The following is a 57,671-nucleotide window of genomic DNA, read 5'->3' as shown; positions in this document are numbered from 1 at the left end:
TGGGCGAGGCGGCGCCCCGCAGACTGCCGCCCGGACGCGCCCAACTGGTCACCCGCCGTGGCGTCAAGTTGATCCAGACCGGGTACGTCGAATGAGAGGGGACCACCGGTGAGCGCCACGCTCAGCGCCGAACTCTGCCGGATCACCGTGATCGGTCCGGCCCGCAGGGTCGACCTGGCGGTTCCGGCGACCACGACGGTTGCCACCCTGCTTCCCCTGCTGGTGCAGCAGACCACCGACACCGGCCCACGTCTCGAACCCGGCGCGTCCGACGGCGCCGCCTGGGTACTACAGCGCCTCGGTCAGGCCCCCTTCGAGCTGGCCGGTACCCCGGAGAGCCTCGACTGGCTCGAGGGTGAGCAGCTCCACCTCTGTCCGGCTGCGGATCCGCTACCGGAACTGGACTTCGACGACCTCGCCGACGGGGTCGCCACCACGGTCAACCGGCGCAACGACCGCTGGCAGCCCGAGTACCGCCGGATCCTGTTCGCCCTGCTGTCGGTCGTCGCCATGGGGGCCATCGTCGTCGTACTCACCGCACACGGTCCGGCGCTGCCCCAGGTCGTCGCCGGGTCCGTGCTGAGCATCGCACTGCTGGCCGCGGCGCTGGTCTGCGGTCGTCGGCTGGACGACGGCGCCTTCTCGTTGCTGTTCGCCGGGGGTGCGGTCGGCTTCGCCGCCGTCGCCGCGTCCAGTGCGGTCGACGGTGATCCGGAGCGCATCGCGGTGACCGGTGCGGCGGTGCTGGCCACCGCCGTCGCCAGCCTGACCGTCGCCGCCGTCCTGCTGCTGGCACAGCGGACCTTCGCACCGTACCTGCCGGTCCCGCCGTTGCTCGGGGTCGGCGTGACCGGGCTGGTCGCCGCACTGGTGCTGCTGATGCGCGACGGCAGCGGGATGACCATGCAGCGGACCGCCGCCGTCGCCGTCCTGGCGCTTCTCGTCGTGATCGTGCTGGCTCCCCGGCTGGCGGTGAAACTGTCCCGACTGCGCGGCCCACAACTGCCGAAGACCAGCGAGGACATGTCGTACGACATCGAGCCCGCCTCCTCCGACGAGGTCCGGCGGCGCACCGACGACGCGGACACCTACCTGACCGCGGCGATGGCCACGTCGGCGGTGGTGCTGCCGGCACTGTTCCACTTCACGATGCAGGTGCCCGGCTGGGCGGGCTGGAGCTTCGTCCTGGTGGTCGCCAGTGCAATCCTGTTGCGCTCGCGTACCTTCCTCGGCCTCTGGCAGCGGATCGCGCTGGTCGTCGCCGGTACCGTCGGATACCTCATGGTGATCACGAAGCTCGCCGATCTGATGTCGCCAGCCTGGCGATGGGTGCTGCTCAGCGCACTCGTCGCGCTGCTGGTGCCACTCGTGCTGGCGGCGCTACGGCCCTGGCCCCGGCGGATGCTGCCGTTCTGGGAATACGCGGCGACCTTCTTCGACGTCACCACCGGGGTGGCCGTGCTGCCGATCCTGGCGCAGATCCTCGGGATCTACGCCTGGGCCCGCGGACTCTTCGGGTAGCCACCATGCAGACCCAACGAGACCACGTGCACGCCCACACCTTCATGATGGGCCGGCTCAGCTCCGCCCTCGTCCAGGGCGACCCGACGAGCGCGCAGATCCCCGGGCAGCGCGCGTTGACCGGCCTGCTGATCGGAATCATCCTGGTCCTGCTGGCCGGCGGGGGATTCGCCGTCTACGGCTGGATCGTCCCCGGCGGCAGCAAGGCATACCGCCAGGCCGGCGTGATCCTGGTCGAGAAGGAGAGCGGGACCCGGTACGTCTACCGCGACGGCCTGCTCCACCCGACGCCGAACCTGACCTCCGCGATGCTGTTGCAGGGCCCGTCGGCCACCGTCAAGCTGATCTCCCGCAGCTCGATCAAGGACCTGCCGCGTGGCCCGGAGATCGGTATCGCCGACGCGCCGCAGGCCATCCCCGCCGCGAACGCCCTGGTGACCGGCCCCTGGCTGGTCTGCCTGCCGGGCTCGGTGGTGGACCGGCCCGGCCCGGGGTTCGGCGTGAACCTCGATCCGCAGGCCGCCGCCGCACCGCTGGACGACCGCACCTTCGCGGTGGTCGGCGGCCCCGACGGCGTCACGTACCTGCTCGCCGGGCACGACAAGTTCCCGTTGGCCGACGATTCGGTGCTGGTCGCGCTGGGTGCCGCCAACGCGCGGGTGGTCACCGCGCCGGCCGCCTGGCTGGACCGGGTGCCGACCGGCGTCCTGCTCGGCCCGGCGGAACTCCCCGACGCGGGCGACCCCGGCCCACCCCTCGACGGTCGCTCCTACCCGGTGGGCACGCTGTTCCGACAGCGACCGGCGGCCGGAGCGGAACAGCTCTTCGTGCTCCGCAGCGACGGGCTGGCGCCGGTCAGCCGGATGGAGTTCACCCTCGCGGCGGTCCGCGACGGCGGTACGCCGGTGACTCTGGACGCCGCCGCCGTCGCCCGGGCCCCCCGTTCCGGTGACCGGACGCTCGTCGACCGGCTGCCGGACCTGACCGGATTCCAGTGGCGGGACTCCGACGACCGGGTGCTCTGCCTGCGGCAGCGGCCCTCCGGCGAGGACTCGGTCAGCAGCGAGATCGTCGTCAGCGACCGGCGCTCCTCCGGGGTCTACGACAACGGCACGACGACCGTGCTGGCCAAGGCGGGGTCGGGCCTGACCGTGCGGCCGGTGCCCACGGCGAAGGTCAGTGCCGAGGTGGCGCTGATCTCGGACCAGGGGATCGCCTACCCGCTGGCCGATGCCGACACCGTCTCCGCGCTCAAACTCCACGCGGCGGCGGCTGTCCCATTCCCGAGGGACCTGCTGGCGGCCCTGCCGCAGGGCCCGGTGCTCAGTCGTACGGCCGTCAACGGACTTGCTAGGGGGTAGCGTCATGGCATCCATCCGAGATCTGCTGCGCGGCGGACGGAGTGAGTCCGGCGACGTGGTCCAGCACACCGTCGGCAACGCGCTCGTCCTGCACCACCGGGACGAGATCAGCGGCGAGGCACAGTCGCTGGCGCTCTCTGTCGTCGCCGACACCGACAACGACGTGGTGGTGCTGGACCTCGGCGACGGTATGCCGATCGGCTCGTGGGAGTCGATGGCCGCGGTGCTGCCGCGTCGCCGTCGAGGTATCCGGCTGGTGGCCTGTGGACAGCAGCACCACACGGCCGCGATGGCCGGGCAGTGGCTCTCGGAACGGCTGAGCCGAACCGTCATCGCCCCCGACGGCGACCTGGTCCGAGGCTCGGCCGGTGCGCTCTTCGTGCACTCGAAGCCGGGTAGCGGCTGGGTGCGGTTCCGGCCCGGAAAACCACCGGCCTGGGACGCCAAGCGCTATCCGACGCCGATGTGGGACACCGCCGCCACCGACAGCCGGGCCTGTAGCTCGACCGGGGAGATCGAGCCGCTGCCGGGTGGGGTCTGGATCCACGACGTACGCCTGCCGGAGGTCGTCACCGAGCACCGTGGCCGCCTCGTCGCCGACGTGCCGTGCCAGTCGGAGACGATGACCGTCCTGCTCGGCTGCCCGGGCACCGCCGCGCTCTCCCTCGACGACGTGGTCCGCTTCTGGCGCGCTCTGGACCCGGAGAGCCAGCTTCGGGCCCGCTTCGTGCAGTACGGCGACATCCGCATACCCGAGGGCGAGTCGTTCGGTCAGGCCCTGGCGGACCTGCTCGGCACCAACGTCGTCTGTTACCCCGGGGTCCCGATCGGCGCGCCGGGCAAGTTCGAGATCCGGACCGTACGCGCCGACGGCGTCCTCGGTTGGCCGCCGTTCGCCCAGGAACTCGGCTACTCCCCACGGGCGCATCCCCACTCGCGGGCCCGTCGTCCCCGCCTGCTCAGCCATCGCGCTCCGCTGAAGTGGACCGAGGAGATCTCGCCACGGGTGTACTGGTACGCCCCCGACGCGGTGGTCGAGGTGATCGAGGCGGGACTCTGGGTCCGCCCGGCCGACGAGCCGGGCAACGCGGAACGGGTCCGGTCGACACCGCTCGACCCCGAGGGCGGCACCATGATCTTCGACGACACCGTCCAGGGCCGGTCCGCCCGGATGCGGGAGTTGGCCGAGGACCTGGCCGCGCGGGTCGACGCGAGCGTGGGGCAGACCAGCACGCTCTTTCCCGCGTCGGTCCTGGTGCCGGGGCAGAAGCCGGACGGCCGCGCGCAGGCGAACCTGGCCGGCCCCGCGCAGCCGCGACCCGAGGTGGAACGGGGCGAGCCCACGGTGGTCGTACCGCGAAGGGCCCCGGTCGGGGTGGCCTCGGTGATCGGCATTCCGCCGCCGGTGTCGATGTCGGTGGTGATCCAGCCGGCGGCGGAGGTCCCTGATCCGGTGCGACCGGCGATCGCCGCGGCACCCGCCCCACCACCGCCGGCCGCCGCCGCCCCACCGCCGGCCGCCGCCGCCGCACCGCTGGCCGCCGCCGTCACGCCCTCCGTCGTCCCGGTGCCGGCGACCCGCTCCGCGTTCCTCGGCATCGCCATTCCCGTCCCCGCCGACCCGCGGCCCGAGCCGCCGGCTGCGGCTGCTGGCCCGGATCCGGTGCCGCCGGCTGCGGTGGCCGTCGCGCCCGCTGCTGCGCAGGTGGCGGGGGCTGATCCGGTGGCTGCGCCGGTTGCGCCGCTGGTGGCGGGGGCTGATCCGGTGCCGCCGCCCGCGCCGGTGGAGATTCCCACGGAGTCGTCGATCGACGACCCCGGCGGCACGGAGTCGCCGCGCCGGGCGGGACCGGTGCCAGCGGTCGATGCGACCACCGACCCGACAACCCCACCCGCCGCGCCGGTCGCGCCGGGGCCGGCTCGACCGGCACCGGGAACCGACCCGTCCGGTGTCCGGGTGCAACCGGTGGCGTCGCCGGAGGCCTCCGCCCTGCCGGGCAGCCGGGTGCTCGCCGAGGAACGGGCCTGGCTACGCCGCTCACTGAGCCAGGACTTCGATGCCATGGCCAGCTCGGTCTCCCGGATCATGTCGGAACATCCGGGCATGAACGCCGGTGGCGGCAGCACCGCCGACGACGTCCTCGTCGACTCGGTGGCGATCCGTCTGTTCCTGACCCGCCGGGGGGCCGGCATCGACGCCGGTCTGCGTTCGGGTGCGAACGGTCCGCATGTGCCACTGGCCCGGTGCGCGGTCTCCGGCCTCTCCCGGCTGCCCTCGTTCCGGGGGAGCACCGTCGTACGCACCACACCGAGCCCCGGCGAGTGGCACCTGTACCAGGGCCGACGGCTGGTCACCGACTGGAGCTTCGTCACCATGCTGACCGCGCCCTGTGCCGGCCAGGACGGCGACACCGACGTGCTGATCTGGTCGATGACCGCCCGCCGCACCGCTCTGCTGGAGCCCGAGGGCGACGAGCGCGTCGACGACCGGGTGGTGTTCCTGCCCGGCACCCACTTCAAGATCCTGGAGTTGGCGGAGCCGGACGGTGACCGCCGCGGCATCATCGCGCTCCGCGAGATCGGCGCCAACGAGATCGACGACGACGGTCGGGTCGACCAGAACCGGCTCTCCCTCGACGAGTTGGCCGTCGCGTCGCTGCACCGCAGCCTCGACCGGTGGGCCGGCACCGCGGGCCGCCACCGGATCGGCGCCGCCTCGGTCGGTCGCTTCGGCGTGCTACCCGGCCTCGTCCGCCCGCCGGTCGGGAAGAAGGGGTGACCCCGCGATGACCCGACAGGTCCTGACGGTGGGGGGCGGGCAACCCGGCGCGTTCTCCACGATCGGCGCGGCGGTCGCGCACGCCGAGCCGGGTGCCACGATCACCGTCCATCCCGGCCGGTACGTCGAGAAGCTGGTGGTCGGTAACCGGATCACCATCGCCGCCGAGTCCGGTGGCATCGTGCAGGTGCACGTCGAGGAGGGCAGCGTGCTGGCCGTCCACGGCGAGGGTGCGCAGCTGCGCGGCATCTCGCTGTCGAGCGACGACCCGAAGCTGGCCGCAGTCGACGTCTACTCCGGTGAGGCGGCGCTGGACGACTGCCGCGTCGGCGGCGCGGCCTGGGTGACGCTGCTGGCCCGGCTTCAGGGGACGCTCGCGCTGCGGCACTGCGAGATCCGGTCGTCCACGGGTGCCGCGATCGTGGTGACCTCGCCGGGCGCGAGCACGGTGGAGGACACCGTGGTCCGGGACGTGGCCACGTCCGGTGTCGTGGTCAGCGACAGGGGCTCGCTGACGCTGCGGCGCTGCACGATGGAGCGGACCGGCGCGAACAGCATCTGCGTGAACGGCGACGGTCGCCTCGTCGTCGAACGGTGCGAGATCGTCGCCGCCGGGAAGCCGGCGCTCGTGGTGGAACAGCGCGGTCATGCCCGGATCAACCGGTTGCGGGTACGCCAGAGCGCCAACGTCGACGTGTTCATGCGGGGCGAGATCGACGTGGTCGTCGCGGACTCCGAGTTCACCGGCGCGCAGTTGCAGGCCGTGCACATCGCCGGTGGCGCCACCCCGACGTTCCAGGGTTGCACCTTCGGCTCGGCCGGGCGCAGTGCCGCACACGTCACCGGGGAGGCGAAACCGACGTTCGTCGACTGCGTCTTCGCGGACTCGCCGATCGGCGTCACCGTGGAAGCGAAGAGCGGGCCGAGGTTCGAGGGAATCACCGTCCGGGGCAGCAGCGAGCAGGTCGCGGTCGTGACCGGCGCGGCCTCGATGACCGTGCACGGGCTGCGGGCCACCGTCACCAGGGGGGCCGGGCTGCTGGTCACCGACGGTGCCGGCGTGGAAGGCAGCGATCTGGTGGTCGACTCGGGCGGCGCTGCGGCGCTCGAACTGCGGGAATCGGCGCGCGGCACGATCCGCGACGCGAGGTTCACCGGCACGGCGGCCGTCTGCGTCGTGATCGGCTCCGGTGCGAGGTTGGATCTGCGATCGGCGGTGCTCGACGGCACCGGGCTGCGGGTGGCCGACAACGCCGACCTGCGGCTGCTGGACACCGAGTTCATCGACGTGTCGGGTGACGGACTGCAGGTCGGTGCCGCCGGCGCGGTGACCGCAAGCCGGGTACGGGTCCGCCGCGCCCGTCAGGCGGGGGTACGGCTGGAGCGCGGCTCCCGGGGCAGCTTCACCGACTGCGAGGTGCTGGAGAGCGGTGCCGCCGGCTTCGACGTGGACACTGCGGAGCCGGTGTCGATCACCCGCTGCGTCGCCCGCGACAGCGGTGGGGAGGACGTGCGGCAGACCGGCGACGCCCACCTGACGATCACGTCGCTGACCACCGGTCGGGCCGCCCGGCCCGTGGCACCCACCTCCCCGGCACCGCTGGCCACCGGATACGCCTCCGCGCCCACCCCGGAGGCCGATGGGGACCTCGCTGCGGGGCCGGCCGGCGACGAGCTCAGCGGACCGCTGCGCGAACTGGCCGGACTGATCGGTTTGAGCGGGGTGAAACAGGAGGTCACCGCACTGATCAACCTGATCAAGATGTCGCAGGTGCGGCAGCAGATGGGCCTGCCGATGCCGCCGATGAGCCGTCACCTGGTCTTCGCCGGCCCGCCCGGCACCGGTAAGACCACGGTCGCGCGTCTCTACGGTGCGGTCCTGGCCGAGCTGGGCGTCCTGGCCAAGGGCCACATGGTCGAGGCGGCGCGGGCGGACCTGGTCGGCCAGTACATCGGCTCGACCGCGATCAAGACCACCGAACTGGTCACCGGGGCGATCGGCGGGGTGCTCTTCATCGACGAGGCGTACACCCTCTCGGCCGGCTCGGGCGGCTCGGGTCCGGACTTCGGCCAGGAGGCGATCGACGCGCTGATGAAGATCATGGAGGACCAGCGCGACGAGCTCGTGGTGATCGTGGCGGGGTACTCGGAGCTGATGGAGCGGTTCCTGGCGTCCAACCCCGGTCTGGCCTCCCGGTTCACCCGGACCATCGAGTTTCCCAACTACTCCGTCGACGAGCTGGTCACGATCACCTCGAACCTGTGCCGCAAGCACTACTACGAGCTGACCGACGACGCGATCGACGCGTTGCGCACCTACTTCGAACGGGTGCCGAGGAACTCGACCTTCGGCAACGGCCGGGTGGCCCGCAAGCTGTTCGAGTCAATGATCAACAACCAGGCGTCCCGGCTGGCCGTCACACCGCCGACCAAGGACACCGAGATCAACCGGCTCACCGGCGCCGATCTCGCCCCCGAGCTGCGACTGCTGGAGGAACTGCCCGTCGAGCAGCGGAACCAGCCCGACGCCACCAGGAACCCGGGCGGTGCGATCAACGCCGCACGGAGCTGGCAACGGGTCTGCCGACTGGTCGGCGCCGCCGACGTACGCGAGTCGGTCGAAGCGACCCTGCTGAACCTCTGCGAGCTGCGCAACCGTCGTCGCTCCCCCGGCAAGCACGGTAACGTCCTGCTCTCCGGCGCGGCCGGCAGCGGCCGTGGCGAGTTCGCCCGCCACTACGCCGCCGGGCTCTCCGAACTGGACCTGGTCCCGATCGGGCAACTGGTGCGCGTCTCGACCCAGTTGCAGCTGGCGCCCCAGTGGTCGGGGCAGCTCCCCAGCCTGGTCCGGGCAGCCCTGGACGACGCCAGCGGGGGCACTCTGCTGGTCCACTACGTCGACGACGGCACCGGCGGCGGCCCGGAGGTCGTGGAGACACTGGTCGAGCAGCTTCGGACCAGGCTGGGTGACCCGGTGGTGGTGCTGGTCGCCGAGCCAGCTGCGATGACCGGCCTCGGTGCCGCGCTGCCGGGCCTGGCCGAGGTGTTCGGGCAGACCTGGCACGTACCCGAACTCACCGTTGCCGAGTTGGCCGAGGTGGTCGTGCGGCACCTGGTGCGGCGCGGACACGAGGTGCCGGACGACGTCCGGGCCGCGCTGGCCGGGCTGGCCGCCCGGATGCCCGAGCGCACCGTCCGCGCCGCGCACCTGCTCTCGCGGAGCCTGACCCGTGCAACCGGGTCTCGCACCCTCGCGCTGGCCGATCTGCACGGGCTGGTCAGCCACGACGATCCGGCCACCGTGGCGGCCCGCCAGTCCGGCGGGCTCGCGGCGGTCGGCTGAGAGGAGTAGCCATGTCACAGCCGAAGCAGCCGACACTCGACGAGGTGGTCAGGGCCGGGCGGATGTTCGAGCAGCGGATGCGGAGCGCGCAGGCCAGTCTCGACCGCGCGCTGGTCACCGGCCGGTCCGCGGACGGCACGGTGGTCGTGCTGGCCAACGGCCTGGGTCAGCTGAAGGCCGTACAGGTCAGCCCGACCGTCTTCGACGGCCGCGACGTGGCGGCCCTGCAGAATGCGATCACCGAGTCGATCCGGGCGGCGGCAGCCAACGCGGCCGTGCTCGCCCGGGAGAAGATGGGCCCGGTCGAGATCAACCTCCACTGATGATGGACTTTCTACGCAGCCATCCGCCAGCGGCGATCCTCCGGCACACGGTCGGGAATGCGCTGGTCCTGCATGCCCGGGAGCGGATCAGTCCGCAGGCCCGGTCGCTGGCTCTGACGGTCGTCGAGGACCCCGACAACGACATCGTCGTTCTCGACCTGTACGAGGATCCGCCCGTCGGAATCTGGGAGTCGGTTGCCGCGACGCTGCGTCGGCGTCGGCGTCGGCGCGGCATCCGGCTCATCGTCTGCGGTGTGCCCCACCAGACGGGTGCTCTCGCCGGCCAGTGGCTCTGCGACCGGCTACGTCGCCCGGTCGTGACACCGCACGGTCAGCTGGTTCGCGCGACGAACGGAACGCTCTTCGTGCCGACGACCGAGGGCAGCGGCTGGGTCCGCTACCGGCCGGGCCGGACACCGGTCTGGGAGTCCCAGCGCTACCCCGCCCCGCCCTGGGACGGCTCCGCCGCGCAGTTCACCCCGACCAGCGCGGTGGCCGCCGTCGAGCCCATTCCCGGTGGCGTCTGGATCCGCGACACCCGCGACGCGGTCGTCGTCAGCGACCGCGGGCAGTGGCTGGTCTCCGCGGTACCCTGCCAGAACGAGGCGATGACAGTCGTCCTCGGCTGCCCCGGTACGCCGCCGCTGGCCCTCGACAGCGTCGCCCGGTTCTGGCGCGGACTCGACCCCGACGGCCGCCGGCAGGCCAGATTCGTGCACTACGGGCCGGTCCAACTGCCGGTGGGTGAGGCACTCGGCCAGCGGCTGGCCGACCTTCTGGAGTCACCCGTGGTCTGCTTCGCCGGCGTACCGGTCGGCAGACCGGACCGTCTGCGCATGTTCACGGTCAGGCCGGACGGCTGCCCCGGCTGGCAGGTCTTCACCCGCGACCTCTGTTTCAGCCCGCGGCGCGCGGCCGCCGACCCGGCCACACTGCCGCGCATCCTCAGCCACGAGGCACCACCGCTGCTCGGCGACCCGGTCGGCCCGTTGACCTACCAGTACGCCAGCGACGCGGTCGTCGAGATCGTCCAGTCCGGGCTCTGGGTCCGCGACGCCGAGGTGCCACCGAACGCCGGGCGGATCCGCGCCCACCTTCCGGATCCGGCCAGCCTCGCCCTCATCGTCGACGACACGGTCCCGGCCCGGCTACCGCGGCTGCGGGAACTCGCAGATGACCTGACCGCGCGCCTGGATCCGGCCACCCGCGGCGGTAGCGCCCTGCAACTCGCGTCGGCGGTGGCGGCCGGCTGGCGGGCGCGGTCCGCCGTCGCCGACGGCGCCCCCGACGACGGACGGACCTACCGGTTCACGGCGGCCGACCTGGCCCCCGACGACGGACGGACCTACCGGTTCACGGCCGCCGACCTGGCCCTCGACGAACCGGTCGAGGTTGCTCCGCCGCCCGCCGAGGTGCGGGCCGCGATGACCGCTCCCGGCCCGCTGTCGCCGTCCTGGGTGCCGACGATCCCGCCGGTGGCCGGCGTGCCGGGCCTTGCCGCTGCGGAGTTCGTGGTCGCACCGGTCGAGCAAGCGCGGGCACCGGAGGCGGCACCCGACCTGAACGGGGCACCCGCTTCGCAAGCACACCGGATCGGTGGCCGGGCGGCGGGTCCGGCCGGCGGAAGGCTCGTCCCGGTCGCGCCGACGGGCGAGCGCCGCCAGCCCGCCGTGCCGGCCGGGCCGGTGCCGCTCCGGACGTCGTCGGGTCGCCTGACGGATCCCGCTACCACCACCGCGCTCTGGCACCAGCCGGCTTCTGTCGACACTCCCACCGGTGCCGGCGGGCCCCGCCCCCGGCCCGCTGCCCCGCGGTCGGGCCCACCGCCAGCGGAGCCGGTGCTCGCCGCGCCGACGTCGGCCCGGGAATCGGCGTCCGCGTCGACGGCCGCGCCGCCCCGGGAGGTGGTGTCCGTGTCGGATTCCCCGGCCGGTGAGGCCGGGCAGTTCGTCCGGTTCCAGGCGACCCCGGCGTCGCAGGCGCGGGGACCAGCCGTGACCAGCGGTCTCGACGCCGAGCGGTCGTGGCTGCGGCGGCGGTTCCACCAGGAGTTCGACGCCGCCACCAGCGCGATCTCCCGGCTGTTGGCCGAGCATCCCCGCCTGCAGGCGGGTGGTGAGTCGGTGACCGACGCGGTCGCCGTACGCCTCTATCTGTCCGCGCCTGGAGATGGGGTGGACCAGGCCCTGCGGTCCGGCGCGGTCGGCGACCCGGTGCTGTTCGCCCGCTGCGTCACGGCCGGGATGAGCCGGTTGCCGTCGTATCGGGGTGCCGTCTGCCTCTCGACCAGACTCTCCGGCGACGAACTTCAGGAGATCGGCGCGAGGCGGGTACTGACGGAGCGGGCGTTCACGCATGCGCTGACCGACCCGGCGGTGAACCTCCCGGGCAACGTCGAGGTCCTGCTGTGGTCGATGACGGCCCGCCGGACGCGGCTGCTGGAGCCGGAGGGTGACCATCACGTCGACAGCCGGGTGCTCTTTCTTCCCGGCACCCGATTCAGGGTGCTGGAGGTGGCAGCACCTGGTCAGGATCAGCCCGGCCGGCTGCTGTTACGGGAACTGGCCGCCGACGAACCGGTCGGTGAGCCGGGACCGTTCGACGATCTCGCGCTGGCCTCGCTGCGCCGCTGCGTCGACCGGTGGGCGGCGACGGCCCGACGCAGCCGGGTCGGTTCGGCTTCGGTGCCCCGCCTCACCTGCCTGCCGGGCCTGATCTGACCGAGCGGGGTGTGCCCGCATCCGGCGACCGGTGCGGGTGGTCTCCGGCAGCGCCGCTCCCGGTGCTGCCCGCCCAGGGGGAGGCGCTGGTTGAGCGTGCAATTATCCTGGGATGCAAGCTGGCGGTATGGACGCCGACGTCGGTGCTCCTCGCGGTTTCGTCCAAGAAGGAGATCTGGTGGACACTGCGTACCGCGTGACTCCGTTGCGTACGAACGATCCCGAACGGCTGGGTGAGTACCTGCTCATCGGCCGGCTCGGATCGGGCGGCATGGGAGTGGTATATCTCGCGGAGAGCGACGACGGAAGCCACGTCGCGGTCAAGCTCATCCACGCGGCCCTCGCGGCGGACCCCGAGTTCAGTGGTCGGTTCCGCAGCGAGGTCGATCGGGCCCGACAGGTGCCGCCGTTCTGCACCGCCGAGTTCCTCGACGCCGACCTCGACCACGATCCGCCCTACCTGGTCGTCGAGTACATCGACGGTCCGGGCCTGGACGAGGTGGTCGCCGAGCGCGGCCCCCTGCGCGGCGGCGCCCTGCACTCGCTGGCGGTCGGGGTGGCCACCGCGCTGACCGGCATCCACGGTGCGGGGATCATCCACCGCGACCTGAAACCGAGCAACGTGCTGCTGGCGCTCGGCAGCCCCAAGGTGATCGACTTTGGCATCGCGCGGCCGTTCGAGGCCACCAGCCAGCACACCCGTACCGACGTCATGGTCGGCACCGTCGCCTACATGGCGCCGGAGCGGTTCTCCGACGGGCCGGACACGCCGGTGACCGCCGCCGCCGACGTGTTCGCCTGGGGCTGCGTGATCGCCTTCGCCGGCACCGGGAGGACCCCGTTCCGAGGGGACTCGGCGTCGGCGACCGCAGCCCGCATCCTGACCCAGCCGCCGCGGCTGGACGGGCTGCCGGACTCCCTCCGGGAACCCGTGGCTCGGGCGCTGGCGAAGGACCCGGCCGACCGGCCGACCGCCCCGCAACTGGTGAGCATGCTGTTGGGCAATGAGCCAGCGCCCCGGCCACCGAGCGTCGACCAGCGACCGCCGGCCGGGCCCGAGCACCGGCCACCGCCAGTCGGGCCCGAGCACCGGCCACCGCCGGCCGGGCCCGAGCACCGGCCACCGCCAGTCGAGCCCGAACGGCGGACGTGGTCGCGCGGCCGACGGCGGGCAGTGTGGACTGCCCTGGTCGTCCTGCCCGTGGTGGTCGGCGTCACGATCGCGAGTCGGGTGGTGAACCTCGACAGCGACACCGGGGCGGGACCCGCCACGCCGTCGGCGGTGGTCTCGTCCCCCACGACCGCGGGGCCCGTCGCGCCGGTGCCGTTACCGGTGTCGGCGACCCCGACGCCCGCTCCGCAGCAGACCCCCTCCAGCGGCCAGCGTCCCGATGCTGCCTCGCCGTCGGTCGAAGACAAGCCGTCGCGGCCCACCGGGAGCACCGGCCCGCCGCCCCCCGCCAACTCGGCCGGCCGGAACCTGGCCCTCGGCCAGCCGGTCACCGTCTCCGGCTCGGAGGGCCCCCCGTGGGCCGCCGCCAACGCCGTCGACGGCGACCTCGTGACCCGGTGGGGTAGCCAGTGGAGCGACGTCGGCTGGCTGACGGTGGACCTGGGCGCGCAGCGGCAGATCAGGGAGATCCTGCTGCGTTGGGAACACGCCTACGCCGTCGAGTACCGGGTGGAGATCTCCTCCGACGGTAGGAAATGGACGGCGGTGTACCGCACCTCGTCAGGTCAGGGTGGCGACGTGCGGGTCACCACCGACAAGGTGGCCGGTCGCTACGTCCGGATGTACGGCACTCAGCGCTCCAACATGTACGGCTACTCCCTGTACGAGATCGAGGTGCGCTGAACGCCCCGATCCGTAGGCGGGTCGCCGCGGGCCGGGTCCACGCCGTACCCGGTCAACCGGCGGTGGGCGCGGCGCAGGTCCCAGCGGGCGCCGAGCAGCGTGTACAGCCCCACCGCCTCACCGCCGATCCGGGCCGCCTCGTGCGGGCGGCGGGCGGCGGCCAGCAGCGCCGCGGCGTCCTCCAACGCCGCGGCCAACTCCGTCACCCGGCCCACCTCGCGGTAGTGCGCCGCAGCGGCGAGCGCGGGTTCCGGGTCGCCGTCGAGCAGGGCGCGGCAGCGTGCCGCCGCCGGGTGCGCCCGCGCGGGCCGGGACTCCTTGGCCGCCTCGTCGGCGCAGGTGGCCGCCGCCCGTTCGGCCACGTCCCGGCGGCCCAGGCTCAGCGCGAGCCGGGTGACGTCGGGCAACCACTGGTGCCGAATCATCAGCGGTGCGTACTCGGGCACCAGCAGCGGGTCGAGGATCCGCAGCGCGTCCTCCGCGCGGCCCTGCTGCTCGGCCACGAGCGAGCGGGCGACCAGCAGGAAGTCGCAGCTCTCCCGCTCGGCGTCGGTGGCCGGCACCAACTCGGCGGCGTCCAGGTGCCCGGTGGCCAGGACGACGTCTTCGCGGCGCGCGGCGACGAGCGCGGCCGTGCCGTGCAGCAGCATCGCGGTCGCACCCGGCTCCCGGGTGCCCAGCAGGGTGGTGCCGGGCGGGTCGTCGGTGACCGCGCTGACCACCGAGAACACGTCGTCCCACCGGCCTGACCAGTAGTGCTGCACCACGGCGGCGACGTACAGGCTGGCCGGCAACCGGTGCCGCAGCGCGAAGAGCGCGGCCTCCCGCAGCGTCCGCTCGGCATCCTCCAGCCGGTCCAGGTTCTGCAGCGTGAACACCCGGTTGTCGAGCAGGTCCAGGTACAGGCCGGCGAAGGCCGGGTTCTCCCGCATGATGTCCAACGCGCGATCGACGTACTCCAACGCCCGTTGGTGGTCGCGGCGGATGGAACTGGTCAACCAGGTGGTCTGCAGGGCGAATGCCGCCTCGTACGGATCATCCGGGTCGGGCGCGGCGGCGTGGATTCCTGCCGCCGTCCGGTCCGCCTGGTCCAGGTCGTCCAGTGGCCCGCGGCGGAAGTTGGCCAGCAGCATCCGGTGGCGGGTGTGCCACAGGGCGGGCACGGTGGGGTCGGTCAGCGCGTCCTGGACGAGGCCGAGCGCCGCCGCAGTGTCGCCGACCCGGTAGGTCATCGCGGCGAGTAGGTGCCGCATCTCGGCGCGGGCGGCCGGATCGGTGGCGATCCGTAGCACCTCCCGGGCCTCGTCCAGCGGCTGCCGCTGGTCCCGGAAGTCCAGCCTGACCAGGGCGATCAGCAGCCTCTCCCGTTGCTGCGGATCGGGCAGGTCGGTGCCGAGCACCCGGCGTAGCAGGTCGCTGCCGAGCTGGGACGCGCGTCGGCCCAGCTCGGCATGGTGGGCGACCAGCCACGAGACCACCCAGTCGTCGACCACCGCAGTCGCCGCGGCGAGTTGTTCGGCCACCCGGCCCACCGGGCTACCGCCGTTCGCCAGCACCTCGGCGGTGTGCCGGTGTAGCGTCGACCGGGCCGGGGGCGGGATGCTCTCGTACAGCACATGCCGCAGGATCGGGTGCCGGAAGGCCAGTTCGGTGCCGTCGTCCACGACGACGTTGGCCTCCAGCGCCTCCTCCAGACTGGACACCAGATGGAAGGGGGAGTGGCCGGTCACCGCGCCGACGTCGTCGATGGAGAAACGGGTACCGAGCAGGGCCGCCGTGCGGAGCACCTCCTGGGTGCCGGCCGAGAGAAGGTCCATGGTGGCGCGGACCACGGCCAACAGCGAGCGCGGTGCCTCGATCGGCACGGCGTCGGGGATGTCGGCCAGCCCGTCGACCAACCGGACCTCGCCCCGACGCAGCAGCGCGATGGTCAGCTCGCGGGCGTAGCTGGGGTTTCCGGCCGAGATGGGGACCACCTTGGCCAGGTGCGGTCCGAGCGGCGCACCCACCAGGCCGGTCACCAGCTCTCCGACCGCCTCGGGTGGCAGGGCTGTCAACCGCAGTAGGTGACCCTGCCGGGCCTGCACGCCTCGGCGCAAGCTCACCAGCTCCGGTTCCCCGGGCTCCAGCCGTGCCGCCGCCACCAGCAGCAGCGGCATACGGCGGGTGGCGGCGACCAGCCTCTCCCACAGCGACACGCCGGACTGGTCGGCCCGGTGCAGGCCGTCGAGGACCAGCAGGAGGGGGGCGGTGGCGCAGGCCGCGCGTACCTGGGCCAGCACCCGGTCGGCGGTCCCGTCGACCGGGTCGTCGAGTCCCGTCGGTTGCCGCCCGAGGGCGGCCGGGCCGGCCGTGAGTCGGGTTTGAAGCCCCAGCGCCCGCGCCGCTGCCTGCAGCGGGACCTGCTGGTCGAGTTCCTGGGCGACGCCCCAGGCGACCTGACAGCCTCGTTCGGCCGCATCGGCGAAGGCCGCGGTGAGCAGCGCCGTCTTGCCGATCCCGGGTTCGCCGTCGACCCAGACCACGGTGCCCTGACCGGCAACGACGGCCTCGACCAGGGTACGCAGCCGGTGCAGCTCGCCGTCCCGGCCGGCCAGCGAGCCCGGCGGTGGCCTGTCGCGCGTCGGTCGGCGCACCGGATCGGGGGGTGCCGCAGGCGGGCGACGCGCGATCGTCTCGGCCGGTCGGGCCGACACCTTCTCGTGCAGTCGGGTGAGGGCGTCGCCCGGCTCGACCCCGAGTTCGGTCAGGAGGGTGTGCTGTGCCGTCCGGAAGAGCGCGAGTGCCTCGGTTCGCCGGCCGGTGCGGTGTAGGGCCAGCATCAGCAGCTCGTAGAAGGGCTCGTGCAGGGGGTGGTCGCGGACCAGACCGGCCAGGTCGGCCAGCACACCGTCGTCGCCGAGCTCGACCAGCATCCGGGCGCGCTGCTCGACGGCGTCGAGTCGTCGCTGCGCCAGCTGGGCCCGCTCCACTTCGATGCGGTGGCCGGTCAGCCCCGCGTACGCCTCGCCGTGCCACATGCCCAACGCCTCGTCGAGCCTGGTCACGGCGGCGGACGGGTCGCCGCCCCGGCGCAGCCGCGCCGCCTCCGCGCAGAGCGCGACGAACCGTTCACTGTCGATGTCCCCGGGGTGCAGGCGCAGGGCGTACCCGGCAGGTCCGGAGGTCAGCGATTCGTGACCGAGGCCACGACGCAGTCCTGAGATGTACGTGTACACACTGCCCACCGCAGTGGTGGGTGCGGACGTACCCCAGATGCCCGCGATCAGTTCGTCCCGCCCGACGTCGCGTCCGGCGGCCGCGGCCAGCAGCACGAACAGCACCCGCTGCCGGGCCGGCCCCAGGGGGAGCTCCTTCGGGCCGCGCCAGGCCCGGACCGGACCCAGGACCGACACTCGCAGCCGGTCGTCCGGTGTTGTCGCCACAAGTCCTCCATGGGGACAGGTGAAGAGGTGTCCGCTCCCGCGTCGGACAGTACGCCGGTCACCGGGCGACAGGGTGCTCGCCTTCGATGATCGCCGATCGGGAGAGGTGCGGCTGGGTCGGGTTGCCCGGCAGGTGTGGTCGTACCCGAGCCAGCAGGGTCCGTAACTCCTCCAGCCAGGGTGGGGATATCCGGCGCTCACGCAGGGCCACATGGGCGATCTCTGCCGCCGCCTCGAACTCGCCTCGTCGCTCGTGGCTGTGCGCCGCCGTCCAGCGCATCTCGCCCCTCAGTTCCGGCTCGGTGGTCCGGGCGGCGACCCAGCCCGCCTCGGCCGCCGCGTGGCGTTCCTGGCGCAGCAGCAGGCGGGCCAGCCAGGCGGTGAACAGGAGCTGTTGGTCCAGATCGAGGGCCTGCTGGGCGTGGACCTGTTGCAGGACGGCGATGGCGATCTGTGGTGCCGTCCCGGCGATCTGTGCGACGTGTTCGGCCAGCCAGCCGCCGAGCCAGTCGTCCACCGGCACTCCTGCGGCCAGCAACTGCGCCACCACCCGGTCGGGTGCCGCGCCGGCGGCGGCGAGCCGTCTGGCGTACAGGCGGCACACGGCGACCCGGAGTGCTGCCGGTGTGCTTTCGTAGAGGGTCCGGGCCACGATCCGGTGCCGCAGCCGCAGCCGCAGCCGGTCGGAGGGGGCGAGGATCCCGTGGGCCCGCGCCGGGGCCAGTGCCCGGGTCAGTTCCTCAGCGCCGCGGTCGGTGACCGCGGCCAGCTCGGTGATGCGGCAACCGGGCGGCTGGGTCCCCGGTGCCCGCAGCTCGTACGCGCTGAGGAACGCGACCGCCCGCAGCACCTGGCGGGTGTCCTCGGTGAACGGGGCGAGGTGCGCCCCGACCGTCGCGGCCAGATCAGCCGTCGGTGGAGCACCGGCTTCGCCCCCGGCGAGCTGCCGGAGGTACTGCGGGTGTCCGCCGGCGTCGTCGAGGATCCGGGCCAGTTCTTCGGGCTCGGGCGGCTCCGGGGCGACTGCCCGGACGAGGGCGCTCGCCGCGTCGGAGTCCAGCGGGGGCAGCTCGATGAGCTCACCGAGGGACTGCCGGGTCGCCAGCGGCTCGCCGGACCGAACCACCGCGACCAGCAGCAGCGGAAGCCCGGCGGTGTGCCGGGTGAGCGTCGCCCACGCCCGCTGCGTCGTCGGGTCGGCCCACTGCAGGTCGTCGACGACGAGTACGAGCGGCGTATCCGCAACCGCGCGGCAGATCAGCCGTACCGCCCGGTCCGCAAGGTCGACGTCGGCCGGATCTCCCAGCTCTGCCCGGTCTCGCGGTTCGGCGGGGTCTTGCGGTTCGGCAACGGTGGCGAGGGTGCCGAGTTCGTGCCGGATCGGGTCGGCGACCTGCGCGGAGTCGAGGCACTCCAGCAGGGTGCCGAGCGGCGTGCGTCGGGAACCGTCATCGCCGACCGCCCAGCCGATGTGGGACCGCTGCGGTGTGGTGACACGACCCAGCGCAGCTTCCAGCAGCGTCGACTTGCCGATGCCGGCGGGACCCCGGATCAGGAGGGAGCCGCCGCGTCCGAGGGCGACGCCGGCTGCGGCCCGGCGTAGCCGGTGCAGGACCGGGTCACGGCCGACCAGCAGCTCCCGGTGGTCCGGCCGGACGTCGGCGGCGGTGCCGGGCGTCGGTGGACTCTCGGGACGGCTGCCGGTCGCGACGGTGCCGTCGGTGGTCGCCGGCACCGGGTCCGCGTCGCGGCCGGCCTCGTGCGGCGTGCCGGTGAGTCTGGCCCGCAGGTCTTCCCGGAGTGGATTCGCGGCCATCAGATCGCGTAGTACCCGGGCCGATTCTTCGTGCCGCCCGGTCTCGGCCAGCAGCGCGGCGTGTCGTTCGGCGGTGGCGAGCCGCAGCGCGGCCAGGCGCAGCCGTTGTGCCTGCGCGAAGGGGCCGGGCACGCCGGCGAGCGCCGCGCCGTGCCAGAGCAGTAGGGCGTCCTGGACGGTGGCCAGTTCGGCGCGGGTGTCCCCGGCGACCCGCTGCTGGCGGGCGGTCTCGCGCAGCCTTTCGAACCTGACGACGTCGACGCAATCCGGGGGGAGGTGCAGCTGGTAGGTGCCGCCGCCCGAACTGAGCAGCCGTCCCGCCGCCCACCGGCTCCGGGCCGGTTCCAGCACCTGGCGCAGCGTCGAGACGTACGTGTAGATGTTCCCGGTCGCGCTCGGGGGCGGGTCCTCGCCCCAGACGGCGGCGACGAGCTCCGCCCGGGAGACGCTGCGTCCGGCGTGCAGGGCGAGCACACACAGTACGGCCGTTCGGCGTGCCGAGCCGAGCGTGAGTTCGGTGTCGTCCCGCCAGACCCGTACCGGCCCCAACATGCGGAGGTCGATCTCCGGGAACTCCGCCGACATGGCTTCCCTGCTCACCGTCGCGAGATCCCGCCCCCGCGAGGTGCGTCAGCCCCACCAGCCCGTCTGCTCGACACCTGGACATTCTTCCCGAGGTGGGAGCGTCCCGCCAGTTGGGGGGCACCGAACGGGGAACTGGCGCAGACCGGGGCGGTAGAGCGGGCAGACTGGACCGAAGTCCGGGCACTTCCGTCGCGGCAGCCTTCCGTCCCCGCTGTCGACCTGATGCACTCCCACAGTGTCGGCCCAACCTGATGCATCGACGAGCCCGTTCGTGGGTGAACTCCTGCTCACCCTCGCCAGCCAGGGGCGCTTGGTGCTGCCGGCGGAGCAGGCCGACGAGGCGATAGCCGCGTTGGAACTCACGCTCTCCGCTGTCCGGGCACGGCTGCGCATCCTGCACATCTGGCAGCACATCCCGACCCAGCGGGTCGAAGAGATCCCCGACGAACTCGCCCTGGACGTGGTCGACGCCCTCTTCGCCGACCAGCTCGCGCCCGGCCGGCTGGAACTGGCGGTGACGGAGATCCCCAAGTACATCGAGGCGCTGCGCCGGGCGCGGCTGGCGCCCCCGGACGCGGATGGTCGCCTCCGCCGCTGAGCCGTGTCGGCGCGAACCTTCACGGCGGACGGGGCAGTGGTGAAGCCGCGTGGAGATTTTCTGAAGAACCCTTTCGGAGACTCTCCTCGCACCCATGACATGCGGAGGTTTCAGTGGAACAGGTTCGGCTGGTCCTACAGGCGTCAGACCCGATCAGCTACGCGGGACTCGCCAGCTTCCTGAGTTCCTGCCCGACGATCGAGCTGCTGCCCGCCGACGATCGCGCCCGGGCGCAGGTGCTCGTGTTCGGCTGCGAGCAGTTGACTGTGGACGTGGTGGCGATGCTGCGCCGTTCGGCCGTCGAGACGGGTCTACCGGTGGTTCTCGTACTGCGCGAGATAACCGAGAGTGAGCTTCTCGCTGCGGTGGAATGCCGAGTGGTGGCCATCCTGCCGCGTGCGGCGGTCACCGGCGAACGGCTGGCGCACAGCGTGTCGGCTGCGGCCGGTGGTGGCGGCGTCATGCCGACGAATCTGGTGGGTGAGCTGCTCAAGCACATCGAGCGGCTGCAGCGCGAGGTGCTCGCCCCGAACGGTCTCAACGCCTCCGGCTTGACCCCGCGCGAGGTCGACGTGCTGCGGTTGATGGCGGACGGGTTCGACACCGGCGAGATCGCCGGAAAGCTCTGCTACTCGGAGCGGACCGTCAAGAACGTCATCTACGGGGTCACCCACCGGCTCAGGCTGCGTAACCGCTCCCACGCGGTCGCCTACGCGCTGCGTACCGGCATGATCTGAACCGAGGTCCGGCAACCTGGCGTGGCCACGGCGTTCGTCCGGTCACCCCTCGGGCCGTCACCGCCCCGGCGTCGCCCGGGTTGCTGGCCGCCGGGCCTGTCTCACCATCGGCGGTCACGGAGGGGTGTGGGGGCTCGTTACCTCCTGCCCGGGCTGGGTGTTTTGTCTGTCCGGTCAGCGGCGCCTTGAACGAGTTGCTGCGCCACAGAGAGCTGCCGGACGGCCACGGTGAGGCCGGCGACGCAGACGACGACGATGAGAACGCCGGTCGTGCCGCCACGTAGGGTCTCGCCGAGCAGCAGCATGCCGATGGTGGTTGCTGCGACCGGGTCGACCACGGTGCCTGACCGCCAGCGGCGCGGCGAGGCCGTGGCGGTAGGAGAGCTGCGTGAGCCACACTCCGGCGACGTGGAGCCCGGCGATGGCCAGTACCGAGATGAACCCGGCCGGTGCGATCATGGCGGCGAGGCCCGCGTCGGTGATCTGCGCGCTGAGGGTCTGGGTGACCGCTGAGGCGACGCCGTATGCCATACCGCCGCCAGCACGGTGGCGTCACCCTCGGTGCGGCTGATGCGTCGCCGGGCGGTGACCGCGCCCACCGGCACGGCCACGACCAGCGTGAGCTGGTCAGGGTCAGGAGGGCCACGGGGCACGAGATCTTCCCGGACTGTAGCCGCTGCGCGCCGTCAACGCCTACCTGACGACCGGAGTATTGCCCACCCGCAACATCACCTGCGCCCCGGGCGCGTTCCACTTCCGAACAGGTCCCGATGGTGTTTCAGGTCGGCGGGGCGTGCCGGATCGATGCAGGGCTCAGCGACCAACTCGCGAGCAGGTTCAAGGCGCGTTGGGAGGGTGAATGGGGTTCGGTGCTGTAGAGGAACATGGTGGTCTCTTTGTCGCCGGGCAGGGTGAGTGTTTCGTAGTCGATCGACAGGTCGCCGACGACCGGGTGGCGAAGTCGCTTGGTCCCGTAGGTGCGCTGGTAGACCCGGTGCTCGTTCCACCATTGGTCGAACTCGGGACTCTGCGTGCGTAGGTCGTCGATGAGCTCGGTTAGCGTTCGGTCGTTCGGATGGGCGCCGAACTCGAGGCGCAGGCTTTCCACGGCGGCTCTTGCTTGCTGGTCCCAGTCGACGAACAGTTCCCGGGCTCCGGGGTCGAGGAGTATCCAGCGGGCGTAGTTCCGTTCGCGTGCTGGCATCTGCTCGAAGTCGGCGAGCAGCGCCCGAGCCAGCCGGTTCGCGGCCAGCACGTGGCTGCCGCGGCCGAGGACGAGTACCGGCACCGTGTCGAGGTTGTCCAGGAGCTGCTGCACGCCGGGCCGAATCCGTTGCACCCCCGGCACGGCTCCCCTTGTGCGACCGCGCGGCGATTCGGTCGAGCCTGCGCCGATGAGGTCCTCGAGGTGGCTCCGGCCGGCCGGATCGAGGTTGAGCGCGCGTGCGAGCGCGTCGATCACCGCCGGCGAGGGCACGATGCGACGTCCCTGTTCAAGGCGGGCGTAGTAATCCGTCGAGACCCCGGCGAGCAGCGCCACTTCTTCGCGGCGCAGGCCCGGCACGCGGCGCACACGGGCGTCTGTCGGTAGGCCGGCTCGCCGCGGATCCTGTTTGCTGCGGGCCCGTCGCAGGAAATCGGCGAGCTCGCGATTGATGGCGGGCATGGGCCCATTGTGCCTCGCGGGCCGGCGGGCTGGGTGGACCTAGGAGTCCTAGGCAGCGCATTCCCAGGTCTGGAAGGGCTCGAGATGACCGCCCACGACGGCCGCGCAACGGACACAGTTGAACTCATACCGATCTCGCCGAATGGCTCGGCGAGACGACACCCCCCGGAAGGACCCCCCATGAGTATCCCCACCGATCGCCCGGCCACCTGGTTCGTGACCGGTACGTCGCGCGGCCTCGGCCTGGAACTGGCTGTTCAGGTACTACAGCGCGGTGACAACCTCGCCGCCACCACCCGCACCGTCGAGCGCCTGACGACTGCGCTCGACGGCCGCGTGGACACCTCGAAGCTGCTCGCCCTCAACGTCGACCTCCGTGACTCCGACGCCGTCGGACGCGCGGTCGAGGAGACCGTCTCGCGCTTCGGCGGCCTCGACGTGGTCGTCAACAATGCCGGCTACGGCTACCTCGGTGCCGTTGAGGAGGCCAGCCCGGACGACGTCCGCGACATGCTCGACGTACAGGTCGTCGGAGTCTGGAACGTCTTGCGGGCCGCCCTGCCGGTCCTGCGCGGCCAGCGCAGCGGTCACGTCGTCACCGTGTCATCCGTTCTGGGTCTCACCGCCGTGCCGGGCTGGGCGCTGTACTGCGCCGGCAAGTTCGCCGTGGAAGGGATCAGCGAGGCGTTGGCGGCCGAGGTCGCGGACTTCAACGTCGAGGTCACCATCGTCGAACCGGGCTATCTCCGCACCGATTTCCTGACCACCGATGCACTGGCACTGCCTGCGGCGCCCTCGGACGCCTACCCGGCCATCCGCGAGATGGTGCACAGTCACCTCAAGCTGCAGGGCAACCAGCTCGGCGACCCCGTCAAAGCCGCCGAGCGGATGATCGAGAAGGTCGTCGCCGGGGGAGGGCCCCTGCGCCTGGTGCTGGGGTCGGATTCCCACGCGTACGCCACGGCGAAGGTGGAAGCCCTGCGAGCGAATCTCGATGCCGCCCGTGACACCGCGGCTGCCACCGATCATCCCCGCGCCTGAACCGCGTTCCCGCCCCTGACGCCCGCCGGAGAGAAGAGCGACGATGAACAGATCGCCCACCAGATCGGCGCCGTGCCCGGACGGACCTCAGCGCAGTTCGTCGGCGAACAGCCCCATCACGAACTTGTCGTACCACCGGCCGTCGCGGCGGAAGGACTGCCGCAACCGGCCCTCGTCGACGACGCCCACCTTCCGGTACACGTGGTGGGCGGCAAGGTTCTCGGTCACCACGGTCAGCGTGATCCGGTGCAGGCGCATGTGGTCGAAGCCGTACCGGCACACGGTGCGCATCGCGTCGGTGCCGTACCCCTTGCCCCAGTGGTCCTGTTCCCCCAGGTAGATGTCCAGTTCGGCGCAGCCGGTCTCCGCCTCGGCGCCGTGCAACCGGACCAGGCCGATCAGCTGGCCGCCCGTGGTGACCTCGACGCAGAACAGCACGTCGCCGTAGTCGTTGCGGGGCCGTTCGGTCAGCCAGGTCCGCACCCGGTCCTCGGTCTGCGGGTAGCCGGCGCTCATCCAACGTACGACGGCGGGGTCATGGTTCCAGCGCCACAGCGCCGACGCGTCGTCCGGTCCCATCGCCCGCAGCGTGACCAGTTCGCCCCGTACGTTCGTCGTCGTCTCCTCCGGCCGGTCGGTTGGCCGGCCATGGTGTCACCGCGGCCGGTCCCGCTCAACGGGATTTCCTGGGCGGTCCGTTGCCCCGGACGCCCGGAACGGACCGTGACCGACGGGCGGTCACAGTTCGTTGCCGGACGAGGGGCGGCCGGCAGGCTCGCCGGTGCGGCGGGCGGTCCGGGCGCAGTGTCGGCGTGGGTGCGGGCGATGGGTGTCGCCTGACCGCGTTCAGGTCACCAACCCGGTCCGGTACGCGTACACCACCGCCTGCACGCGGTCGCGTAGGTCGAGTTTGGTGAGGATGCGCGACACGTACGTCTTGACGGTCTCCTGACTGATCACCAGCCGGGCCGCGATCTCTCCGTTGGACAGGCCGTCGGCGATCAGGCGCAGCACCTCCAACTCGCGACGGGTAAGTCCCACGTCGTTCGGCGTGCCCTCGGCGGGACGGATGCGTGCCGCGTACCGGCCGACGAGCTGCCGGGTCACCTCGGGCGCCAGCAGCGCGGCCCCGCCGGCGATGGTGCGGATGCCGTGCAGCAGCTGCGCGGGTGGGGCGTCCTTGAGTAGGAAGCCGCTCGCTCCGGCGCGCAGCGCCTCGTAGACGTACTCGTCGAGGTTGAACGTCGTCACCACGAGCACCTTGACCGGGTGGGCCGCCCCGACACCGGCCAGCAGGCGGGTCGCCGCGATGCCGTCGAGGACCGGCATCCGGACGTCCATCACCACCACGTCCGGGCGCAGTCGGCCGGCGAGGTCGACCGCCTCGCGCCCGTTCCCGCACTCGCCCACCACCGCCAGGTCGGGTTGAGCGCCGATGATCGTCGCGAAGCCGGTACGGATCAGCGCCTGGTCGTCGCAGACCAGCACCCGGATCGGCGCGGTCACGACGCGTCACCGGTGGGGATGCGGGCCCGGACGACGAAGCCGTCACCGTTCCGGCGCTGCGCGCTGAACTCGCCGCCGAGGACGGTGACGCGTTCGCGCAGCCCGGCCAGGCCGCGTCCGCTCCCACCCGGGCCTGCGGGGTGCGTACCCGGGCCGTCGGTGCTGATCTCCACCGTGATCTCCCTCTTCCCGTGGTGGACGTGCACGGCGGTGCGGCTGCCGTGGGCGTACTTCAGGGCGTTCGTCAGCGCCTCCTGCACGACCCGGTAGGCGGCGGCCTCCGCGCTGCCGACATGTTCTGCCCGGCGGCCCTGCTGGGTGAACTGCACCGGCTGCCCGGCCTGCCGGGTCTGCTCGACCAGCGCGGTCAGCTCCCCGACGGACGGCACGCGCGGGTCGGCGTCGTGGTCGGGGTTGAGCAGGTCGAGCAGGATCCGCAGGTCGGTGATGGCACGCCGGCCGGTGTCGCTGATGGCGGTGAGGGTGGTGTCGAGGCGGTCCGGGGCGGCCGTCAGGTAGCGCGCCGCCTCGGCCTGCACGACCATCGCCGTCACGTGGTGGGTCACGATGTCGTGCAGTTCACCGGCGATGCGGGCGCGTTCGGTGGCCCGGGCGGCCGCGGCGGCCCGCTGGCGGCGCTCGGCCTCGGCGGCCCGGCTCTGCCGCAGCCAGGCACCGGCCCCCCAGGCGAGGACCAACGCCAGGTAGAAGGTGAGGAAACCACCCAGGCCCTCCGTCGACCCCTGCCGGTGCAGGGCGACGGCCAGGGCGACGTACGCGGCGGAGCCCACGACCAGGGTGGTGCGCCGACGACGTTCCAGGTGGACGCCGGCGCTCAGCAACGCGACGGCCAGCGCGGCGCCCGCGACCGTGTGGTAGGCGCGCAGCTGGTCGATGGCGAAGCCGAGGGACACCAGGGCGAGGCAGCTCCCGGGCCATCGCCGGCGGACGGCCAGCGGAAGGCACTCCAGGGCGATCGCCACCACGGCCAGCGCGTCGAACGGACGGCCGGGCAGGTCGCCGAGTTGCGTGCTGCGGTCCTGCAGCACCGGCACCGGCGCGCAGGCGAGGGCGATCAGCAGCGCCAGCGGGAGGTCCCGGACCGTGACGGGCCAGCGCCGCCACCGGTCCGTAAGCGTCCGCAGGTCGACCATCAGGAGACGGTAGCGTCTGCCGCCGGCGCGTCGACCGGGCGGCGACGCGGGACGATGCGACCCCGGCGGTGGGCCAGCCCCAGGAACACCACGGTCAGCGCCAGCCCCGCCAGCACCGTGTACAGGCTGGCCTCCGGCCCGAAGTCGCCGCCGCTGAGCAGCGTCGGGCCCGACATGGTGGCGTCCAGCAGCCCCCTCGACTCGCCGTTGCCGGAGACCACGACGCTGAAGATCCCCGCGGCGGCGAAGTTCCACCCGAAGTGCAGCCCGATCGGCACCCACAGGGTGCGGGTGGCGGCGTAGCAGGCGGCGAGCATGAAGCCCGCCTCGATCGTGATGGCGGTCGCGCCCCACACGCTCGCGTCGGGGTTGGCCAGGTGGATCAGGCCGAACAGCACACCGGTCACCAGCAGCGAGAGCCAGGTCCCGAGGCGTTCCTCGACGAGGCGGAACAGCAGGCCCCGGAAGAGCAACTCCTCGGTCACGGCCGCGGCCGCCATGAACCCGAACAGTCCCACCACGCCGGTCACCGAACCCAGGCCGTGCACGTGGTAGCCGCCCAGCAGGGCGATGGTGACGATGACGGCGGCGAACATGGCGAACCCGATCAACGTTCCCCGGACGACCCGGGTGCCGGCGCCGGCCCGGGCCAGTTCCGTGACGTCCCGTCGTTCGGTACGGCGCACCACCCATTGGTACGCGAGGAGCGCGGCCACGGCGGTCGCCGTGCCGAGGAGCAGGGTGAGCCAGGGGTCGTCCTGCACCGTCGCGACGGCCCGGCTGCCGACGAGACCGGCTGCCGCGACGGCGAGGACCTGCTTCCACACACGCATGACGGGTTCCTTTGCGAGGTGCGCGGCCGGAGTGCCGCGGTCACCTGGAACGCTAGGGATTCACGAGCCGGGAATCGTCACCGTGCGGTGGACACCTGCAGGTAGCTCTCGCGGGGGACAAGCGTGGTGCCGTGCGGAGACAGCAGGTGTACGACGGTCTCCTCGGGACCATGGGCCGACGGCCGCCAGGTTCGTGCCGATCGGAAAACTCAAGGCGGCCGGCACGATCGGTGAGGCGCTCTGTGACTCCGGCAAGGCGCTCTGCAGCTTCGGTGGCGAGACGCGGGTCCTCATGGCCGACGGATCGTCGAAGCCCATCAGCGACGTGCGGGTGGGGGACAAGGTCCTGGCCACCGATCCAGAAACGGGCGAAACGAGCGCGCGACCTGTCACCCATACATGGATCCATGAGGATGGACTGCGGATGCTGAACGGCACCGTGTCGCCGTAAGAGAAGAGCGAGCCGTTCGCCGGGCCGGTGATGGTGACGGTCGGGGCGGTGTTGCCGACGCCGATGGCGTCATCGTTGAAGTAGCCGGTGCCGTAGTCGAGTACGTACAGCGCGCCGTCCGGGCCGAATGCGGAGCCCATGACCTGCTTGCCGGTCCAGGGGAACGACGTGTCGATGGCGCCCCGGGAGCCGTCGGCGTTGACGTGGATGGGCTTGATCCAGCCCCGGCCCAACTCGGTGGCGAAGAACTGGCCGTCGAAGGACTGCGGGAACTTGAACCACGAAAAGTCCACGTCGTCGCGGCGCGGGACCGGGACGCGTCCGCCGGAATGAACCAGCCATCGCGCCCCGCCGCGACCGGGGACGCCCTACTGCGGACCGCGCAGAAACTCCACCAGGGTCCGTACGCCGAAGCCCGTGCCCCCGTGCGGGGTCTCGTCGAAGGCGGCCTCGTCGTTGAACGCGGCTGCCCCGAGGTCGACATGGACCCAGGGGAGCCGTGGCCCCACGAACTCCCGGAGGAAGAGCGCCGCCTGGATCGCGTCGCCAGGGCGGTAGGCGGCGTTCGCCCGATCCGCCACCGACGATCTGAGGTGACGCCGCTCGGACTCCCACAGCGGGAGACGCCAGAACAGCTCGTCGGACCGGGCGGCGGCGGCCGACACCTCGGCGGCCAACGAATCGTCCCGGGCGAAGTAGGCCGCCGCGCGGGTCCCGAGCGCGTGCGGCACCGCCGCCGTCAGGGTCGCCACGTCGATCAGGACGTCCGGGGCAGGGTCGCGGGCCAGCAGCAGAGCGTCGGCCAGCACCACCCGGCCCTCGTTGTCGGTGTTCAGGACCTCCGTGGTCGTCCCGTCGGCATGCCGGACGACGTCCCCCGGGCGCAGGGCCGCCGGGCCGGGCATGTTCTCGGCGAGCGGGAGCAGCGCCCGCAGCCCCACCGGCAGGCGCAGGGCAGCCACGGCGGAGACCGCACCGACGACGGCTGCGGCCCCGCCCATGTCGGCCTTCATCCCCCGCATCTCGGGTGGGCTCTTCAGGCAGAGCCCGCCCGAGTCGAAGGTGATCCCCTTGCCCACCAGGGTGACCCTTCGTCCGGGCATCGGAGGGTCGTACCGGAGTTCCACCAGGCATGGCGGCTCGGCCGAACCTCGGGCCACCGCCAGCAGACCCGCCATGCCCAGGGTGTGCAGCGCCTCGCCGTGGTGCACGACGCAGGACAGCGCACCACCGGCGAGGCCGGTGACGCGCCGACCGAACTCCGTCGGGCCCAGTTCGCCGCCGGGGCTGTTCACCAGATCCCGCGCGAGGCAGACGGCATCGGCGACCGCGACGCCCTCGGCCACCGCACCGGGGTGCGCGGTGCGGATGGTGATCTCACCCAGGGGCGGAGGAGCAGCACCGTAGCGGTGGCGGTCGTAGCGGTAGGCGGCCAGCACCGCACCCTCGGCCACCGCACGGGCACGGGCACCCGCGGACACCGGGCCCTCCGTCGTCTCGGCGAGGTCCAGCCGCAGGGCACGGGCTGGGCCGGCGGCCCGGACGGCAGCGGCCGCCGCCCGGCGGAAGGTCGCCGGGGTCGCTGTCCCGGCGGGACCCAGGCCGACGTTGAGCAGCACCATCCGACCGTCCGGGCCCGGTTCGGCGACGACCTGACCGGCGCGGCCGGTGAACCCGCGACGGAGGGCGAACGTCCCCGGACGCGTGCCGTGGTGCCAGGGCAGGGCCACCACGTCGGCGGGCCGGGCGTCGGCTACCGGGGTCACGATCACGCCCGGCACGGGTCAGGCGCGCTCGTAGGCGGTGCCGGCCTGGTTGCGCGTGAGCAGCCCCTCGTCCACCAGGGCACGACGCAGGGCCACCCAGTCGTCGAACCACTCGCCGCAGAGGGCGTTGACCCGGGCCTCGGGATAGACCTCTCCGGGGGAGAAGGTGTCGACCACCACGGCCAGCACCCGGGCCCGCACCTCGGCGTCCCCGGGAATGGCGGTGATGCGGCCACGACGGAAGTAGGCTCCCGCGCCGTCCCCGCCACTGCGGCCGGCAACCCGGACCTCGGCCTGGACCGCACGGCGGAAGGCGTCGTCCACCAAGGCGTACGTGTTGGTGGCCCGGTCCTCGGCGACGATCCTGCCGTCCACCAGCCGACGCAGAGCGCCCGCGGTGGCCTTGGGGGTGAGCCCGGTCTGCTCGGACACCGACCCCACGGTGCGCGCCCCGAGCACGAGCGCGGCGAACGCCGACCGCCGGGCCGGCTCGGCCAGCAGGCCGACGATGTCCCCGCAGGACGGCGGACGGTCAGCGGAGTCGGTCTGCGGCTCTTCGTCGGCCGGGGGCACCGGACACCTCACCTCTGCGTCGTCGGGCGGGCGGCCACCACGGCCGGACCACTCCCGAATCTGTCCACTGTCGATAACCTAGCAGTCGCACCCCGTCACACCGGCCGAACCGCCGGTGCCACGGCCGTCGACTCAACCACGGACCGTCGGTGCCTCCAACACGACAGGCGGCTGCGTCCGGGCCCGGCGGGGAGTGCTCTCCGCCGGTGGTGTGCGGTACGCCGAGGGACGGTGCCGCACCGCCAGGGCGATCACCTTGGCCCCCTCGATGAACACCCAACGTCGGCGCTGCCAGGCGTGCAGCAACTCCAGTGTCGGCTCCCAGCGCGTGCCGGACCAGTGCCGGGCCTGGAGGTCGCGGAAGCGGGTACCCCCGATCAGGGCACGGAACAGCCGGGCCTCGTCACCGGTGAGGACCGTCTGACCCGCTGGCAGACCCGGCCGCTGCTCGTCGAGGGCGACCGAGCTGAAGCCGAGCCGGTAGGTGAAACGGGCGGTGTGCCGGTGCGCCTTCCACAGCCGCACCCGGGCGGCCAGCCGGTGGCGCAGCTCCTCGTTGCGCGCGTCGTCGTGGAAGTCACCCTCGAAGTGGTACGCGATGTCCCAGAGCTCCTCGTCGGAGAGCCCCGGATAGGCGAACCGGTAACCGGGGAAGGGACGCGACAGGGTCAACCCGAACGACCCGGGCCGTTCCACGTACGGGCTGAACCGGTCGAAGTGGACGGCGAGGATGTCCGCGTCGGGCGGCTCCAGGTGGGTCAGCGAGGCCACGAGGTTGAGCTGGGACAGCAGGGACGCGGGGGTCTCCCCGGGATACCCGGTGAGGATGTTCCACACCGGCAGCACCCCGAACTCCGCGCAGCCCAGCAGGAACCGGACGTTCTGCATCGCGGTGGCGCCCTTCTTCAACGCCCGCAGTCCCTCGGTGCTGAGGCTTTCGATCCCGGGCTGGACCGAACGGACCCCCGCCCGCCGGATCGCCCGGATCTGCGCCCAGTCCATGTTCGCCTTCACCTCGAAGAAGAGCGAGTGGTCCGTCCGCATCTGCTCCACCCGGGGCAGCGCCGTCTCCAGGTAGCCCAGGTCGAGGATGTTGTCCACGGCGAAGAAGTCGAGCACCCCGTAACGGTCCATCAGGTGGTGCAGTTCCTCGGCCACCGAGTCCGGGTGCTTGCTGCGGAACTCCATGGTGGCACCGTTGAGCCCGCAGAACGTGCAGTGCGTCTTCGCCCCCCACCAGCAGCCCCGGGAGAACTCCACCGGAAGCGTGATGTCGGGCTCCAGAGCGTGCAGGCCGACCTCCCGCAGCTGCTCGAAGAAGCCGTCGTAGTTGGGCCGGGGCACCACGAGCTGCGCGGTGGTGCGCCGGGCCGGCAGCGCTCGGGACGTGGACGCGGCGTCCTGCCCGCGTACCACCAGGCGACCGGTCGCCGCGAGCGGGCCACCCGCCGCGACCTGCCGCAGCAACGCGACGAAGGCGTCCTCGCCCGGCCCGTCCACCACGGCGTCGACCGCCGGGAACTTCGCCAGCAGGGTACGGCCCATCGGCCCTTCGCAGTTGCTGCCGCCGAGCACGATGGTCCCGGTGTACCCCTGCGCACGTAGCCGTTCCGCGACCGCGAGCGTCGGACCGTTCTGGCTGAACGTCGTGGTGAACCCGATGACCTGCGGCGCGGCCCGGAGCAGTCCCTCAGCGGTCTCGACCACGTGCCGGTCGGCGACCGCGCGCAACGCGTCGACCAGCGCGATCTCCCGCTCGGTGATTCCCCGCTCCCGCAGCAGCGTGTAGTAGGCGGCGCGCTCGGCGTCGCCGGCCGCCCGCCGGGCGTACACCCAGTCGCCGACCGACAGGTGGTAGAGGCCCTCGGCGACCCGCGTGTAGGCCGCCGCCCAGTCGTCCGGGGACAGGCCGAGCATCCGTCCGGCCAGGGCGTAGAAGCTGAGGTACGCGTAGTCGGAAACCACCTCCCAGCCCTCCGCCTCGGCCACCGCCCGCAGGGTGCCGATCTGGATCGACGGACGGTGGACGTTGTTCCAGGGCATCGAGACGAGTGCCGCGCGGCCAGCGTCGCTCATCACGTCATCACCAGATGATGCGCAGGTCGTAGACGTTACGGAGGAAGGGTGGTTCCACCGTCGGCTCGGGCAGCCGGTAGTCGGGGATCATCTCGTGCCACTCCTCCCAGGCGGTGAGGATCTGCGCGCGGGCGTAGGCGGCACCGAGACACTGGTGGTGACCGGTACCGAAGGCGATGTGGGGATTCTGCGTCCGGTCGAAGTCGACCCGCTCCGGATCCGGGAAGACCGCCGGGTCGTAGTTCGCCAGGGCCAGCGGCAGCAGCACCGTGTCCCCCGGGGAGGCCACCCCGCCCGCACCCTCCCGGGTGGCCAGCCGACCGGGATACATGCAGGAGTTCACCCTGAGGAACTCCTCCACCGCAGCCGGCCGGATCTGCGGCTCGCGCAGGAACCGGCGCCGGTCCCCGGGGTGGTGGGCGAGATGCTGGATGCCGTTGGCCATGTGGTTGACGGTGGAGTCGACCCCGGCCAGGAAGAGGACCGTGAGCAGGGACTCCCGGTCGGCGTCGCTGACCGGGGAGCCGTCGATGTCCCAATCGAAGGTGGCAGTGGTCAGGTCTCCCTCGACCGGCTCCGCACGACGCCGCGCCACGTGCCGCCGCACGTACTCCTGGAGCGCGGGGAACGCGGTCTCGGCGTTGAACGCCTGGCGTGGGTCCGGCGCCTCCCGGGACCGGATCATCGCCACGTTGATGGCGAGCAGGTGATCGAGGTCCGCCCGCGGCCACCCGGCCGCCAGCATGAGGTTCTCCAGCACGTACGGGCGGGCGAACTCGTCGGAGAAGGAGACCTCGCCCCGGTCGACGAACGCCTCGATACGCCGCCGGGCGTTCGCCCGGATCACGGGGGTCAGATCCCGGGCCCGTTGCGGGGTGAACCAGGCCGCCAGGTGTCGCCGCCACTCGTTGTGGGCGCGACCCTGGATCGTCAGTGGGATCCAGCGCTCGTCCTCGGCACCCTCAGCGGCGCTGACCCGGGACACGCTGAAGGTGTCCTCGTCGCGGAACGCGGCGCAGATCCCCTCGTAGGTGGACAGGGCCCAGAAGCTGCTGCCGTGCGAGCTGTGGAACGCGCCGTCGCGGGCGTGTTCCGCCGCGACGCGCCGGTACGCCTGCGGCGCGGCGAAGAAGTCGAAGTCGACCGAGTCCCTCGCCGTCGCGGCGGTGGCCCCGGTGACCGGGCACCTGTCAGCCTGCACCAGCTCTCTCCTTCTCCCGTGATAGGGCGGGCACCGGGTCGAGCCTGCCCCGGGGCCAGACCCCGGCGTTCAGCCCGGCGGTGGTCAGTCGCAGGGACCAGAGTTCGTCGAGATCCCCGGCGTCGAGCAGGACGCCGTCGACCAGGACGGCGTCGGGACGGGTGAGGTCGGCCACCGTGGTCGGCAGCCGCCGGTAGAGCACCAGATCGGCCTCGGTGGTCGCGGCCGGGCCCCGACGCATCGCGGCGTGGGCCGCTCCGGTGGCCGCCTGCAGCACCGCGGCGAAGGGGATTCCCGCGCGGGACAACTCGGCCAGTTCCTTGTGAAACGACGGACCCGCAACCACGAACGGGTTGCCGCAGTCGGTGCCGACCAGCACGCGTGCCCCCGCATCGGCGACGGCGCGGACCAGGCCACCGAGCCGGTCCACCAGCCCGCCACGCTCGGCTGCCGCAGCGCGGTCGAGACCGAGGGCCCCGCGGGCGGCCACGGTCCAGGACTGCATCCGACCCGCGTCGGCCAGAGCCAGGGCGGTGGGCGAGGGACGCGTCCACCGCCGTTCGCCGGTCAACGCCCGCCACGTGACCAGGGTGGGACAGACGAAACGTCCGGCGTACCCCTCGACCCGGGCGGCGGCCTCCGCCTCCACCCGGTCGACAGCGGCGGAAAGGACCTGCCACCGCTGGTCACCGGGGAGCCGGAAGATGTTGGGCACCAGACCGTAGAGATGTTCGGTGGACCACATCGCGGCCTGCGCCTCGGCGATCGGCACCCGTTCGGGGGCGTGTCCGACCACCGGGAGACCCACCCGGTCGGCGGCGGCGGTGATCGCCGCGAACCAGGCAGGTTCCACGTCGTCATAGACCTTGATGCCGTCGAAGCCGAAGCCAAGAGCCTCGTTGAGCACGTGGTCGGCCGAGTGCCGGTCGTCCACCACCATCGCCCCGCCCGGCACCCGGGTGGCCGGGCCGTCGACCACCGCCGTGCTGACCCAGGCGCGGGGCACCACGGCGGTCCGGGCCCGGTGCACGCCCGCCGCGTAGCGGTGTGCGGGCTCGCCCCACATCTGGCGGTACGCCGTCACGCCGTGGGTGAGCAGACCGACCAGGTCACCGGACGACGACACGTGCGCGTGCGCGTCCACGAAGCCCGGCAGGGCGTACCACCGGGCCGGTCCGTCACCGGGCGGCCCGTGCACCAGGACTCCGTCCTCGACCACCAGATCCCGTACCGGTCCGGGGCGGCCGGTGTCCGGCCCGACCGGCGCGACGGCGGGAATGCGGTGGGCGCGGGGCCGGGTCGCGAGGGCCCGCAACGCGTCGGCCTGCGGATCGCCGGCGGGCAGCAGGCCGACCCGCAGCCGCCACTGCGCGTCCTGGCTGGGCGTCATCGGGCACCCGTACCAGCGGCATGCCCGGCGATCTCGGTCGCCACGCGCGCTCCGACCTCGGCGAGGCGGTGGGCCGCCCGCACCCGGGTGGGGCTGTCGACCAACCAGATCCGGGCACCGAGGCGGCGCTCACCCGCGGTGAAGACGTCGAGTTCGGGGTCGCTCTCGGCGGTGACGAGCACGAGGTCCTGGCCGGGGTCCCGACGCTGGACGGCCCGGGCAGAGCCGTACCACAGGCCGCGGGTGACCGCCGCCAGCTCCGGCAGATCGACCCGACGGCACGCGTCGACCATCCAGTCCGGCGCGCCGACCCGGTGGAAGTGGTCGGTCAGGTAGCGGTGTCCGTCGGGGGCCTCGATCGCCGCCGCCTCCTCCTCGACCGCGTCGTCGGGGAGTTCCACCTCCTCGGCGTGCGCGCAGAAGGAGTACGCCCGGGTGACCCTCGAATCGTCGGCGGCGACCCGCAGGGCCGTCCGCCCGCCGAAGTAGACACCGAACACCGTGTACTCGGGATGCCCGAAGAGGTCCATCACCGCCCGGACGTCCTCGACGTGCCGGTCGATACCGTGCCGTTGCGGCAGGCCGACGCGTTCGCTGGCCCCCCGCCCCCGCAGGTCGAGGGCGAGCAGGTCGGCGTCGGGCACAGCGTCGAGGAACCCCGAGTCGGCCCAGATCCGCCAGTCCATCGCCACCCCGTGCACCAGCACCACCGGTGTCCCCGTCCCCGGCCTGCGCATGCCGCGCAACCGGGCGCCGTCGGCGGACGTGGTCTCGAACGGTTCCAGGTCACGCTGCTGCACTACGCCCTCCCAAGGCCATCGCCCGACCCAGTTCGTCGCGCCCGCTGTCGTGTACGGCCAGGACCAGACCCTGCGGCGCCTCCAGGAACACCCAGCCGCGGACGGACCACTCGGTCAGCTTCTCGTGGGCCTGCTCCGGGGTGGCACCCGCCTCGACGGCCGCCGCCACCGACCCGGTGATCCGACCCCCGTGCGTCAGCCCACGGAACAGGACGTTCTCCCAGCCCCGTAGCACCTCCCGACCCCGTCCGACGTGCGGACGGTGGTCGTGGACCGCCGTGACGGTGGGGCCGAGGCGGTAGGTGAAGCGGCTCTGCGGGTGCAGTTTCTTCCACAGTCCGACCCGGGCGCCCAGCCGCCGGCGCAGGGTCAGCAGCAGTGCGCCGTCGGTGGCGTCCGGCTCGGCGTGGTCGAACGAGTAGGCGAGCGTCTCCCGGTCCACGTCGTCGCCCGGGTGGACGAAGCGGTACTTCGCCTCGGGCCCGCGCAGCTCGATCCCGAACTCGTCCGGCCTCTCGAAGTAGGGGCTGTAGCGGTCGACGCGGACCTTGCTCACCGTGGACGGCGGGTCCAGGTGCGACAGGAAGGGGATCAGTCGAAGCTGTTCCTCCAGCATCTCCGCCTGCTCCCCGGGCATCGCGGAGAGCAGGTTCCAGCCGACCTCGATGCCCAGCTCGCGGCAGAGCACCAGGAAACGCAGGTTGTGGAAGGCGGTGGCACCCTTGCGGAGCAGCTTCAGCGACCCGGTGCTGAGGCTCTCGATGCCCGGCTGCACGGTCATCACCCCGGCCGCCCGGAGCTGCCCGAGCGCCCTGGGTCCCAGATTGGCCTTGACCTCGAAGAAGGTGGTGACGTCCACCTCGGCCTCGGCCAGCTCGACCAGTCCGTTGTCGTCCTTGGCGAGGATGGTGTCCACCGCGTACGTGTCGAGCACCCCCTGCCGCTCGGTCAGCTCACGCAGGGTGTGCACCAGCTGCCGGCCCGGCTTGCTGCGGTACGGCATGCCGCTGCCGTTCTCGCCACAGAACGTGCAGTGCATCTTCTCGCCCCACCAGCAGCCGCGTGACATCTGGAACGGCAGCGCCACGTGGGGACGGATCAGCTCGCTCCAGGGAAGCTCCGCCAGCCGGCGGAAGTAGTCGTCGTAGCGGGGCACCGGCACGGCGTCGACCGACTGCACGACCGGCGTGCTGACCACCAGCCGGGTGCCGGCGCGTGTCACCACCCCCGGTGCCGAGATCGGCACGGTTGGGTCCTCGGCCGCGCACAGCGCGGCGACCGCGGCCTCCCCCTCACCCTGCACGACCAGGTCCACGAACGGGTAGGCGCGCATGACCGCCTCGCCCATCGGCCGGTCGCAGTTGGCACCGCCGAGGAAGACCAGCCGGTCGGGGGCCCGGTCCTTGATGGCCCGGCCGACCGCCAGGGCGGGCACCAGTTGGCTGAACGAGGTGGTGAATCCGAACCCCTGGGCGCCGGTGTCCAGGAGCCGGTCGGCGGTGTCGGCGACGAACCGGGGCGCGCTGGCACGCATCGCCAGCACGAGGTCCACCAACTCGGCGGAGACGCCGCGGGCGCGCAGGAATCCGGCGTACTCGGCACGGGCGGCCTCCTCGTCCTCGTCGCGCGCCGCGGGCAGGCCGCGCCCGAAGATCCAGTCACCCACGCCGAGGCCGTAGAGTTCCTCGCCGATGGTGTCGTAGACGGCGGCGAACCGCGCCGGCTCGCAGTCCAGCTCCTTGACGGCGAACTCGAACCAGTCCAGGTAGATGTACTCGGCGGTCACGGGACCGCCCCCGGACCTGGCGGCCAACGCGATCAGCGAGGCGACCTGGATGGACGGCCGGTAGAGGCTGTTCCACGGGGGCGCGACGAGGACGAGTCTCATGGCCGTGCGCCTCCCTGCCCGGCCATGGCCGCACCGAGCCGACCGGTCGGCAGCACCGGGTAACCCGCACGTGCCTTGTCCAGCAGTTCGAGCCCCGGTGCCACCACGTCGACCACGGTGATGGATCCCGGCCGGGTGAGCACCCGGTGGTAGGCGTGCACCCCGACCGCGGCCAGCCGATCGACCAGATGGCGGAGCAGTTGCTCGGGCGTGGCCTCGACGGGCAACCCGTCCTCGGGACGGAAGGGCTCGGTGCGTCGGGGCAACTTGCGGACGTCGAAGCGGGCGGCGGCCAGGTGCCGGGGATAGCGGGCCAGTGCGGAGGTGATCTGCCCCGCCTCGGTGTCCGCGTTCACCGGCCCGTGCTGGAACATGGTGCGTACCTGGAGATACTCCAGCAACGCGCGTTGGAGGGCGTAGGCGCGGACCGGCGAGGCGCCGCTGCCGATGAGACGGATCACCTCGTCGGCGCTGCCGTCGCAGACCACGTAGGCGGGCACCCCGGTGTCGCAGGTGATCGACACGATGAGGATCGGCGCGCCGGTCAGCTTCTCCACGTCGTCGGCCAGGCCCCGCAGCTCCGTCGTGAGCGTCGCCGGATCGACCACCACCAGGTCCGGCTCACCCATGCCGAAGTAGCTGCGGGCGAGTTGACAGGACCACGCGTCACGCTCGATGACCTCGTTGATCGCATGGACCAACGCCTCGTGGAGAGTGGTACCGGCGGCGTAGCCGGCGCTTGAGGTGTAGTGCCACAGCGGACGGAAGGCTCCGTCGTCCTCCGGATGGGGCCAGTTCTGGTAGCCCCCGTCGCGCAGGAACACCGGCTGGCGGTGGGAGCTGCCGCCGTCCTGCCCGAGGGTGGTGGCGATCGGAACATAGTCGCGGGTGAAGACCGAGGAGTCCGGCATGATCCCACCCAGCCGCCGCAGCAGCGCCGAACGGCGCGCGGTGGGTTGCTCGGCCACTGCCCGACCGGGCATGAAGCCACTCCAGCCGGCGCCCACGTCGCGCCGCCAGTCCAGATGGTAGTGCTCGGCGCTCTCGAAGAGGGCGCTCGCCAGGCTGCGGTGGCCGAGGCCCTTGCCGGAGCTGCGGGAACAGAGCGCACCGTCGGCGTCGTGCAGGCGTACCTCGTAGGTGGGTGCGGTGTCCGGGCCGTACCTGCGGATGTCGGGTGTGAGCCGCTCGGCGGTCAGCCAGTCGCGCACGGCGGTGAGGGCGGTGCCGATGGGCGTCTCCCGTTCCGGTGGGACGTCATCGCGCTGTGCCCCGCCCTGCAGGACGGCGGTCAAGAGGTCGTTGTCTGCGTACTCGGTCGTCAAGGATCTTCCTCACTTCTCCCATGTCGAAGACGGGAACGCCCGCGCGGACGAGGCCCAGGAGCGGCTGTGGTCGGGAGACGGCGTGCGCGAAGTGCAGCCGGGTGGTCGGTAGTTCGGGCGCGGTGACCTCCAGTTCCCCGGTGTCGGCCCAGACCCGCACACCGGCGGCTGCCAACTCCTGCTCGGGTGCTTCGGGAGCCCGGCCGGGGACGGGGGCCGGGACCGGTTCGAAGTCGAGGGTGGCGCACCGAAGCAGCAGGGGCCAGCGTTCGAAGCGACGCAGGAAGTACCGCTCAGCCGGTACCGCCGTCTCGTTGGCCCGCCACATGGTGTCGGCCTGTGCCAGTTCCAGCAGGGCGCGCTCGGTGGCGGCGGCGACGGTCTGCGCCGCGCCCAGACCCGTCGCGGGCATCCGCCGGCCGGCTCGGGCCACGACCAGCACCACCGGGGTACCGCCGACGAAGGAGAGGGGGATCGTCTCCACCTCGGCCCGGTCAGTCGCCGCCGTACCGGACCGTCCGGCCGGGGCGACGGCGAGTGACCGGTAGAGGAAGGCGCCGTGGTCGAGGAGTTCGGTCAGTTCCAGCACCGCCCCCCGCAGCGCCGCGGCGGGCGTCGGCGCCACCGCCCAGCCGATCGTGCTGGACAGCCGTGCCACTGGCGGGGTGAGGGTCCCCTCGGCCAACTCCGTGCCCGCCACCCACGGCGCGGACCAGAAGAGCGGGACCGTCAGGTCCGATCCACCGTCGAGCGCCCGGTAACGGCGCAGCCGGCATCCCGGTGGGACCGTACGCGCACCGTCGGGGCCGGACCGCGCATCGGTTGCGGTGGCCCGGCTGGTCGACGGGCGGGCGAGCAGGGCGAAGGGAGTACACGCGAGCATTCGCTCGACGGCTTCGGACAGTGCCTTACGCCGTGCGACGGCTTCGGTGACGGCAGTGCCGTAGCCTTGGGCCACCGCCGTGCCGGCGACGGCCGTACACCGGACGGTGATCGTCTGCTCCGCAGGGAACGCCTGGTACTCGACCCTGCGCAACATGCACGTCACCACCGCGGTCACGGTCATCATCACCCTCCTCCCGGACCCGCTCGCCCGTCGACTGGTCACGCCCCGCCGGTCAGGTCAGGACGCGCCCGCTGGGCGGCTCACGCCGTCCGACTCACGTGGTCGGCTCGGCCTCGTCCGACCAGGTCCCCCACGTCTCGAGCTCGTGCAGTTCCAGCTCGCTCAGCTCGGCGTTGTTGGGGTCGTCGTTCAGGAAATCTGCGGTCATGCAGTCGAACACGACAACCGGTCCCATGTTTCCTCCCTTCTGGGCGTCGTACGGACGGTGGTCCACCGCCACCACGTCAGCGACGCGTGGCGGGGCTGGAGAGGGTGAGCGGGACCTGGGTCCGGACGCGCTTCGGCGTGCCCTTGGCCGGCGGCGTGCGGTAGGCCGAGGGTCGCCAGCGCACCGCCAGGGCGATCACCTTGGTGCCCTCGACAAACACCCAGCGCCGCCGCTGCCAGGACTGCAGCAGCTCGAGCGTGGCGTCCCAGCGTGGCCCGTCCCACCCCTGGGCCTGGAGATCCCGGAACCGGGTACCTCCGATCACCGCACGGAACAGTCGGGCCGCGTCCCCGTTCAGGGTGACCCGCTGCGGTGGCAGGCCGGGCCGCCGGTCGTCGAGCACGACGCTGGCGAAGCCGAGCCGGTAGGTGAAGGACGCCTCCCCGTGACGGCTGCGCCAGAGCCGGATGCGTGCGGCCAACCGGCGGCGCAACTCGACGTTGCGGGGGTCGTCGGTGAATTCACCTTCGAAGTGGTAGGCGATGTTCCACAGGTCCGACTCGGACAGCGCCGGGTAGGCGAAGCGGTAGCCGGGGAACGGTTTGGTCAACGTGAGCCCGTACTCGGCCGGGGACTCCACGTAGGGACTGAAGCGGTCGAAGCGGATCAGGGTCACGTGCGGAGGTACCAGGTGTGACAGGGAGGCGACCAGATCGATCTGGGCGAGGATGGACGCCGGCGCCTCCCCGGGATAGCCGGTGAGGATGTTCCAGTCCGCCCGCACCCCGTACTCGGCGCAGCCGAGCAGGAACCGTACGTTCAGGAAGGCGGTGGCACCCTTGCGGAGTGCCCGCAGCCCCTCGGTGCTCAGGCTCTCGATGCCCGGCTGCACCGAACGCACCCCGGCCCGACGCATCCGGCGGATGTCCGCCCACTCCATGTTGGCCTTCACCTCGAAGAACAGGGAATGGTCCGACCGCAGTTCTTCGACCGCCGGTAGAGCGGTATCCAGATAGCCGAGGTCGAGAATGTTGTCCACCGCGAAGAAGTCGAGCACGCCGTACTGGTCCATCAGGTGTCGGAGTTCGCCGGCCACCGAGTCGGGGTGCTTGCTGCGGTAGCGCATCGTGGCCCCGTTCAGGCCACAGAAGGTGCAGTGCGTCTTGGCGCCCCACCAGCAGCCGCGTGAGAATTCCACCGGCAATGAAACATCCGGTTCCAGTCGGTCGAGACCGGCCGTCGACAACTGCTCGAAGAATCCGTCGTAGTTGGGCATGGGAACGGTCAACCGGTCGGCGGGGACCAGTTCGGCGACCTGGGCGGTCCCCTCCCCGCGCGCCACCAGGCGGCCCGCCGAGCGCACCGGCCCATCTGCCGCCACCTGTGCGAGCAGGGCGGCGAGCGCCTCCTCGCCCGGCCCGTCGACCACGGCGTCCAGGGCCGGGAAGTTGGCCAGCAGCGCGCGGCCCATCGAGCCCTCGCAGTTGCTGCCGCCCAACACGATCGTCCCGGTGTAGCCCGCCTCGCGGAGTCGTTCGGCCACCGCCAGGGTCGCACCATTCTGGCTGAACATGCTGGTGAACCCGATGACCTGCGGCTCGGCGGCGAGCAGCCGTTCGGTCGTGGCGGCGACGTGCCGTTCGGCCACCGCACGCAGCGCGTCGATCACCCCGATGCTGGTCTCGTCCACCCGCTTGGAGCGCAGCAGGTCGACGTAGGCCGCCCGCTCCTCGGGCGCCGCACCGCGTCGACTGAAGATCCAGTCGCCGACGGACAGATGGTAGAGCCGCTCGGCGATGAGTTCGTACGCCTGGGCCCAGTCGTCGTCGGACAGCCCGAGAATCTGCGGAGCCATTGAATAGAAGTCGAGGTAGGCGTAATGGGAGTCGGCCTGCCAGCCCTCGGCCTCGGCCACCGAACGTAGAATTCCCACCTGAATGGATGGTCGTGTCGCGCTGTTCCACGGCATTGATACAAGTGAGACCCTGCGTGGTTTGATGACCGATCACCACCTCGATCGATGTGTCATTCTGGACTCATGTTCACTGCTACGCGGCGCGCCCGTCAAGTCCCTTTCGGTGATCATTCATCCCCAGAACCACGTTCGACGTGCGGAGATTCAGCCGATGAGTTTCAAGTTCGTTGGCGGGATGTTCCATGACCTTTGTCGCCGACGACGGCCACCACATTTCCACCGAAGAGCGCGTCGCGCTGGAGCAGTTGGCCCGGACTCCGGCCGGGACATCCGCGTTCGCGCTACGCGCCCGCATCGTCCTCGCCTGCGCCGGCGGGGACACCACCGCCGAGGTGGCCCAACGACTCGGGGTCTGCCGGGAGACCGTGCGCAAGTGGCGCAACCGGTTCGCCGTCCACCGGCTCGCCGGCCTCGCTGACGAGCCGCGCCGGGGCGCCCCGCGCACGATCGGCGCCGACCTCGTGCACCGGGTGGTGGTCGCCACCCTCGATCTGCCGCCGCCCACCGGCGACCGCTGGACCACCCGCGCACTGGCGGCCTCCACGGGTGTCTCGCAGACCACGGTCTCGCGCATCTGGCGCGAGTACGGCCTGCGGGCGGACCGGGTGCGCGCGTGGCGGCTGGTGACCGATCCGGGGTTCGTGGCTGCCGTGCGTGGCGTGGTCGGCGTACACCTGGCGGGTCGGGAGAGCACCCTCGTTCTCTCCGTGGATCATCCGGACGCCACGGGCGTCGCCGCCCCGGCCGGAGCGACGGCCCCGCCGACGCTGCACAGCGTCGACGGGCCGGGCCCGGCGGACGGTGCGTCGGGCCCGACCCGGCGGCTGATCCCGTTCCTGGCCGAGGTGGAGGCGGCGGTGCCGGACGGGACGCTGCACGTGCTCCGCGCCGATTGCCCAGGGGCGGAGGCGCGGGCGGTGGCCCGCTGGCTGGCCCGCCGCCGACGCTTCCGTCACCAGGTCATCCCCCCGTGCGCCCCGTGGCCGGTCCTGGCCGACCGGTGGCTGGCCGCACCGGGTGTCCGCGACCATCCCGGCACCGCGGAACTCAGGCTCCTGGTCCGCCGGTGCGTCGGGGGGACCCACCAGGCCGGTCGGATGTGGCGGACGGATCCACAGAGGACGGAGGGTGGTGACGGAAAGTCAGTGCCGCCTTGCTTGCCGTAGCCGGCGTCGATAGCATCGACCTGCGGCCGGAGGTCCACTCCAGGTGTGCCGCCACTGCGGGCCCCCGCCGCACCGTCCATCCGTGCCATGGGGCCCGCGTCCACCCGACTGGGGATGTGGAATGAAGGTATCGCTGACCGGAGCGGCGGAGACGACGCTCGCCACCCTCTGCGCGCGGGCCGTCGACGCCCGCTCACCGCACCCGATACTCGGTGACCACACCGCGGCCGGGATCCTCGACATGCTGGACTACGACTTCGCGAAGTTGCAGATCCAACCGGCGACCGCTGTCGGTGTCGCCCTCCGGACGCGGTTCTTCGACCGCTGGACCCGGCGGTTCCTCGATGCCCACCCCGAGGCCACCGTGCTGCATCTGGGCTGTGGCCTCGACGGGCGGGCGCAACGGCTTGCCCCCGGTCCTGGGGTGCGGTGGTTCGACATCGACCAACCCGAGGTCATCGCGCTGCGGGACGCGCTCTATCCCGCGCGTCCGGGCTGCCGCACCCTCGGCGCCTCGGTGGTCGAGGAGGACTGGCTGACGGAGATCCCGACCGACCGGCCGGTGCTGGTGCTCGGTGAAGGACTGGCCATGTACCTCGGTGCCCAGGACGGCCCGCGGATGCTGCGCGCCATCGTGGCCCGGTTCCCGCTCGGCGGCGAGATCGCCTTCGACTCGTACTCCCGGGCCACGGTGCGCCTGAGCGGACCGTTACCGGTGATGCGACAGACCGGCGCGCAGATGCGCTGGGGGATCGACGACCCGCGCGAGGTGCCGCAGGACGTCCCGGGCCTGCGGCTGGTCGAGTCGGTCAGGGCGTACGACACCGCCGATCCGGACGACCACCGACGGTTGCCTCTGGGCCTGCGGCTGCGACTGCTGCTCGACACCAAGGTGCTGGCGAAGCTGCCGGTCTCGCGCGGCGTCGGACACCTCTCGCGCTTCGCCTTCCCCTGACCGGCGAACTGCCGGCCCCTGCCCGGGGCCGGCAGCGTGCGTCAGTCGACCGGCGACGCGCTCTCCACCGTCGGTTCCCGGTCGACGGCAGCGTCCGGTGTCCGCCGTGCGTCCGCCGGCGGCTCCAGCCGGCGCAGAGCGGGCACCAGCAGGGCGAAGGCGGCGACCACCCCCCAGGCCACGGCGAGCAGGACACCCGTCTCGCGCAGGCCGATCCCACTGATCAGCAGGCCGGCGACCAGCGTACCGACCGGAACCGCGGTGGTCGTGGCGGCGTTCTGGAGGCCCAGGACCCGGCCCCGGTAGCGCTCCGGGATGCGTTCGGTGACCAACACCAGGGCCAGGGCCTGCATGGGCCCTGCGCCGAAGCCGGCGAGCGCGGCGGCGGCGAGCAGCACGGGGACCGGTGGTAGCAGGGCCAGGCCCACGGTACCCGCTGCGGTGAGCAGTTGTGCGACGACGAACACCGTACGCCGGGACAGGCCCGCCCCGGCGATCGTGTACACGATCGACCCACCGATGCCGCCCACGGCGAGGAAGGCCACCATCAGACCGAAGCCGCCGGGCGAGTCGCGGTCGACGAGGTACACGGGGAGCAGGAGATTCTGGAGCGGGGCCAGCACGAGGACGCTGATCGTCACCACGAAGGTCATCGTGGCGAGCACCCGGTCGCCGCCGAGGATCCGGAAGCCCTTGAGCAGCTCGGTGCGGATCCCGCCGCCCGCCTCACCCGAACCTCGACCCAGCCGGGCCGGGAGGGTGAGCGTGGCCAGAGCCGCCGCCGCCGAACACGCCGCGGTGACCCAGAGGACCGTGGTGGGGTCGAAGAGGATGAGCAGGCCCCCGGCGGCGGCCGGGCCGACGACCAGGACCACGCCGTTGATCCCCTCGCGGAGGCCCGCCAGCCGTTCCAGGCCGACCCCCGCCGCCGTTGCGACGTCCGGCACCAGGGATTCGCGCGCCGTCATGCCCGGCACGTCGAGCAGCGCACCCGCGACCCCGAGCACCACGAACCAGCCGACGGTGAGCCCCGTGACCTGGTCGACGACAGGGAGCGCGGCCACCGCCACCGCCGAGGCGAGGTCGGCCCAGATCGACGTCCGGCGGCGACCGAAGCGGTCGATGACCAGCCCGCCGGCCACCGCGGCGAGCAGCATGGGCAGGGCGCTCACCGCCGCGATCACCCCGGCTGCCGCCGGGTCCCCGGTGCGTACCAGCACGAGCCAGGGCAGGGCGATCGCGGCCATGGAGTTACCCAGGAGGGACAGGGCGTGGGAGAGGAGGTACCGAATCAACACCTGGCCAATTTTGCGGGACGCGGGGCCGCCAGCGACAGCCGAAATCGCGAAAGATCATGATTTGCCAGGAGGTAACGTCGGGCTTTCAGATACAGCACCGTATTAGGATATGGTGCTGTATCCGGGGCCGAGCGCCCGCACTCCCGGCATCGTCGGCGGGACGCAAACCCGGCCGGTCTACCGCCTGTCCCCGGACGGGCCGCTGGTCCGGTGGAGCCGACGCGGGGCACCGACGGAACCGTCCGCGCCCCGTTCGTCCCTGCCGGCCGGCTCCGGTCGACCGGTCGACCGGCCCACCCTCTGATGGGGAGATCCGCAGTCATGAGCAGCAACACCTACAAGGTCATCGTCCGTGGCAAATTCGCCCCGCTCACCGACGGGCAGCGCGCTACGCTGCTCGCCCGGGCCGACGACCACGACCTCTTCTCCGCCCGCTTCACGTCGGAGGGCACGGTGACCTACGAGCGGTCGCTGCGCACGTTCACCTTCCGCTGTCTGGTCTCGGGCGCTCCCGACGACGGCGAGGCCGCGATCTTCGGCAAGGCGGAGCGGTCGGCCGCCGCCGCCGTACGGGAGTTGGGTGCGGACTGCACGGAGCTGAACTCCGTCTCCAGCGATCTCGAGGACATGCTCCGTCGCCGGGGCCGCTGAGGTGCCGGCCGGCATCCGGGAGGGAATTCGATGACCCCTGAAGAGCTTGCACTGCTGCTCGCCGACTCCGACGTACGTCAGGTCTTCGCCGCCGTCACCCTCGGCGCGGCCACCTCGACCGAGATCCTGGCCGCCGCAGGGCTCACGGGGCAGCAGGCGGCCCCGGCGATCGGAAAGCTCCTGCGGGCAGGGTTGCTCCGGATGGACGGCCCCGGGCGGCTCGCGCTGGCGGGGGAGACCCTTGCCGGGGCGGCGTCGACGGCGGCCCGACGGCAGGAGGAGCGGGCCGTCGCCGACCAGCCGGATCCGGGGTTGCGCGGCTTCGTCCGGGGCAACGTCGTCGTCCGGCTGCCGGAGGAGGACGGTGCCCGGCGGACGGTGCTGCGGCACGTGGCGGGGCAGAGCTTCGCCCCCGATGAGCGGTACGACGAGCGGGTCGTGACCGACCGCCTGCGGCCGTGGTGCACCGACGGCGTGCTCGACGCGGTCACCCTCCGGCGTCTCCTCGTCGATGCCGGACTGCTGAACCGGTCGGCCGGCTGGTACGTGCTGGTCGCGTCCGAAGAGGAGCCGGTAGGCCGGTGACGCCCGACGCCACCCGGTCCACACCATCCCGGATGCCCGGGAGGGAGCGGGCCGGCACCGCCCGGTGGGACGAGGGTGTTCCACCGGGCGGCGAGCGGACGGGTTCGTCGTTCGCACTCCCGCCCCGCCGCAGTTCTGCTGCGGCGGGGGGCTTTCCCGGAACGTGAGTGCCCCGTGTCCGCATGGCAGGACGGATCGACCGGGTGTTTCGCGGGCCCGGCGGTCATGCACAACCGAGGTTGTCTAGTGTGACTTATATCGCAATAACAGTACTTAGTGATCTCTGGGCTTGATGTTCGCTTCCCCTGTTGCTGGTGCGGCGAACCCCGGCCTGTGCTGGGGGATTGGCGGAGTCAGGGTGCCCCGGGGATGACCCCGGGTCGTGGCGGGCGGGTCGCCAAGCAGTCACGTGCATCTATCGACGGACGGTGCCCATGGGCTACGTTCCGAGAGCAGTCGATGACACGGGGTGATCTTTTGAGTCGCGCTCTGGCCACTTCTGGACGTCTATTTCACGAGAGAGGCGGATCTAGCGGGCAGCCGTCCGGCTGGCCACAGCTTCCGAGCCACCGGATTCCCGGCACCCCGTCATGACGGCCCGACACGTCATCCTGGGCCTGCCGACGCTCGCCACCGGCGGTCTCTCCGAGAACTGGCTGTTACGCGAGTGCGGCGACCTGCACTGGTCCCTGATCGGCGAGCACTTCGGCACCTCGGTGACCAAGCTCGCCGACTCCGACGGCACGCGGCTGCTCCCCGCCTTCGTCCGGGTCCGGCACACCGCGAGCGCCTCCTTCGCCTCGTTCGCCGAGCTGGACGAGGGCGAGATGACCGGCCAACTGACCAGGCTGGACGACCGCCGTTTCCTGTCCGACATCCGCTTCACCACCGGGACGGCGCACGTCGACGTCCGGTTGCTCACCGTCTTCGTCCGCCGTTCGGACCGCAACTGGCTGGTCCCCGGCGTGCCACAGGTGCCCGGCTGCCTGCCGGTGCGCGAGCCGACCGCCGACCAGCTCGACTTCCTGCACGACTTCCAGACGCACGGTGGGCGGGAACAGGGTGGATCCGGCCTGCACACCGAGCGTTACGAACTCAATCCGGTCGTGGACGTCAACGCCCTGGGCCTGCTCTACTTCGCGTCGTACCCGCACATCAACGACCACGGCGAGCGCCGGTACCTGCACTCGCTGGCACCCGGCGGCGAGTGGGCCACGGCCGCCGCCACCGTCAGCCGCGACATCGTGTACCTGGCGAACTGCGGCGCCGAGGACGCGGTGCGGTACCGGCTCGACGACCTCCGGTGGGAACGCGGCCACCGGGCGGTGCTGGCCTCGACCCTGCTACGTGAGCGGGACGGCAGGCCGCTGGCCCGCATCGAGACCGTGAAGGTGCTACGCGGTAGCAGCGTGTTCGGTGCCCTCTGGGGCGACCACGTCGCCGCCACCGGTCCCCCCGCCCTGCCGACGGACGCCGGCCCCGAGATGACCGCCCTGCCGGCGGACACCGGCCCCGAGATGACCGACCTGGACGCGCTGCTGCTGCCGCTGCTCGAACGGGCGTTGGACCGGCCCGCCGGCACCCTGGCCGCCGACGACGACCTACGCCGGTACGGCTTGGACAGTGTCGCGCTGGCCGAGGTCGTGGCGCTGGCTGAGGGCGAGCACGGTCTACGGATCGATCCCAGCGCCATGTTCCAGGCATTCACCGTCGCCGCCATGGGGCGGGTGATCCGCGGCGAGGACCGCGATCCGGAGCCGATCGCCGCCGTCACGGCCGTGCCGCAGCCGCAGACCGTGGCTCCGATCGCGGTGATCGGCATGGCGGGGCGCTTCCCCGGTGCGGCGAGCGTCGCGGAGCTGTGGGACCTGCTCGGCCGGGACGAGGACGCGATCCGCGACATCCCGACCGACCGCTGGGACACCGCCGCCCATCCCGGACTGGTGGGGCGGGCGGCGCTGCTCGACGACATCCGCCGCTTCGACCACGAGTTCTTCGCCGTCAGCCCCCGTGAGGCCGCGCTCATGGACCCGCAGCAGCGGCTCATGCTCGAGGTGACCTGGGCGACGGCCGAGGACGCCGGACAGGACCCCACCACACTGGCGGGCAGCCGGACCGGCGTCTACACCGGCGTGTGCCACTCCGACTACGCCGCTGTCCTGGCCGAACACGCCCGGCGCGACGAGCCGCACCTGAGTGTGGCGGTCTCACCGTCGCTGGTGGCCAACCGTGTCTCCTACGCCCTGGGTCTGCGCGGCCCGAGCGTCGCGGTGGACACGCTCTGCTCGTCGTCGTTGGTCGCGGTCGCCAACGCCGTCGCGGCGCTGCGGGCCGGCATCTGCGACCAGGCCTTCGCCGGCGGGGTGAACGTCCTGTGCGACCCGGGACGGCATGCCGCGTACCAGCGGGCCGGTGTACTGAGTCCGCGGGGGCGGTGCCACACGTTCGACGACGCCGCCGACGGCTACGTCCGCGGCGAGGGGGCGTGCGCGCTGCTGCTCAAGCCCCTCGACCGGGCACTCGCCGACGGGGACCGGGTGCACGCGGTGATCCGCGAGGTCGCGGTCAACCACGGCGGCCAGGCCCAGTCGTTCACTGCGCCCAACCCGGACGCCCAGGCCGACCTGCTGGTCAGCGCGTACACTGCGGCCGGCGTCGACCCTACGACCGTCGGCTACCTGGAGGCACACGGCACCGGCACCCGGCTGGGCGACCCGATCGAGGTCTCGGCCATGGTGACGGCCTTCCGCCGGTTGTACGCCCGCAGCCCGCACCCGATGCCGCAGGTACCGCACTGCGGGATCGGCTCCGTCAAGACCAACATCGGTCACCTGGAGTCGGCCGCCGGCATCGCCGGAATGATCAAGGTCATCCTGGCGATGCACCACCGGACCCTTCCCGCCACCCGCAACGTCCGCCGGACCAACCGGATGATCGACCTGACCGGATCACCACTACGCCTCCAGGTGCACCGCACCGCCTGGGAGCCCCCGCCCGGCGGCGGCCCTCGCCGGGCCGGCGTCAGCTCGTTCGGGATGGGCGGCACGAACGCCCACGTGGTCCTGGAGGAGGCACCGCCCACCGCCGACGCGCCGCCCACCGGTCGGGTGGCGGTGCCGGTGTCGGCCCGTACCCCGCAGGCCCTGCGGGAAGCGGTCGCCGCGCTGCGGAACGTGGTCCGGTCGCCACAGGCACCCCCGTTGGCCTCGATCGCCCGGACGATGCGCACCGGGCGTGCCGCGCTGGCCTGCCGGGTCGCCGTCGCGGCGGCTGACCTCGGCGAGTTGGCGGACGGGCTCGCCGCCATCCTGGAGGCCGAGCCGCCCGCCGGTGACGCCCCGGTCGAAGGCCCGTTGCCCGCCGCGCCAGTGGTCTCCCTGCCGACCTACCCGTTCCGCCGGGACCAGCACTGGGCCGCGCCCACCGCGACGCCCGAGTTCCTGACCGTGGTCTGGCGGGACGTGCCACCGCCCACGGTCGCCCAGCGGGGCCGCCTCCTGGTCGTCACGACGGACCCGGACCTGGCACCGGCCCTGTTCGGCGACGACGCCGTCGCACACCGGCCCGGTGACCCGTTGCCCGCCGTGGACGGCCTGACCGGGCTCGCCGACCTGGTCGACTGGAGCGAGCCGGGCGCGCTGGTCACCGAGCGGATCGAGCTGCTGCGGGAGGTACTCGGCCGGCTTCCGCGTACCGGACTGCGCTGCCTGCACGTCAGCGGTGCCCGCCGGTCGGTGCTGGCCGGCTTCTACCGTGCCCTCTCCGGAGAGCTGCCCATGGTCGTCTCCCGCACCGTCCAGGTCGACGGCGACCGGAGCGACCTGGCCACCGCCGTCACGGCCGAGCGCGCGGCCGACGACCGCGAGACCGAGATCCGGTACGTCGGATCCCGACGGCAGCGCCGCGCGGTCGGATTCGCCCGACCCACCGACCTCGACCCGCTGACCAACCTGGACGACGGTGCCGTCCTGATCACCGGAGGCACCGGCGCGATCGGCCTGCGCCTCGCCGCCCACCTGGCCGACCGCGGCGCGCGACACCTCGTCCTGATCGGTCGCTCCCCGCTGCCCGTCCGCAGCCGTTGGGTGTCCCTCGCCTCCGCCGAATCGACCGATCCGCTGCTGCGCGCCCGCCTGACCCAACTGCTGGCGCTCACCAACCGGGGCGTGACGCTCTCCGTCCACACCCATCCGCTGGACGACGTGACGTCGCTGCGTCGACTGATGAACCGGGTGCGGGGCACCGCAGGCGACCTCACGATGGTCTTCCACTGCGCGGGGGTGATGCACGCACCCCAGTCGTTCCTGGCCCGGACCCGGGACGAGACAGCCGACGTGCTCCGGCCGAAGCTCGCCGTCGAGACACTCTGGGCGGCGTTCGGTGCCCGGCTGCCGCGGCTGCTGGTGCTGTTCTCGTCGATCGCCGCCTCGTCTCCCCGACTGGCCGGCGGGCACCTCGACTACGCCGCCGCCAACGGCGTCCTCGACGACTTCGCCGAGGCGCACGCCGACGAACCCCGGTGCCTGGTCCGGTCGCTGCGGTTCCCGCTCTGGCGGGGCATCGGAATGGGGGAGCGGCACACCAGCGCCGGGAGCGACCTCGGCATCCCCGACCTGGGCGAGGCGGAGGCGCTACGCCTGCTCGACCTGGCGCTGCGGGTACCGGACGAGCCGGTCCTGTTGCCCTGCCTGACCCGTCGTGCGGGCGTACCGGTCGACGAGTTCTTCCACGCGCCCCACCCCGCCGCCCCGCCGCAGACGGCGCCGGTCCTCGACCCGGGGGACGAGCCGAGGCCGGACGACATCGACTGGCTGCTCGACGTGGTGGCCCGGACGACCCGTACCGAACGGTCCCTTCTGCGACCCGAAACGAACCTCGTCGACCTGGGCGTGGACTCGCTGCTGATGGCCGAACTGGTCCGCGACCTCGAGGTGGCGGTCCGCGACGCCGTGGACCCCAGCCTGCTCCAGGAACACCCGACGCTGGCCGGGCTCGCCCGGGCCCTCACCACCCGGAGCACGCGCCCCCCGGCGGCCCGTCCGGCCGTGGTGCCCGCACCGACGCCCGTCCCACCCGGCACGCCGGTGCGGATCGCGGTGATCGGGATGGGTTGCCGGCTGCCCGGTGCCGCCGACCCGGGGCAACTGTGGCAGGCGCTGCTCGCCGGGCGGGACATGGTCGGCGACGTGCCGCCGGACCGGTGGGACGTCACGGCACTCTATCGGCCGGGTGGCGGCCCAGGGCTCAGCCAGAGCCGGTGGGGCGGCTTCCTCGACGACGCGGCCCTGTTCGACCCGGCCTACTTCGGCTTCGACGACGAGACGGCGCGGCAGCTCGACCCGCTGGTGCGCAAGACGCTGGAGGTCGCCGTCGAGTGTGTCCGCGACGCCGGATACACCGACGAGGAGCTGCACGGCCGCCGGGTCGGCGTCTTCGTCGGCAGCCGGACCGGCAACCACCGCGCCTACCTGCGCCCGCTGACCCGCGAGTCCATCGTCGGGATCAACCAGAACTACATCGCGGCGCACGTGTCGCATTTTCTCGACCTGACCGGCCCGAATCTCGTGGTCGACAGCGCGTGCTCGTCGGCGTTGGTCAGCGTGCACCTGGCGGTGCAGAGCCTGCTGCTGGGCGAGTCCGAGCTGGCCCTGGCCGGCGGTGTCGACCTGCTGCTCGACGAGGAGCCGTACCTCATGCTCAGCGCCGGCAACGCGCTGTCGCCGACCGGACGGTGCCGCACCTTCGACGAGTCCGCCGACGGGTTCGTTCCGGGCGAGGGCGCCGGGCTGGTGCTGCTCAAGCGGCTCGACGACGCGGAACGCGACGGCGACCGGGTCCTGGCGGTCATCGAGTCGTCCGGCGTCAACAACGACGGCCGGACGATGGGTCACACCACCCCGAGCGGTCCTGCCCAACGGGCCCTGATCACCGAGGTGCTGGCCCGTGGCGGGATCGATGCGCGCACCATCGGGTACGTCGAGGCGCACGGCACGGGCACCATGATCGGCGACCCGATCGAGTTGCAGGCGCTGACCGCCGTCTACCGGCGACACACCGACGACCGGGCCTACTGCGGCATCGGCAGCATCAAGAGTTCGATGGGTCACCTGCTCAGCGCGGCAGGAATCGCCGGATTCATCAAGGCAGTGCAGACGCTCCGGTACGGGCTGATCGTCCCGACCCTGCACTGCGACCGGCCCAATCCACGGTTCGCGTTCGCCGAGTCGCCGTTCTTTCCGGCGCGTACGACGACGGAGTTGCCCGCCGGCAGCCGCGTCGCGGTCAGCGCGTTCGGATTCGGCGGCACCAACGCCCACGTCGTGCTCGGCCCCGGCGCACCCGAAGGAACCGGTCGGGCTCCGCTCGCGCCGCCCACGTACCGACGTCGTCGGTTCTGGCCCCGCAGCACCGCGACCCGGACGATCCCGGCCCACCCCGTCGCCACACCGGTCCGATCGGCGCGACTGGACCTGACCGTCACGCCTGTCACCGCCGCGCACGCACCGACCCCCTCCGTCGAGCCATCCCCACCGGCAGGCAACCAGGTGGACCTTCCGGCCGTCAGCTGCCGTCTGCGGGTGATCGGGAACCACCCGATCGTCGACGACCACCGGGTCCACGGGGTGCGCACCCTGCCCGGGGTGACCTTCCTCGACATCGTGTATCGCCTACTCGACGAGTGCGGCATCGAGCCGGGCGGTGTCGGGCTCAGCGACGTCCTCTTCGTCAGCCCGCTGACCACCGGTGCAGACGCCGACCGGGAGGTCACGGTCGCGCTGCAACCGGACGGCGAGGTCGTGCGGGTCACCGCCACCAGCCGGCGGGTCGCAGGTGGTGTCCCGGCCGACGACACGACCACCCACCTGCGGGCCACCGTCCGCACCGGGCTGCCGGCCCTGACCGGGTCGGCACCCCCGGCGGGAGCCGCTGCGCCGCGCGACGTCGGCGAGGTCTACGCGACCGGCAGGTCCGTCGGAGTCGAACACCATGCCTTCATGCGCTGCCACGGCACGCTGCGGGTCGAGGCGGACACGGTGGTGGCGCAGCTCGCGCTCGGCACCGGGGCACAAGCCACGGTGGACGACTTCATGCTGCACCCCGCACTGCTCGACGGGTCCACCATGCAGGCGTACGCGCTGGCCTTCGCCGGTGCCGACGCCGACGGACGGCCCCTGATCCCGCTGCACATCGGGGAGTTCCGGGCGACCCGACCCCTCGGTGACAGGTGCACCGTCGCGGTACGGCTCGCCCCGGCGGGACCGGCCGCCGACATCGTCAGGGCGGACATCGATCTGTACGACGGGTCGGGCGTGCTGTCCGCCCGATTCAGCGACCTGGTCTTCAAGCGGGTCCGGTCCACCGAGGCGATCACCCGGCTCACCACCCCGGCGGCCGCGACGGCACCTCCCGTGACCACCCCCGCGTCGGGGACGGACGGCTCGCTGCGCGCTGAGATCATCTCCATGGTCCGGCAGGCTGCCGGCGACCCGGACCTGCACGTCGAGACCGACTGCGGCTTCTACGACCTCGGCCTGGAGTCGACGCACCTGCTGTCGCTGGTCCGTTCCTTCGAGCAGCGGTGGGGCATCGCGCTCTATCCGACGTTGCTGTTCGAATACCCCACCGTCGACACGGTCGCGGAGCACCTGGCCGGCCTCGTCCCGGCCGCTTCGCCGGGCGGGACGACACCGGGACCGCGCGACGACGCCCCGGACAGCACCGTGTACGTGACCGGCGAGTGGTGCGGTGCGGTCCGGCCGGACGTGCCGTCGATCGGACCGCTGGTCGTCATCGGCGATGCCCCGCTGCGGCCCGACCAGATCGTCGTCCGGCGCGGCCCGGCCTTCCGGCGGTGCGGCGACCGCGAGTACGAACTCCGCCCCGGTGACCGGGCCGACCTGCAGGCCCTGTGGGCCAGCCTGCCCACCGCCCCCGGGGCGGTCGTGCATGTCGGACCGCCGGTCGGCGACGACCTCCCGGCGGCGGTGGAGACCGCGTGCCGGGAGATGCTGGCGATCGCCCAGGTGTTGCTGGCCGCCCCGGTGCCCGTCGTGCACGTGGCGCAGCCCCTGGTGGCCGCGGCGGTGGCGGGAATGGCCCGCACCATCCGACTCGAACAACCGCGCCTCGCGGTGACCGTGGTGGAGTGCGCGGGCGACCCCGATCCGCAGGCCGTGCTCGCCGAACTGGCCGATCACGGTGAGACCTGGGTCCGGCACGAGGCCGGCCGGTTCGTGCGCCGCTACCGGGACGTGACCCCCGGCGACGGGCAGCCGCTGCGGCCCGGTGGCGTCTACCTGATCACCGGTGGGGCCGGCGGCCTGGGGCGGGCGCTCGCCACGTCCCTCACGTCGCGGGGCGCCACCGTGGTGCTCGCCGGGCGTAACCCGACGCGGGAGTCGCCGGCCGCCGAGTTCGTCCGCGCTGACATCACCGTGGCCGCCGACGTGCGGCGGCTGGTCGACGGGATCATCGTCCGGCACGGCCGGCTCGACGGGGTGGTGCACGCCGCGGGTGTCCTGCGGGACGGCCTGCTCGCGGGGAAGTCCCCGGACGACCTGTCGGCGGTGCTGGCACCGAAGGTGCGCGGCACAGTGCTGGTGCACGAGGCGACCCGGCACCTCGACCTGGACTTCTTCGTCGCGTTCTCCTCGGTGACCGGGGTGGCGGGCAACGTCGGGCAGGCGGACTACGCGGCGGCGAACGCCTTCGTCGACGCCTACGCACGCGAGCACGGGTTCACCTCGGTCGCCTGGCCGCTGTGGGCGGGCGGGGGCATGCGCACCGACACGGCCACCGAGGCGGTGTTCCGCCGCCAGGGGCAGACGCCCCTGCCGACCGAGACGGGTCTCGCGGTCCTCGACGCGATCCGGGACCGCCGGGGCACCGAGATCGTCGTGCTGCACGGCCGACCCGACCAGGCCCGTCGAGCACTGGGCCTGCGCGAGCCCGCGACCCCCACGGCGGTCACGACCGCGGAACCGCCCATGGACGGCTTCCGTGCTTCCCGCCTGTCGACGTCCGGGGAACCTGACCGGGCCGCCGTGGGCGGATCCGGGTCGTCCGACCGGGACATCGCCGTGATCGGCGTGGCGGGCCGCTACCCGATGGCTGCGGACCTCGACCGGTTCTGGGCGAACCTGCTCGACGGACGCGACTGCGTCACCGAGATCCCGCAGCAGCGCTGGCGGCTGGACGGATTCTTCGCTCCGGAGCCGGCCGCCGGGCGTTCGTACAGCAAGTGGGGTGGATTCCTGGACGGGATCGACGAGTTCGACCCCGCGTTCTTCCGGATCACGCCGCGCGAGGCCGAGGGTATGGACCCGCAGGAGCGGCTGTTCCTGCAGGTGGCGTGGCACGCGTTGGAGGATGCCGGGATCACCCGCACGGCCGTCGCCGGCCGACCCGTGGGCGTGTTCGCCGGTGTCATGTTCACCCAGTACCAGATGCTCGGCCTCGGCGCCGAGGACCGACTACCGGTGCTGCCGACGTCGTTCGCGTCGTCGGTCGCCAACCGGGTCTCCTACTTCCTCGACGCGCGCGGCCCCAGCCTCGCAGTGGACACCATGTGCTCGTCCTCGCTGACGGCGCTGCACCTGGCCTGCGAGAGCCTCCGCTCCGGGGAGAGCGGGCTGGCGCTGGCCGGCGGGGTGAACCTGATCGTCCATCCGTACAAGTACCTGCACCTGAGTCAGGTCGGGTTCGTCTCGTCGGACGGGCGGTGCCGGGCCTTCGGCGCCGGTGGCGACGGGTACGTCCCAGGTGAGGGTGTCGGTGTCGTCGTCCTGAAACCCCTCGCGGGCGCCGTGGCGGACGGGGACCGGGTGCTCGCGGTGATCAAAGGCAGCGCGGTCAACCACGGTGGACGCGCCAGCGGATTCTTCGTCCCGAACCCGTCCGCACAGGCCGATGTGCTCAGGCAGGCGCTACGCCGGGCCGGGGTCGACCCGGCCACGGTGAGCTACCTCGAGGCGCACGGCACCGGCACCGCCCTCGGCGATCCGGTGGAGATCTCCGCCCTCAGCCAGGTCTTCGACGCCGGGACCACCCGGCTCGGCTCGGTGAAGTCGGGCATCGGCCACCTGGAATCCGCCGCCGGGATCGCCGCGTTCACCAAGGTGCTGCTGCAACTGCGGCACCGCACCCTGGTGCCCTCGTTGCACGCGCGCCCGGCGAACGAGGCGATCGACTGGGAGCACTCACCGCTCAGCGTCCAACAGCAGACCGAACGATGGCACAGCCCGGATGGCCTGCCCCGGCGGGCCGGGATCAGCGCGTTCGGCGCGGGGGGCAGCAACGCCCACGTCATCGTCGAGGAGTACCCGCAACCCGCCCCGGAAACAGGGACCGGGCCGCAGGTGGTGCTGCTGTCCGCGCGTACCCCGCAGGCTCTGCGCCTGCTCGCCGAGCGGTACACCGAACTGCCCGCCGGGGACCGGCTGACGGAGCTGGCCGACGCGGCCGGGCTCAGCGACGCCGACCCGGACGCCTCCTTCGAGGACCTGGGTATGGACGCGGACGATCTGCGCCGGCTCATGCAGGCGGTGGCCGCCCGCAGCGACGGGCGGGTGCCCCGGATGGACGCCCAGTCCAGCCTGGCCGCGGTGGCCCGGGCGCTGGGCGGTGGCATCTCGCTCGCGGACGTCGCCTACACCACCCAGGTGGGGCGCGACGCGATGGTCGAGCGGCTGGCGGTGGTGGCCACCGACGTCGAGGAACTGCGGGCGGCGCTGCGGGCCTTCCTGACCGGTGACGAGTCGCGTGTCCACCGGGGTCGCGCCACGACGCCGGCCACCGCGCCCGCGTCGACCGACCCGGACACCCTGGCCGCGGCCTGGGTGACCGGTGCCGCCCCGGACTGGCGGGCGCTGCCCCGCGAACGGCGGGCACGTAAGGTCGCACTGCCCGGCTACCCGTTCGCGCGGGTGCGGTGCTGGGTCGGGACGGACACCGACGCGACCCGTGCCGTCGACGCGACCGGTGCTGCCGGCACGGGCGGTGCGGCACGACACCGGGAGCCGGTGCGGTGCGACG

Annotated in this window: 36 protein-coding genes and 1 pseudogene (2 of these 37 cut by a window edge); 16 read left to right on the top strand and 21 right to left on the bottom strand. The window is 72.4% G+C overall.

The genetic code is table 11. The features are described 5' to 3' along the window. The 8 genes from eccCa to ACQP1S_RS20670 form a co-directional block, all read left to right on the top strand. Positions 1–95: the 3' end of a type VII secretion protein EccCa gene (gene eccCa, locus ACQP1S_RS20705; RefSeq protein WP_432898033.1), read on the top strand. 3,862 nt of this gene lie to the left of the window's left edge; 95 of the gene's 3,957 nt are visible here — the last part of the coding sequence; its start codon lies beyond the left edge, outside the window; the stop codon is at positions 93–95. Positions 96–108: 13 nt separating this feature from the next. Further along, positions 109–1,521, top strand: a complete 1,413-nt coding sequence (gene eccD / locus ACQP1S_RS20700) for a type VII secretion integral membrane protein EccD (RefSeq protein ID WP_432898030.1) — start codon at positions 109–111, stop codon at positions 1,519–1,521. A gap of 5 nt (positions 1,522–1,526) precedes the next feature. Then, positions 1,527–2,882, top strand: a complete 1,356-nt coding sequence (eccB, locus tag ACQP1S_RS20695) for a type VII secretion protein EccB (protein ID WP_432898027.1) — start codon at positions 1,527–1,529, stop codon at positions 2,880–2,882. A 4-nt stretch (positions 2,883–2,886) separates the two neighbouring features. Further along, positions 2,887–5,661: a hypothetical protein gene (locus ACQP1S_RS20690; protein ID WP_432898024.1), complete on the top strand. Its 2,775-nt coding sequence runs from the start codon at positions 2,887–2,889 to the stop codon at positions 5,659–5,661. A 7-nt stretch (positions 5,662–5,668) separates the two neighbouring features. Next, positions 5,669–9,004: a right-handed parallel beta-helix repeat-containing protein gene (locus ACQP1S_RS20685; protein WP_432898021.1), complete on the top strand. Its 3,336-nt coding sequence runs from the start codon at positions 5,669–5,671 to the stop codon at positions 9,002–9,004. An 11-nt stretch (positions 9,005–9,015) separates the two neighbouring features. After that, entirely contained in the window at positions 9,016–9,327 is a 312-nt protein-coding gene (locus ACQP1S_RS20680; protein ID WP_432898018.1) for a YbaB/EbfC family nucleoid-associated protein, read from the top strand. Beyond that, the gene (locus tag ACQP1S_RS20675) at positions 9,327–12,047 is read left to right on the top strand and encodes a hypothetical protein (protein ID WP_432898015.1); all 2,721 of its coding nucleotides are present in this window, start codon (positions 9,327–9,329) and stop codon (positions 12,045–12,047) included. The genes ACQP1S_RS20680 and ACQP1S_RS20675 overlap by 1 nt, the downstream gene beginning before the upstream one ends. A 178-nt stretch (positions 12,048–12,225) precedes the next feature. Continuing rightward, the gene (locus ACQP1S_RS20670; RefSeq protein ID WP_432898012.1) at positions 12,226–13,902 is read left to right on the top strand and encodes a protein kinase domain-containing protein; all 1,677 of its coding nucleotides are present in this window, start codon (positions 12,226–12,228) and stop codon (positions 13,900–13,902) included. On the opposite strand, the gene ACQP1S_RS20665 is transcribed toward ACQP1S_RS20670, so the two are convergent. Both ACQP1S_RS20665 and ACQP1S_RS20660 read right to left on the bottom strand, forming a co-directional pair. After that, the gene (locus ACQP1S_RS20665) at positions 13,872–17,327 is read right to left on the bottom strand and encodes a BTAD domain-containing putative transcriptional regulator (protein WP_432898009.1); all 3,456 of its coding nucleotides are present in this window, start codon (positions 17,325–17,327) and stop codon (positions 13,872–13,874) included. The two genes, ACQP1S_RS20670 and ACQP1S_RS20665, sit on opposite strands and share 31 nt — an antisense overlap. A gap of 58 nt (positions 17,328–17,385) precedes the next feature. Beyond that, positions 17,386–19,743 (bottom strand): AAA family ATPase, encoded by a 2,358-nt coding sequence (locus ACQP1S_RS20660; protein WP_432898006.1) that lies wholly within the window; start codon positions 19,741–19,743, stop codon positions 17,386–17,388. A 256-nt stretch (positions 19,744–19,999) separates the two neighbouring features. Between ACQP1S_RS20660 and ACQP1S_RS20655 the strand changes: the two genes are divergently transcribed. Together ACQP1S_RS20655 and ACQP1S_RS20650 are read left to right on the top strand one after the other, a co-directional pair. After that, positions 20,000–20,326, top strand: coding sequence for a hypothetical protein (locus ACQP1S_RS20655; protein WP_432898004.1), 327 nt, complete (start codon positions 20,000–20,002; stop codon positions 20,324–20,326). Between the two features lie 113 nt (positions 20,327–20,439). Continuing rightward, complete coding sequence (locus ACQP1S_RS20650) at positions 20,440–21,063, top strand: helix-turn-helix transcriptional regulator (protein WP_091250144.1); 624 nt, start codon at positions 20,440–20,442, stop codon at positions 21,061–21,063. 137 nt (positions 21,064–21,200) lie between these two features. Here ACQP1S_RS20650 and ACQP1S_RS20645 read toward each other — a convergent pair whose 3' ends face one another. Then, positions 21,201–21,401: a hypothetical protein gene (locus ACQP1S_RS20645; protein WP_432898000.1), complete on the bottom strand. Its 201-nt coding sequence runs from the start codon at positions 21,399–21,401 to the stop codon at positions 21,201–21,203. Positions 21,402–21,841: 440 nt separating this feature from the next. Then, a complete protein-coding gene (locus ACQP1S_RS20640; RefSeq protein ID WP_432897997.1) occupies positions 21,842–22,729 on the bottom strand; it encodes a helix-turn-helix transcriptional regulator in 888 nt (295 codons plus the stop codon). A 180-nt stretch (positions 22,730–22,909) separates the two neighbouring features. Here ACQP1S_RS20640 and ACQP1S_RS20635 point away from each other — a divergent pair, with 180 nt between their 5' ends. Next, a complete protein-coding gene (locus tag ACQP1S_RS20635; protein ID WP_432897994.1) occupies positions 22,910–23,770 on the top strand; it encodes an SDR family oxidoreductase in 861 nt (286 codons plus the stop codon). An 87-nt stretch (positions 23,771–23,857) separates the two neighbouring features. On the opposite strand, the gene ACQP1S_RS20630 is transcribed toward ACQP1S_RS20635, so the two are convergent. The 16 genes and pseudogenes from ACQP1S_RS20630 to ACQP1S_RS20555 form a co-directional block, all read right to left on the bottom strand. Next, on the bottom strand, positions 23,858–24,367 hold the full coding sequence (locus ACQP1S_RS20630) for a GNAT family N-acetyltransferase (RefSeq protein ID WP_432908161.1): 510 nt from the start codon (positions 24,365–24,367) through the stop codon (positions 23,858–23,860). Between the two features lie 249 nt (positions 24,368–24,616). Next, complete coding sequence (locus ACQP1S_RS20625; RefSeq protein ID WP_091250132.1) at positions 24,617–25,276, bottom strand: response regulator; 660 nt, start codon at positions 25,274–25,276, stop codon at positions 24,617–24,619. Continuing rightward, positions 25,273–26,430, bottom strand: coding sequence for a sensor histidine kinase (locus ACQP1S_RS20620; protein ID WP_432897990.1), 1,158 nt, complete (start codon positions 26,428–26,430; stop codon positions 25,273–25,275). The genes ACQP1S_RS20625 and ACQP1S_RS20620 overlap by 4 nt, the downstream gene beginning before the upstream one ends. Next, complete coding sequence (locus ACQP1S_RS20615) at positions 26,430–27,263, bottom strand: lysostaphin resistance A-like protein (protein ID WP_432897987.1); 834 nt, start codon at positions 27,261–27,263, stop codon at positions 26,430–26,432. Before ACQP1S_RS20615 ends, ACQP1S_RS20620 begins: the two co-directional genes overlap by 1 nt. A gap of 423 nt (positions 27,264–27,686) precedes the next feature. Then, positions 27,687–28,028 (bottom strand): annotated as a pseudogene (locus ACQP1S_RS20610) (glycosyl hydrolase); the annotation flags it as partial. A gap of 54 nt (positions 28,029–28,082) precedes the next feature. Next, complete coding sequence (locus tag ACQP1S_RS20605) at positions 28,083–29,480, bottom strand: leucyl aminopeptidase family protein (RefSeq protein ID WP_432897984.1); 1,398 nt, start codon at positions 29,478–29,480, stop codon at positions 28,083–28,085. Between the two features lie 18 nt (positions 29,481–29,498). Beyond that, complete coding sequence (locus ACQP1S_RS20600; RefSeq protein ID WP_432897981.1) at positions 29,499–30,053, bottom strand: DUF2087 domain-containing protein; 555 nt, start codon at positions 30,051–30,053, stop codon at positions 29,499–29,501. A 132-nt stretch (positions 30,054–30,185) separates the two neighbouring features. Beyond that, a complete protein-coding gene (locus ACQP1S_RS20595) occupies positions 30,186–32,129 on the bottom strand; it encodes a RiPP maturation radical SAM C-methyltransferase (RefSeq protein WP_432897978.1) in 1,944 nt (647 codons plus the stop codon). Between the two features lie 7 nt (positions 32,130–32,136). Then, positions 32,137–33,330, bottom strand: a complete 1,194-nt coding sequence (locus ACQP1S_RS20590; protein ID WP_432897975.1) for a cytochrome P450 — start codon at positions 33,328–33,330, stop codon at positions 32,137–32,139. Next, entirely contained in the window at positions 33,320–34,720 is a 1,401-nt protein-coding gene (locus ACQP1S_RS20585) for a hypothetical protein (RefSeq protein ID WP_432897972.1), read from the bottom strand. Before ACQP1S_RS20585 ends, ACQP1S_RS20590 begins: the two co-directional genes overlap by 11 nt. Next, the gene (locus tag ACQP1S_RS20580; protein ID WP_432897969.1) at positions 34,717–35,520 is read right to left on the bottom strand and encodes an alpha/beta fold hydrolase; all 804 of its coding nucleotides are present in this window, start codon (positions 35,518–35,520) and stop codon (positions 34,717–34,719) included. The genes ACQP1S_RS20585 and ACQP1S_RS20580 overlap by 4 nt, the downstream gene beginning before the upstream one ends. Next, a complete protein-coding gene (locus tag ACQP1S_RS20575; RefSeq protein WP_432897966.1) occupies positions 35,507–37,408 on the bottom strand; it encodes a RiPP maturation radical SAM C-methyltransferase in 1,902 nt (633 codons plus the stop codon). The genes ACQP1S_RS20580 and ACQP1S_RS20575 overlap by 14 nt, the downstream gene beginning before the upstream one ends. Further along, a complete protein-coding gene (locus tag ACQP1S_RS20570; RefSeq protein ID WP_432897963.1) occupies positions 37,405–38,703 on the bottom strand; it encodes a YcaO-like family protein in 1,299 nt (432 codons plus the stop codon). Before ACQP1S_RS20570 ends, ACQP1S_RS20575 begins: the two co-directional genes overlap by 4 nt. Further along, positions 38,666–39,802: a hypothetical protein gene (locus ACQP1S_RS20565; protein ID WP_432897960.1), complete on the bottom strand. Its 1,137-nt coding sequence runs from the start codon at positions 39,800–39,802 to the stop codon at positions 38,666–38,668. Before ACQP1S_RS20565 ends, ACQP1S_RS20570 begins: the two co-directional genes overlap by 38 nt. A 91-nt stretch (positions 39,803–39,893) precedes the next feature. Continuing rightward, positions 39,894–40,034 (bottom strand): bottromycin family RiPP peptide, encoded by a 141-nt coding sequence (gene botA, locus ACQP1S_RS20560; RefSeq protein WP_432897957.1) that lies wholly within the window; start codon positions 40,032–40,034, stop codon positions 39,894–39,896. A gap of 49 nt (positions 40,035–40,083) precedes the next feature. Further along, the gene (locus ACQP1S_RS20555; protein ID WP_432897954.1) at positions 40,084–41,940 is read right to left on the bottom strand and encodes a RiPP maturation radical SAM C-methyltransferase; all 1,857 of its coding nucleotides are present in this window, start codon (positions 41,938–41,940) and stop codon (positions 40,084–40,086) included. A gap of 224 nt (positions 41,941–42,164) precedes the next feature. On the opposite strand from ACQP1S_RS20555, the gene ACQP1S_RS20550 reads away from it, so the two are divergent. Both ACQP1S_RS20550 and ACQP1S_RS20545 read left to right on the top strand, forming a co-directional pair. Further along, entirely contained in the window at positions 42,165–43,148 is a 984-nt protein-coding gene (locus ACQP1S_RS20550; protein ID WP_432897951.1) for a helix-turn-helix domain-containing protein, read from the top strand. A 121-nt stretch (positions 43,149–43,269) separates the two neighbouring features. Continuing rightward, positions 43,270–44,103 (top strand): class I SAM-dependent methyltransferase, encoded by an 834-nt coding sequence (locus ACQP1S_RS20545; protein WP_432897948.1) that lies wholly within the window; start codon positions 43,270–43,272, stop codon positions 44,101–44,103. A 41-nt stretch (positions 44,104–44,144) separates the two neighbouring features. Here ACQP1S_RS20545 and ACQP1S_RS20540 read toward each other — a convergent pair whose 3' ends face one another. Beyond that, entirely contained in the window at positions 44,145–45,401 is a 1,257-nt protein-coding gene (locus ACQP1S_RS20540) for an MFS transporter (protein ID WP_432897945.1), read from the bottom strand. Between the two features lie 321 nt (positions 45,402–45,722). On the opposite strand from ACQP1S_RS20540, the gene ACQP1S_RS20535 reads away from it, so the two are divergent. The 3 genes from ACQP1S_RS20535 to ACQP1S_RS20525 form a co-directional block, all read left to right on the top strand. After that, positions 45,723–46,052: a DUF6204 family protein gene (locus ACQP1S_RS20535; RefSeq protein ID WP_432897942.1), complete on the top strand. Its 330-nt coding sequence runs from the start codon at positions 45,723–45,725 to the stop codon at positions 46,050–46,052. Between the two features lie 30 nt (positions 46,053–46,082). Continuing rightward, positions 46,083–46,637: a DUF2087 domain-containing protein gene (locus tag ACQP1S_RS20530; RefSeq protein ID WP_432897940.1), complete on the top strand. Its 555-nt coding sequence runs from the start codon at positions 46,083–46,085 to the stop codon at positions 46,635–46,637. 590 nt (positions 46,638–47,227) lie between these two features. After that, positions 47,228–57,671 carry the 5' portion of an SDR family NAD(P)-dependent oxidoreductase gene (locus ACQP1S_RS20525; RefSeq protein WP_432897937.1) on the top strand. Its footprint extends 8,405 nt past the window's final position, so 10,444 of the gene's 18,849 nt are visible here — the first part of the coding sequence; its start codon is at positions 47,228–47,230; its stop codon lies off the right edge, out of view.

This window comes from Micromonospora matsumotoense, assembly GCF_050951065.1.
Lineage (GTDB): Bacteria > Actinomycetota > Actinomycetes > Mycobacteriales > Micromonosporaceae > Micromonospora > Micromonospora matsumotoensis.
This window is presented reverse-complemented; position numbering and strand designations above follow the sequence as displayed.

What these genes read in the sequence shown, in the direction of transcription:
- eccB (WP_432898027.1), top strand. Translation starts at nt 1,527, where the DNA reads ATGCAGACCCAACGAGACCACGTGCACGCCCACACCTTCATGATGGGC.
- ACQP1S_RS20690 (WP_432898024.1), top strand. Translation starts at nt 2,887, where the DNA reads ATGGCATCCATCCGAGATCTGCTGCGCGGCGGACGGAGTGAGTCCGGC.
- ACQP1S_RS20685 (WP_432898021.1), top strand. Translation starts at nt 5,669, where the DNA reads ATGACCCGACAGGTCCTGACGGTGGGGGGCGGGCAACCCGGCGCGTTC.
- ACQP1S_RS20680 (WP_432898018.1), top strand. Translation starts at nt 9,016, where the DNA reads ATGTCACAGCCGAAGCAGCCGACACTCGACGAGGTGGTCAGGGCCGGG.
- ACQP1S_RS20675 (WP_432898015.1), top strand. Translation starts at nt 9,327, where the DNA reads ATGATGGACTTTCTACGCAGCCATCCGCCAGCGGCGATCCTCCGGCAC.
- ACQP1S_RS20640 (WP_432897997.1), bottom strand. Translation starts at nt 22,729, where the DNA reads ATGCCCGCCATCAATCGCGAGCTCGCCGATTTCCTGCGACGGGCCCGC.
- ACQP1S_RS20635 (WP_432897994.1), top strand. Translation starts at nt 22,910, where the DNA reads ATGAGTATCCCCACCGATCGCCCGGCCACCTGGTTCGTGACCGGTACG.
- ACQP1S_RS20620 (WP_432897990.1), bottom strand. Translation starts at nt 26,430, where the DNA reads ATGGTCGACCTGCGGACGCTTACGGACCGGTGGCGGCGCTGGCCCGTC.
- ACQP1S_RS20615 (WP_432897987.1), bottom strand. Translation starts at nt 27,263, where the DNA reads ATGCGTGTGTGGAAGCAGGTCCTCGCCGTCGCGGCAGCCGGTCTCGTC.
- ACQP1S_RS20595 (WP_432897978.1), bottom strand. Translation starts at nt 32,129, where the DNA reads ATGAGCGACGCTGGCCGCGCGGCACTCGTCTCGATGCCCTGGAACAAC.
- ACQP1S_RS20585 (WP_432897972.1), bottom strand. Translation starts at nt 34,720, where the DNA reads ATGACGCCCAGCCAGGACGCGCAGTGGCGGCTGCGGGTCGGCCTGCTG.
- ACQP1S_RS20575 (WP_432897966.1), bottom strand. Translation starts at nt 37,408, where the DNA reads ATGAGACTCGTCCTCGTCGCGCCCCCGTGGAACAGCCTCTACCGGCCG.
- ACQP1S_RS20565 (WP_432897960.1), bottom strand. Translation starts at nt 39,802, where the DNA reads ATGATGACCGTGACCGCGGTGGTGACGTGCATGTTGCGCAGGGTCGAG.
- botA (WP_432897957.1), bottom strand. Translation starts at nt 40,034, where the DNA reads ATGGGACCGGTTGTCGTGTTCGACTGCATGACCGCAGATTTCCTGAAC.
- ACQP1S_RS20550 (WP_432897951.1), top strand. Translation starts at nt 42,165, where the DNA reads ATGACCTTTGTCGCCGACGACGGCCACCACATTTCCACCGAAGAGCGC.
- ACQP1S_RS20545 (WP_432897948.1), top strand. Translation starts at nt 43,270, where the DNA reads ATGAAGGTATCGCTGACCGGAGCGGCGGAGACGACGCTCGCCACCCTC.
- ACQP1S_RS20535 (WP_432897942.1), top strand. Translation starts at nt 45,723, where the DNA reads ATGAGCAGCAACACCTACAAGGTCATCGTCCGTGGCAAATTCGCCCCG.
- ACQP1S_RS20530 (WP_432897940.1), top strand. Translation starts at nt 46,083, where the DNA reads ATGACCCCTGAAGAGCTTGCACTGCTGCTCGCCGACTCCGACGTACGT.